This window comes from Kribbella sp. NPDC050281 (genome assembly GCF_040655855.1).
In the GTDB taxonomy this organism is placed as follows: domain Bacteria; phylum Actinomycetota; class Actinomycetes; order Propionibacteriales; family Kribbellaceae; genus Kribbella.
On record NZ_JBFAKS010000061.1, the window covers coordinates 1 to 41,640 of the forward strand.

A 41,640-nucleotide genomic window follows, 5' to 3' on the forward strand; every position below is an offset into this window, starting at 1 on the left:
CCGCCGAAGCCGAGGCCAACTACTATGCACAAACCCGCGACGACCAACCGGTCGCACTCACATAACCGAGGGCGCACCAACCCCGGGACGGTTCACCAAGCGCACCCAGCCGGCCAACCCACACACTCCTGGGTCAACCCACCAGAGCGGGCGAGGGCGGAGGCGGGGGCGGGGGATGGAGGGGGTTCGTGGTCAGCCTGGGGGGTTGGCGAGCGCGGCGTAGGCCTGGATCAGGTGGGCTGAATCTGTTTCCCAGTTGAGGTCTGCGGCTGCTGTGCGGACTCCGTCGGCGTACGTCGCGTAGTTCTCGATCAAAGCGCGCACGGCGGCGGTGAGGGAGGCTGGATTGCCCGGCTCGTAGAGGGTGCCGAGTTTGTGGGCCGTGACCACGGCGCGCATTTCGGGGAGGTCGGCGGCTACGACGGGAACACCCGCCCGGACCGCGTGGAAGAGCTTGTTCGGCAGAGCGAGGCGGTGGTTCTCGCAGGTGTTGGTGAGGGTGACCAGCGAGATGCCGTACGACCGGAGCGTGTCGTCGACCTCGTCGATCGAGCGTTCCGCCACGGTCTCCACCGGCCCGAGATCCAAGCGGTAGTTGGGATCCGCCGACCCCATCAGCACGGTCCGGAACGGCGCCAACTGACGCGCGGCCGCCACCACGGTCGGCAGATCACGACCCGCACCGATGCGGCCGGCGTACAGCAGACCCTCCGGCGCGTCCGGCGGCTGCGGTACGTCGTCCGCCCGCGGGAACGTGTTCCGTACGACGCGAACGTCGCTCAACCCACGTTCGCGCAACCTGGCGGCGATCCCGTCCGACACGGTGATGACCAAGGACGCCTTACCAGCTAGGGAAACCTCGAGCTTCCGCCCCCGCGCCCGCCACAACGGCGCCGGCCGGCCGGGCAACGCGCGATCGAACCACAGCTCGTGTGTGTCGTACACCAGCTTGGCCGACCACTTCCCGGCGTACTCGGCGGCGAGCTCGAGGGTGTTGAAGTCGTGCGCGTGCACGACCTCGAACGGACCCGCCGCGGCCACTCGCGGGGCCGCGGCGGTACGCCACTGCTTCTCGGTCCGATTGCGATGCTCCGGCAGCAGCAACCACCGGCCGAACCGCTGGACCAGGACCTTCGGCCCGTTCCGGCCGTGGCCGACCGCGAGGCCGCCGTTGCCGGCCCGCAGTCCGGCCGAGCGGGAGACCGACTCGACCGTGACGCCCGGCCCGACCGCGAAGCCCTCCGGGACGTCCCGCCCGATGATGTGGATCGTGTGCCCCGCGCTGGCCAGCGCGGTCGCCTCCCGCAGGATGCGCGAGTCGCCGGCGATCGGGGACTGCGCGATCATCAGAACCCGCATGTCACCTCTCGCCGGTGATGAAGGGCCGCAGCACCTCGACCGACCTGCGGCCGTCGTGCAGCTCGCGGACGTAATCCGGCGCGGCGTCGGCGATCTTGCGGGCCGGGTCGCGCTCGTAGATCAGCCGCTCGATCACCTCGGACAGGTCGTCCGGGTTGGCCTCCACGATCGGCAGGCCGGTCGGCAGCAGGTCGCGGACCGGGTCCGCCACATGCCCGACGGTGACCCGGCCGGCCGCCATCGACTCGCAGGCGAAGACGCCGTACGACCCGAGCAGCAGCTGGTCGACCACGATGTCCGCGCTGCGCACCATCTCGGCGAGCTCGGAGTGCGGCAGACCCTGGACCCGCTGGTACTTGATCAAGCCACGCGCATCCAGATCGGTGAGCACCGGGTCGACGTACGCCGATCCCTTCAGCGCACTGGCCGACGGCGCGTGCAGCACCACCGGCACCTCCCGGTCCAGCACCGGCTGGGTCGACGCGAACTCGTCGACGTCGACGGCCAACGGCAACCAGATGCTGTTGTCGACGAACTCCAGCAGGTCCGGAGTGGTGACGTACACGGGACCCTCGTAGACATCCAGCTGAGTCCGCAGCAGGTCGTTCGCCGACTGCAGCCGCTGACTCAGCTCGTCGTCCGGGTCGCGGAACGGCGAGTACTGGTACTTCGCCCGGTGCAGCGACGGGTCACGAATCTCCGACCCGTGGAAGATCAGGCCGTGCTTGATGCCGGCCTGCTCCAGGATCGGGATGTCGATGTTGAACATCTGCCCGCGCTGCTGCCCGAACATCGGCCGTCCGGCCTCGAGCAGCACGTGGGTGACCTCGCGCAGCACGTACGCCGTGAGCTCCAGCTGCCACCGCAGATCGGACCGGTACTGCCGGTACGACCCGGTGCGGTGCACCCGGAAGTCGAACGCGCCGCTGCCTGTGGTGAGGGACTCGGCGATGAGCCCCGGCACTTCACGCTCCAGCGCGGTCGCCCACAGCCAGGCCTGACCGGCACTGTTGACCGGACCGATCAGCAGACGCTTCTGCTTCTTCTCGACCCGACCACCGGGCTGAACCCGCTCGAGCGTGCGGCCGACGAGTTCGCCGTACAGGCCGCGGAGCTTGTCGGCCTGCCCGGCCCAGGAGACCTCCTGCTGGTAGCCCGGATCCGCCACCTTCTCGCGGTAGCTGTCCAGGTCACCGAGGACCATCCGCACCTTCGACGCCAGGTCGTGCGCGTCCGCCGCGACGAACACCTCGCCGATCCGGGTCCGGTCGACGAACTCCTTCATGCTCGGCATGTCGCTGACCACCACCGGCAGCCCGGCAAAGGCGTACTCGAACAGCTTGTTCGGCAGCGCCATCTCGTGGCTCGGGTACCGCAGGATCGGGATCAGGCCGACGTCGGCGGTGCGCAGGAACGCGACCACCTCTTCCGGCTCGACCGGATCGAGGCAGTGCAACCGGTCCTCGACGCCGAGGTCCGCGGCCTGGGTCTGCAACTCCTTGACCGCGTCGGTCGCGACACCGGGCACACACACGATGGCCAGGTGCACGTCCGGCAGGTCCACCAGGGCCTGGACGGCGGTGTGGAGGCCACGGGCCCGGGTGACGCCGCCGCTGTAGACCAGCAGCGGCACCTGGGACGCCAGACCGATCCGGCTGCGGATGTCGGACACCTCGACCGACACGTCCGCCGGGTTCGGCGTGTTCATGATCACCGTCGGCTCGCGGTCGAGGTGGTGATCCTTCGTCAGCGTGCGTGCGATCGCCGGGCTGACGGTGACCACCCGGTCCACGGCATTGATGTACTCCGCCTCGTGGTTCGCCCAGGCCGCGATCGAGCGGCGGGTCCGGGCGCCGTACTGCGACAGCCCGGCCACGTACTCGTGCGCGTCGTAGACGACCTTCAGGTCCTTGCCGCGGAGCGTCGCCCGGCCGGCGGCACGCGAGGCGACGCCGATCACGTGCATGTCGTGCGCGTGCACCACATCGGGCTCGAGCCGGTCGATCAGGTCACCGAACGCGAGCTCCAGGTCCAGCGCCTCGGGGTGCAGCTTGCGCCACGGTGCCGGCCAGGGCATCCGGTGGATCACGCCGTCGAACGCGCGCCAGCCGAACTTGAACGGCACGTCGGCCTTGTTCCCGACGCCCTTGCGGACCCAGGTCGCCTTCCGCGCCGCCTGCCACCGCGAACGGCGCAGCAGCCGGCCGCCGACGCCGAGCCTGTACTTGATCGGATTGCCCTTGCCCGCCTTGGCCGCGGCGATGGCATGCCCGGAGTCCGCCTTGAGCTCCTGCAGCCCGGCATCGATCCGCTGGTCGCGGGCGACGTACGTGCCCGGGTGCCGGTAGCCGACGAACGGCGGCCGCCAGTCCCTGCGGGCCTTGCGGCTGCGCTGGCGTTCCTCGCGCAGACTGAAGGGAACCGCCACCCGGACGATCAGCGCGCCGTCGAGCACCTCCCTCGACGGCATGCCGCTGGCCGAGACACCGAGCACAGTCACCTCTGCTCCGGTCTCGGCCAGCGCTGCGGCCTCCTTGCGGACCCGGCTGTCGTTGGTGACGTCGTTGGCGACGATCATCACGACCCGCAGGTCGGCATACGTCACTGGCTGACCGACCTTCCGATCACAAGCCGGCGCACGCCAACCCAGCGGGCCGGGTCGGTGCGGTCACGACCGTCGACGAGCACCTTGACGCCCGGCAGCTCGGCCGGGGTCAGCTGCGCGTACTCCGGGTGGTCGGCCTGCAGCACCGCCGCGTCCACCGGCGTGCCCAGCGCGTACGGCGTGAAGCCGAGCTGCTGCAGCTCCTCGTCGGTGTAGAGCGGGTCGTGCACGGATACCTCCGCACCACGGGACTTCAGCGCCTCCACGGCCGGGAACACCCCGGAGAACGCCGTCTCCTTCACACCGCCACGGTACGCCGCACCAAGCACGACCACCTTGGCTCCGGTCAGGTCGCCGTACGCGCCCTCGAGCAGGCCGACGGTGTACTCCGGCATGCCGAGGTTCGCCTCGCGGGCGGCCCGGACCACGGTGGCCTCCGGGTCGGTCCACAGGTACAGCCGCGGGTAGACCGGGATGCAGTGGCCGCCGACCGCGATACCGGGCCGGTGGATGTGGCTGTAGGGCTGCGAGTTCGACGCCTCGATCACCTGGTGGACGTCGATGCCGTTCTGGCCGGCGAACCGGGCGAACTGGTTCGCCAGGCCGATGTTGACGTCGCGGTAGGTGGTCTCGGCCAGCTTCGCCAGCTCGGCCGCCTCGGCCGACCCCAGGTCCCAGACGCCGTTGCCGCGCTCCAGGTCCGGACGGTCGTCGAAGTCCAGCACGGCCTCGTAGAACGCGGTGGCGCGCTTGGCGCCCTCCTCGGACAGGCCGCCGATCAGCTTCGGGTACTTGCGCAGGTCCGCGAAGACGCGACCGGTCAGTACCCGCTCCGGAGAGAACACCAGGTGGAAGTCCTGGCCCTCGGTCAGACCGGAGATCTCCTCGATCATCGGCTTCCACCGGTTGCGGGTGGTGCCGACCGGCAGGGTGGTCTCGTAGCTGACCAGGGTGCCAGGGCTGAGGTTCTCGGCCAGCGACCGGGTGGCGTTCTCCATCCAGCCGAACTCCGGCTCGCCGGTCTCCTCGTCGACGAACAGCGGCACGACCACGACGACGGCGTCGCTGTTCGGGATGGCTTCGGCGTAGTCCGTGGTCGCCCGCAGCCGGCCGTCGGCCACGGTCTCGGCCAGCAGCTCGGCCAGGTGGGCCTCACCCGGGAACGGCTCTTGGCCGGCGTTGACCAGCTCGACGAACTTCTCGTTGATGTCGACACCGACGACCTGATGACCCTTGGCCGCGAACTGGACCGCCAACGGCAGTCCGATCTTGCCTAAGGCAACAACACTGACACGCACAGGAACTCCACTAGGTAGTGATTCTTCATCGGGGGCCTCGTAGCTTCCGCTCCAGCGGATGCTCGACGAACTTGTACATCAGCCACGAGGCGAGGATCGAGAGGGCGCAGACACCGGCGTACCAGGTCAGGTTGAACCAGCCGACCTTGCCGACCGGACCGTGGATCTCCACGATCGCGTACAGCACGGTGGCGTGGATCAGGTAGAAGGAGTAGGACCACTGGCCGAGCGCGACCAGCGGCTTGCTGCGTAGCCAGGACCTGCCGCCGCGGGTGTCGCGGATCGCGACGGCGAAGATCAGGAAGCCGTACAGCAGGGTCAGGATCTCCTTCTGGGTCAGGCCGATGGTGATGCCGAAGGGGACCTTGGCCGGGTGCTCGCCGGAGTAGTACAGGGTGAACAGGCCGAACCCGACGACCAGGAACGCGAACCAGACCGGGATCCGCGGCTTCCAGCCGGACCGGAGCGTGATCGCCAGCGCGATGCCGAACAGGAACGACGTCGAGTGCAGCACCGGTTGCGGGAACACCGGTATGACACCGGGGAAGTGGAACAACGAGAGCCGGTAGGCCCCCGAGAGCACGAGGATGGCGACACAGAAGATCAGGCCACCGGTCGTCTTCAGCTTGGCCGTGGCCCGCTGCACGAACGGGTGGTACGCGTAGAAGAACGCCTCCACCGACAACGTCCAGGACGCCGGGTTGCCGCCGTACAGGATCGTCGGATCGTTCGTCCAGCCGTGCAGCAGTAGCACCGACAGCAGCAGCACGGTGAGCGAGATCGGCTTGATCCAGGGCATGTCGGCCGGCGGATCGACCCGGTAGAACACGAAGAAGGCCGCGATCAGCGCGACCATGTGGGCCGGCCAGATCCGGGCGAACCGGCGCCGGTAGAAGGTGCGGATCTTCGTCCCCGGCTGGGCCGACCAGGTCAGCACGAAACCGGACAGCACGAAGAAGAACGTCACCCCCGACGTACCCCACTTGAGGAAGTCGAAGATCGGCAGCGGCGCCAGGTTGGACATGTGGTGGCAGAACACGAAGAACGCCGCCCACCACCGCAGACCGGTCAGCGACTCCACCCTGGGCAGTCGCTGGCGTGGCGCCTCCGGACCGGAGGTGCCGGTTCCCGCCGCGACTTCGGCAACGGCCGACGCCGGGGACTCGGTCCCCGGCGCCGGCTGTTGGCTCTGGTCTTCCTCGGCGGCCTTCGTCATAGGTCTACTCCGCGAGAGCGGAGACGACCCGGCCTGCGGCGTGGCCGTCTCCGTAGGGCATGGGGCGGTTTGATGCCGGGACAGGCCGGGCGGCCAGTCCGGGCAACTTGCTCACGTCGGATGTCAGGACGTTCCAGCCGTCGTCCAGGGTCTCCACCCATTCGGTCTCGGTGCGCAACGTGGTGCACACCCGGCCGAGCAGGAACGCCTCCTTCTGGAGACCACCGGAGTCGGTCACCACGCCGGCCGAGCCGAGCACGGCCGCGACCATCTCCGGGTAGGCGAGCGGTTCCCGGACGTGCAGCGAACCGTCCGGACGGTCGAGCTTGATGCCGTACTCCGCGCAGCGCGCGACCAGCCGCGGATGCGCGAGCAGCAGCACCGGTGCACCAGCGGCCGCGAGACCGTCGATGATCGCCGCCAGCCGGGCCGGGTCGTCGGTGTTCTCGGCCCGGTGGATGGTCGAGACGACGTACTCGCCGCGCTCGAACGGCAGGTCCAGCGGCTTGTCCTGGACCGCGTCGCGGACCCGGAAGCACACGTCCGTCATCACGTCGCCGACCAGCCGCGCCTTGTCCGTCAGGCCCTCGTTGGCCAGGTGGTCCATCGCCACCTGGGTCGGGGCCAGCAGGAGGTCGGCCGCGTGGTCGGTCAGGACGCGGTTGTGCTCCTCCGGCATCCGCCGGTTGAACGACCGCAGCCCCGCCTCCAGGTGCGCCACCGGCAGATGCATCTTCACCGCCGACAGCGTCCCGGCGAGCGTCGAGTTCGTGTCGCCGTACACCAGCACCCAGTCGGGCTGGTGCTCATCCAGTACGGCGTCCATCGCGGCCAGCATCGCGCCGGTCTGGACACCGTGGCTGCCGGACCCGACGCCCAGGTGGACGTCCGGGTCCGGGATCCGCAGGTCGGCGAAGAACACGTCGGACATGTTCTTGTCGTAGTGCTGCCCGGTGTGCACGATCACATGCTGGTGCTCGGTGGCGGCGAATGCCTCCGCCACCGGCGCCAGCTTGACGAACTGTGGTCGTGCCCCGACGACACTCAGGACCTTCATGACTGCGCGAACTCCGGGGCGACCTTGATGGTGCGGTCCTCGGCGGCGGACTGGATCACGGCCTCGGCGACGACGACGGTCTGCAGGCCCTGCTTCAGCGTGACGATGTCGGCCCCCTTGCCCAGCACCGCGTCCCGGAACGCCTCGTGCTCGGTGCGCAGCGGCTCCGGCTTGCTGATCGCGTACCGGATCATGTCGCCCTCGCTGACACCGCGGAAGTGCGCGACGTCGTCCCACGCGGTGGCAACCGTGCCGTTGGCGTGGAAGGACAGGTCGGCCAGCAGCGTGTCGGCGATGAACGCGCCCTTCTCACCGGTGACGACGGTGAGCCGCTCCTTCATCGGGGACAGCCAGTTGACCAGGTGGCTGGTCACGGTGCCGTCGGCAAGCTTGCCGGTCACCGCGATCAGGTCCTCGTACTGCCGGCCGGACTTGTGCGCGCTCTGTGCGGACACCGCGATGAACGGCGACTGGGTCACCCAGGCGGTCAGGTCGATGTCGTGGGTGGCCAGGTCGAGCACCACGCCGACGTCGGCGATCCGGGCCGGGAACGGGCCCTGGCGGCGGGTGGTGATCTGGTAGATGTCGCCCAGCTCGCCGGCCTCCAGCCGCACCCGCAGCGCCTGCAGCGCCGGGTTGTACCGCTCGATGTGACCGACCGCGCCGATCACGCCGGCCGCCTCGAACGCCTTGGCGATCTCGGTCGCCTCGGCCGCGGATCCGGCCAGCGGCTTCTCGATCATCGCGTGCACGCCGGCCTCGGCCAGCGCCTTCGCGATCTCCGAGTGGTACTGCGTCGGGACCGCCACCACGCAGTAGTCGATGCCCTCGGCAATCAACTGCTCGATGTTCTCGTGCACCGGGCGACCGCCGGCCACGCCGAACTTGTCACCGTCCGGGTCGGCGACGGCGACCAGGTCGACGCCCTCGAGGGAGGCGAGCACGCGGGCGTGGTGGCGCCCCATCATGCCCAGGCCGATCAGTCCGGCTCGCAGGTTCGCCATCTCACGCACCAGCCTTCGCCACGGTGTTCACCGCGGACACGATCCGGTTCAGGTCCTCCTCGGACAGCGAGGGGTGGACCGGCAGCGAGAGCACCTGCGCCGCGGCCTTCTCGGTCTCCGGCAGGTCCAGCTCGCGCTGGAACGAGGGGAGCCGGTGGTTCGGGATCGGGTAGTAGACGCCGCAGCCGACGCCGTACTCGGTGCGCAGCGCGTTCGCGAAGCCGTCGCGATCCTCGGTCACCCGGATCGTGTACTGGTGGTAGACGTGCGTCGCCTCGGCGGCCACGGCCGGTACGGCGACACCCTGCAGGTTCGCGTCCAGGAAGGCCGCGTTCTCCTGCCGCTGCTTGGTCCAGCCGGTCAGCTTGGTCAGCTGCACCCGGCCGATCGCGGCGTGCAGGTCGGTCATCCGGTTGTTCAGGCCGACCAGCTCGTTCTCGTACTGCTTGAGCATGCCTTGGTTGCGCAGCAGGCGCATCCGGCGCTCGATGTCGGCGTTCGCGACCGAGTTCATGCCGCCCTCACCGGACGTCATGTTCTTGGTCGGGTACAGGCTGAACATCGCGAACTCGCCGAAGCTGCCGACCTGCGTGCCGTCCCAGGTCGCGCCGTGCGCCTGCGCGGCGTCTTCGTAGATCTGGATGCCGTGCTTGTCCGCAATGGCCTGCAGGGCGGTCATGTTCGCCGGGTGACCGAACAGGTGCACCGGCATGACGGCCTTGGTCTTCTCGGTGATCGCGGCCTCGACCGCGGCCGGGTCCAGGCAGAAGTACGTCGGCTCGATGTCGGCGAACACCGGAGTGGCGCCGGTCAGCGCGACGCTGTTCGCGGTCGCGGCGAACGTGAAGGACGGGACGATGACCTCGTCACCCGGTCCGACGCCGGCGGCCAGCAGGCCGAGGTGGAGACCCGATGTGCCCGAGTTCGTCGCGACGCAGGCTCGGCCGGAGACGAGCGCTGCGCCGAACTCCTGCTCGAAGGCCGCCACCTCGGGGCCCTGGGCAAGCATGCCGGACTGCATCACCCGGTCGACGGCCTCGCGCTCCTCCTTCCCGATGATCGGCTTCGCGGCCGGAATCGGCTGCACCATCAGTTCTCCTCCATGTCTTCACCGGCCGGCCGCAGCCGTCCGTCGGTTTCGATGTACGTCTCGCCCGTGTCCGGGCACTTCCACCCGCCGTTCCCGACGTCGAGCAGCGGAACTCCGGCCTTGCCGACCCACTTGATCCGGCGGGCCGGAACCCCGGCGACCAGCGCGAAGTCTGGCACGTCCTTGGTGACCACCGCACCCGCGGCGACGGTGGCCCAGCGGCCGATGGTGACCGGCGCCACGCAGACGCTGCGCGCACCGAGCGAGCAGCCTTCCTTCATGGTGACGCCGACCGGCTCCCAGTCGTGCCCGCTCTTCAGTGAGCCGTCCGGGTTCACCGCGCGCGGGAAGTAGTCGTTGGTCAGCACCACGGCCGGACCGATGAACACGCCGTCCTCGAGCGAGGCCGGTTCGTAGACCAGGGCGTTGTTCTGGACCTTGCAGTTCTTGCCCATCCGGACCCCGGTCCCGACGTAGGCGCCGCGGCCGACGATGCAGTTCTCGCCCAGCACCGCGTTCTCGCGGATCTGGGCCAGATGCCAGATCGACGAACCGTCGCCGATCACGGCGCTGTCGTCGACATCGGCGGTGGGCGCGATGCGGGACGTCACAGGGTCTCCTTCGCAGTGAGCCAGGTGGTGAGTGCTTCGGCCGAGCGGCTTCCGTCGTGGAGTTCCGCCACGTAGCCGGGGCCGGCGGCCGCCCGCTCGGCGGCGGCGTCGCGATCGGCGATCAGGCCCGTGACGACATCACCCAGAGTGTCTGGATCCGCCTCCACGATCGGCACCTCTCGTCCGGTCAGACTTCGTACCCGGTGGCGCACGGCGTCACCGACGTACGACACCACGATCCGCCCGGCGGCCAGTGCTTCCGCGGCGGCCACGCCGTACAGGCCGATCCGAAGTTGGTCGACAACGATGTCCGCGTCGCCGATGACGCTCGGCATCCGATCGTGCGGTACGCCAGTGATGCGTCGGTACTCGATCGCGCCGGACTCGTGCAGCCGGGTCAGAACGGCGTCGATCTCCTCGGTGCCCTTGAGTTTCGCGTTCGACGGGACGTGCGCGACGACCGGCCGTTCGCCGGTGAACAGCGGGCGGGCCGCCTGCTGCCAGCGCGTCGCATCGATCGCCACCGGCAACCATCGCGCGTCCGGTACGTCGTCCAGCAGGTCGACCGTGGACACAAACACCGGAAGGCCGAGGCTCTCGACCAGCTCGGCGTGCCGACGGGCCTGCGTCTCCAGGCGCTCGGTCAGCTCGTCACCGGGGACGAACGGCGACCAGCGCTCGCGCTTCGCGTGCCGGCTGGGGAGGCGGATGTCGGAACCGTGGAAGAGCAGGGAAACGTTGATGCCGGCATCGACCATGGTCGCGATGTCGGGCGACGCGTCGGGGAAGCCGCGGGCACCGAAGATCGGGCGCAGCGACTCCACCATCACGTGCGTGTACGAACCGACGATGTGCTGCTCCTGGGCCCGCTGCCAACGGGGCTGGCCGAACCAGGCGAGCGGTACGCCGTAGTCGTGGACGAACTGGAACTGCGCCTTGCGCTGCAACGTGAACGAGACGGCGCCGACCCCGGGGATCGTCTGGGCGGATTGGGCCCAGGCGTGCCCCTGACCGGCGGAGTTGGTCGGTCCGACCAGCATCCGCACGGGGGTCGTGGCCACCGGCGGGAACGCCGGCAGTTGCGCGAACGAGTACCGCACACCACGCAGGCGCCGCCGGACCGCTCCGGCGGTCCGGGCCAGTGGCGCCGGCAGGTGCTCGCGGATCGAACGCGTCACCGTCATCGTGTCATCCATTACCCGCAGCGGCCTTTGGCGTGGCCTTCAACTGATCCAGCTCGCGGCGGGCGGCCGGAAGACCGAGGACGACCGGGACGCTGCCGCGGCGCTGGCCGAGGTTCCAGCCGGCCCAGATCGCACCGGCGTCGAGGGCGATGACGACATCCGCCTTCTCGATCGTGGTCAGTACGTCGCGACGGCCCTCGATCCGGCCCCAGTACGTCTTGCCCAGGTTCTTGCCGGCCCGGTTCCCACGCAGGAACTTCACCGGCGCCGACGCCTTGATTGCCTTAGGCAACACCTTGCCCGCAACCTTCCGAGCCCTCCGATACCGCCACCCCAAAGCCTTCCGAACCCGCTTCACCCCAGTGGCCCGCGCCTTCGCACCCGCCGGGGTGGTGGAGGCGGTGGTCGAGGCGCCCGCCGGGGTGGTGGAGGGGACGCCCGCAGGGGTTTCGGTGGATTGGGGGGAATCGGCTTGCGCTTGCACTTCCTCGGCGGACGCGGCCGGTGTGGCAGCTTCGTCTTCCGCCGCATCGGCGGGGACCTCAGCCGCAGCGGGTGCGACCTGGGCCTCACCGACGACGGACTCTGGCTCGGCGACGGCCTCAGGAGCGATCACCGCATCCGGAGCTTCCTCGACCGGATCGGCCTCCGCCAGCGGATCCGGCTCGAGTTCCGGCTCCGGGTCCGGGGCTTTGGGCATCCGGCCGGGCCCGATGAGGGTGAAGGTGTGGACCTTGTCGGCAACGTAGCCCGACGGCGGCATCCAGCCGATGACGTCGAGGGACAGCTCCTGGTTGCCGAGGTCCTCGCGGACGGTGTCGAAGTACGTCGGCGGAAGGCGCCGGGTGCTCAGCAGGACGACGGTCTTCACGCCGCCACCCCCTGCACGGACGCGGCCAGCGACTCGATCCGCGGGTCCAGCTGCAGATCCCGCCGGTACGACGCACCGAACTCACGCGCTTTCGCCCGGATCCCCTCGTCCGCCGTCCGGGCCGCGTACGCCGCCTCGATCAGTGCGGCCGCGATCGCCTCCGGCGTCACGTCCGTCACCGGGAACCACAGCGGATGACCACGCAGTACGTCGGACGCCGCGTTCTCCGGGTCGTGCACGGACACGATCGGCAACCCGGTCGCCAGGTACTCGAAGACCTTGCCGCTGGTCACGTACCGCCCCTTGCCCAGCATCAGCAGCTGGACGTCGAACTCGTCGTACGCCCGGGCGATCTCCGCCTTGCCGACCGGACCCTCGTAGCTGACCCCGTCGTCGGTGGCCTTGTTGATCGTGGCAAGCATGTCGGCGCGCGGCTGGGCGTAGTACCCGAGATAGCCGTAGATCTTGGCCTTCGCACCGTCCAGCTCGTCGGACTGCGAGCGGGCCAGCTGCCAACCCTCGACGAACTCGGTCAGCGGAACCTTCGGCGACACGGTGCCGACGTACCCGAAGGTCAACGGCCGGTCGCCGGCCGGGCCGCGGTCCGTGGTGTCCGGCACCAGGTCGGCGTCGAAGCCGTTGGAGACCGTGTGCATCTTGTGCGCGTGCGCCGGGTAGAGCTTCTCGTGCCAGTCCCGGATCGGGTCGTTGACGAACCAGATCTCGCGCGCGGAGTCGACCAGCTTCTTCTCCCAGCGGGCCGCGCGGCTCTTCGGCTCGTGCAGCCGGTCACCGGTGAAGACGTCCAGCAGCCAGGCGTCGCGGTAGTCCATCACGTACGGCACGCCGTACTTCTTGTGCAGCAGGTACGCCGGGGTGAACGCGACGTTCGGGTTCGCGGTGGCGACCGTCAGGTCGACCTTGTGCGCCTTGTGGATCCGCTCCGCGGCCTTCTCGATGACCGAGCGCCACGGCCCGTACCCGGTCTCCGGGAACGGCACGTGGTCCTGCTTGGTCCGCCACTTGCTCCAGACCTTCGGGTTGAGGGCACGGCGCTTGGACCACCGGCGCAGGTCGGCCTCGAGGATCGGCCAGTCGAACGGCACCCGGACGACCTCGATGGACGGGTCGACCCGCTCCTCCAGGGTCAGGTCGGCGCCGGTGAACCGGTGGAAGGTCTCGCGGTCGGCCGTCAGCACGGTCACCTTCCAGCCGAGCGCGGCGAACCGGTTGGCCGTGGCCAGGGCCCGGTAGACACCACCTCCTCGGCAGGGCGGAAAGCCCCAGGCGACGTACAGCATGTGTGGGCGGTCCTTCATGCACTTCCTCTTAGCAAGTTGAGAATCGCGTCGGCCAGTTCGTCGTACGGCGTGGTCGCGGGCAGATGGTCGGCCGCCCACTGAAGCGCGTGGTCGCGCAGTTTCTCCAGCTCACCGGGATCCGCGGACCAGCGCTGCAGGATCTCGGACGCCTCTGCCACCGAGTCCACCAGGACTCCGCCACCGGACTCCTCGATCACCCTGGTCTGCCGGGGCAGCCGGGTGGACAGGACGGGAAGACCGCTGGCGAGGTACTCGTAGATCTTCGACGGCATCGCTTCCACGAACGCCGGTGTCGGCTGCAGCATCGCCAGGCCGGCCCAGGCGCCCTGGGTGAGCCGCCACGCGTCGGCCGGAGGCTGGCGCCCGTGCAACCGGACCCGGCCGGCCAGATCGGACTGCTCGATCCGGGCCTGAAGCTGGTCGCAGTCCGAAGGCGCCACCGGGCCGACCAGGTCGAGTGACCAGTCCGGCGCCGCGGCGACGGTCTCGACCATGTCGAACAGGCCACGACTGGCCCGCAGGTCCCCGATGTAGACGGCCCGCGGCTGGCCCCAAGGCGGCGTCGGGGCCAGGAACGGCACGTAGGGGAGGTTCTGGACGACCAGCCGCCGCTTCGCCTCGTGCGGGGCCAGATGCGAGTCGGCGACGACGGTCAGGTCGGCGCCGGCGGCCAGCTTGGAACCCGCCCGGACGATCAGCCGGGCCGGGAGGCCGGCCGGTCCCCTCGCCCAGGCCCGGTCGGCGAGCAGCAGGTCGTAGTCCTCGTGAACGTCGGCAACCATTTTGCGACGGCGCAGGCTGGTGACGAGACGGGTGACCGGGATCATGTCCGGATCGACCGTCATCACCACCTTCGCCTTGGTCCGCCACGGCAGCACCGCGGTCCGGGCCATCCGCTGAACCAGGTTGCCCCGAGGACCTGCGTGGACGACCGCGCCGACCGGCCCGCCTCCGGCCTCACCCAGGCCCCACAGCTCGACGCTCAGACCCCGGTGGTGCAGGGCCGCGGTGATCTTGTGCAGGCGCGCGTCGGCGACGTCGTGACCGGTCGTGATGATCCCCACGTCTGGCGCCGTACTGCGTGACCCGGCGTGGGGCCCGGCATTGGGCATGGTCAGAGGTCCTCGAGAGAGACGGATTCCTTCTCACCGACCTGGAGGAACTTGGTGTACGCCGTGATCACCTCGTTGGGCTCACCACGCATCATCACCTTGCCCTTGTGCAGCCAGATGCAGTCGTTGCACAGGTCCCGGACGCTGCTCATCGCGTGGCTGACCAGGAACATGGTCCGGCTGTTCGTGACCAGTTCGTTCATCTTGGCCGCGGCCTTCGTCTTGAAGGACGCGTCGCCGGCCGACAGGGCCTCGTCGATCAGCAGGATGTCCGGGTCCATGTGGACCGCGACGGAGAACGCCAGCCGGCTGAACATGCCGGACGAGTACGTCCGCATCGGCATCTCCATGAAGTCACCGAGCTCGGCGAACTCCGCGATCTCCTCGTACCGCTCCTGGATCGCCTTGCGGCTGAGGCCCGCGGCCAGTCCACCGAGGACGACGTTCTCGCGGCCGGACAGGGCCGCGTTGAAGCCGACGCCCAGCGACAGCAGGGTGCTGACCCGGCCGTGCACCTCGATCCGGCCCGAGGTCGGCGGCAGGATGCCGGCGATCGACCGCATCAGCGTCGACTTGCCGGCGCCGTTCGCACCGATGATGCCGATGGTGGTGCCGTGGTTCACGTCGAAGGAGACGTTCTGTACGGCCTTGACCTCGCGGATCGCCCGCTCGCCGCGGCCGAACCGGACGATCGCGCTCTTGAAGGTCGGCACCCGCTCGAACGTGGTCCGGTAGGTGATGGACACGTCCTGCACCTTGACGGCGGGCACGTCCGGCTCGGTCTTCTGCATCGACTTCTTCTCAGCCTCAGAGACGGACAACGAACTCACGCTCCCTCGACATGAAGAACAACGAGCCGACCACAGCGGCGAGGACCGCCCAGAACCCGGCCCCGACCCACATCTTCAGCGGCGGGATGTCACCGCGGACGAGCAGGTCGGTCCAGCCGCCGATCAGCGAGTAGAGCGGGTTGTACTGGATGAAGCCCTTGAACCTGGCCGGTGCCTGCTCGGCGAACCACAGCACCGGCGAGAGATACAGCCAGATCCGGACGAAGTACGGCAGGAAGGACGTCGTGTCCCGGAAGTACACCTGCAGCGCGGCGAAGACCATGCCCATACCGGCTGCGAAGAACGTCAGCATGATCAGGAACGCCGGCGCAAGCAGCATCGGCCACCGCAGCGGCTGTCCCATGATGAGGTGGATCGCCAGATACACGACCATCGTCGGCAGGAAGCGGAAGAACGCCGTCCGCAACGCGGCCAGCGGCAGCAGCATCCGCGGGAACGACATGTTCATCAGCAGCTTGCCGCCGCCGACGACGCTGGTCGCTCCGGCCGTCATCGCACCGGAGAAGTAATAGAAGACGAAGAGGCCGCCACACATGTGCACGAACCGCTCCGCGCCGCCGGTCTTGTTGGCACCGCCCGCGATGATCTCCGTCAGCAGGTAGTAGACAGCCGCCAGGAGCAACGGGTTCAGCACCAGCCACACCTGCCCGAAGAAGGTGTTGGTGTTGGCGGCCCGGATGTTCGTCCGTGACATCTCGGCCGCGAACTCCCGCCGCTGCCACAGCGCCTTGAAATAGGGACGCAACGGCGGCAGGCCGACCTTGTGCGGTTCGTACACATGCACCGACGGGTTGAACTCCTCGTCGACGCTAGTCGCGTTCATTCAGGCGACGCCTCTCTCTGCCGGAAGTCGAGTCCGCGCCGGCCGAACTCCTGCCGTTCGCAGCCACGCAGACCGGGAGCAGAGTAGCGGACCGGGCACTTCGCCGACGACACGGTGGTCCTCCATAGTGAGCAACGACCTACAGACTGCTACCAACGTCGCGCCCGACTGGGTGAATCACTGGAAGAAACTCGTCCGTCGCCGATCGTTATCGGGAATATACATTTGACAACCTGCGACGGCCAAAACGCCTTCCAGAGCATGCAATCGGCGCGCGACCCATGCTCGCCATGCACTCTCGCGAACACCAGGGAGCAAAATCAAATCGCGGTCAATTCCCCTGTACGACGTCCGTCGGGGCACCGAAGTTCACCGCGGCGGCGTGATATGACGCACCGCGACACCAGTGGTCTGGACCGGTGTCAGCCGGCGGTGGGCCCCAGGCGGTGCTTCCTGGCCGGGGCGAGCCGGACGGGGGACACGAGGTCCCCGCGCGCCATGGACAGCCTCACCATCCACGGAGCTCCGCTCGGCACCTCCCGGGGCCCGGGCCGTGTCAGGGGCGACACGGCCGCAACCGGCGATCCGGTGACCCGTCCGCGCTGGGCGGAGACGGGACGGGCGGAGACCGGATCGGCAGGCACGATGACCAGGGCGGCGGTCATCGCGCCGTGGGCACGTCCCCGGATCGGCTGCGATCGCCAGCAGGTGCGCGCAGCAGACGTCGAGACGGACCCGAGGCCGGTGACGGAAGACACTGCCCGGCAGCGTGACCCAAGGACGGGGAGCCACGACCGGACACTGGGGACGGCAGCACCACAGCGAGCGGCGGAACGGGGCGGAACCGGTCGCATCGGCGCTTCTCCTCCTCATCGGCCTCACGATGGAGATGCACAGTTTGTACACCCTCCAGCACAGCCGGTGATGGCACGGGAGTGCGAGGGCACCGATGCGCCGGGATCGAGACCCAACCGAAACGGGCTCCGCTGACGGAACAGCGAACTCGGGCCAGAATTGGAACAGCAGCCCGGCGGCGCTCAGGTGGTCCGTCGCCGGGCTGCTGGACCTCAATTCTCGCTCACAACTGCGCAGAAATGGTGGCCAGATGGTGACACGGCACAAGAATGCTGACAGGACAACAAATATCGCTGGGTGCATTCAGGGCGACACGGACAGTGCGATCGGCACTGGATCGACCGTCCTACTCTGGAGGGGCGGTAGCGGACAGTGACAGCACTCGGAAGGGAGGAGAGAGTTGTGAGCACAACGGACACGGAGCGTGCCGACCATCTGAAGGTGCTCGGACTCAGCAACGACGAGATCAAGGTCTACCAGCACCTGCTGCGGACCGGTCCGTCGTCGATCACCGAACTGGACGAGGCGGTCCCCGACCGCGACGCCACCATCGACGCCACCCTCGGCGGGCTGGTGCAGGCCGGCCTGGCGCGGCGGTCCGGTTCGGACCACTCCCGCTTCCTGCCGGTGCCACCCGACGCCGGCCTCGAGGCGATGACGCTGCGTCGCGAGTCCGAGTTGAAGCAGGCCCGGATCGAGGTGCTGAACGCGTACGACGAGTTCCGCCGGACCGTGCACAACGAGTCGACCACCCATCTGATCGAGGTCGTCACCGGCAGCGCGATCGTCGAACGCATCCACCAGATCAAGGGTGGTGCGCAGCGGGAGATCCTGGCGATCGACTCTCCGCCGTACTACATCGGCGGGCCGAACCAGGAGGAGATCGACCACCTCAAGCGGGGCGTCTCCTACCGGGTCGTGTACTCACCGGAGTCGGTCGAGGTGCCGGGGTACCTGACCGAGAACATCCTGCCCTGCGTGGAGGCCGGCGAGCAGGCGCGGGTTCTGCCCTACGTACCGGCCAAGCTGACCATCATCGACGGTTCGATCGCGTTCGTGTCGATGTCGGTGCGCGACACCGATGTGAACCGGTCGCTGCTGATCATCCGGCCGAGCAGTCTGCTGACCGCCCTGATCGGGATGTTCGAGCTGTGCTGGCGCAACGCGCTGCCGCTGCACGCGTCGGTCGGCACCGAGGACGACCGGCTCGAACCGATCGAGCGCCGTTTGCTCGCGTTGCTCGCCACGGGTGCCGCGGACGACACGATTGCCCGTACGCTGGGTATCAGCCGACGTACCTTCTTCCGCTACCTGGAGCGCCTGATGAACCGCACCGGCGCCAGCACCCGCTTCCAGCTCGCCCTGCACGCAGCACGGGAGAACTGGCTGTAAAGACACCCGTCGCTTGCTCGCCGGGGCGGGCGGGCAGGCGACGGGCCTTTGCTACAAGGGATTTCTAGGACGCGGTCGCGGTGAATTCCTTGGCGACGACCTCGGCGATCTGCGCGGTGTTCAGCGCCGCGCCCTTGCGCAGGTTGTCGCCGCAGACGAACAGCTCCAGCGAGTTCGGGTCGTCCAGCGACTTGCGGATCCGGCCGACCCAGGTCGGGTCGGTGCCGACCACGTCGGCCGGGGTCGGGAACTCACCCTCGGCCGGGTTGTCGAACAGCAGCACGCCCGGGGCGTCCCGCAGTACCTCGCGGGCCTCGTCGGCGTCGACCTCCTGGGCGAACCGCGCGTGCACCGACAACGAGTGGGTGGTGACGACCGGCACCCGAACGCAGGTCGCGGACACCTTCAGGCCGGGCAGGCCGAGGATCTTGCGCGACTCGTTGCGGACCTTGAGCTCCTCCGACGACCAGCCGTCGTCCTTGAGTGAACCGGCCCACGGAACGACGTTCAGCGCGAGCGGCGCCGGGAACGGGCCGAGCGCGTTGCCGATCACGCGGCGAACGTCGCCCGGCGTGGTGCCGAGGTCGCGATTGCCCGCCACCTTCATCAGCTGGTCGTACAGCGCGTCGATGCCTTCCTGCCCGGCACCTGAGGCCGCCTGGTACGACGCGACGACCAGCTGCTCGAGCTCGAAGCGGTGATGCAGCGCACCCATCGCGACGATCATCGACAGCGTCGTGCAGTTCGGGTTGGAGATGATGCCGCGCGGCCGGTTCCGGGCCGCTTCGGCGTTCACCTCCGGCACCACCAGCGGGACGTCCGCGTCCATCCGGAACGCGCCGGAGTTGTCGACGACGACGGCACCCTTGGCGGCCGCGATCGGTGCCCACTGCGCAGACACGGCATCCGGTACGTCGAACATCGCCACGTCGATGCCGTCGAACGCGTCCTCGCTGATCGCGACGACCTCGACCTCCTCGCCGCGGACCTTCAAACGTTTGCCCGCAGAGCGCTCGGACGCGATCAGCCGGATCTCTCCCCAGACGTTCTCCCGGGTCGAGAGCAGAGTCAGCATCACCGACCCGACCGCGCCGGTCGCACCGACCACCGCCAGGGAAGGCAGACCCGCCCGGTCCTCGATCGTGTTCTCCACAGCGCTCACAGGGGTCACCGTCCAGTTCCTCCGTACACGACGGCCTGGGTGTGCTCGTCGTCCAGATCGAATGCGGTGTGCGCCGCGGTCACGGCGGCATCCACCAGGTTCTCGTCCACGACCACCGAGATCCGGATCTCCGAGGTGGAGATCATCTCGATGTTCACGCCGGCGTCGGCGAGCGCGGAGAAGAATTTCGCGGACACGCCCGGGTGTGAGCGCATTCCGACACCGACCACCGACACCTTGCCGATCTGGTCGTCATAGAGCAACTGCTCGTAGCCCACTTCGTCCTTCATCCGGGCCAGCGCGGACATCGCCCGGGCGCCGTCGACGCGGGGCAGCGTGAAGGAGATGTCGGTGCGGTTGGTGGCGACCGCGGACACGTTCTGCACGATCATGTCGATGTTGGTCTCGGCGCCGGCGACCGTCTCGAAGATCCGGGCCGCCTCACCGGGCTTGTCCGGTACGCCGACCACGGTGATCTTGGCCTCATTGCGGTCCTGGACCACGCCGGAGATGATCGCCTGTTCCATTTGATCCAGTTCCTTCGCATCGACGACCCAGGTGCCTTCCTTCTGCGAGAAGGAGGAGCGCACATGGACGGGGACGTTGTAGCGCCGCGCGTACTCGACGCAGCGCAGGTGCAGCACCTTGGCGCCGCAGGCGGCCATCTCGAGCATCTCCTCGTAGGAGATCTTCGGGATCTGCTGGGCGGCCGGCACGATCCGCGGGTCCGCGGTGAAGATGCCGTCCACGTCGGTGTAGATCTCGCAGTAGTCCGCCTCGAGCGCGGCGGCCAGTGCGACCGCGGTGGTGTCGGAGGCGCCGCGGCCCATCGTGGTGATGTCCTTGGTGTCCTGGGCGACGCCCTGGAACCCGGCCACGATCGCGATGTGGCCCTCGGACAGCGCTCCCTCGATCCGGCCCGGCGTGATGTCGATGATCCGGGCGTTGCCGTGTGCGGACGTCGTGATCACACCGGCCTGCGAACCGGTGAAACTGCGCGCTTCGTAGCCCAGGTTGGCGATCGCCATCGCCAGCAGGGCGGCGGAGATCCGCTCCCCGGAGGTGAGCAGCATGTCCAGCTCGCGCGGCGGCGGCAACGGGGACACCTGCTGGGCCAGGTCCATCAGCTCATCGGTGGTGTCGCCCATGGCGGAGATGACCACCACCACGTCGTTCCCGGCCTTCTTCGTCGCGACGATCCGTTGGGCCACACGCTTGATGCAATCGGCGTCGGCGACCGAAGAACCGCCGTACTTGTGCACGACGCGTCCCACAGCTGTGTCTCCTCAAAACCACTGGATGCGGTACGCCGTGCCGCGTTGCACCAGGCGTAGTCATTCGCGGTCATTCTAGCCGTGACTCGCTCGTTGCCTACCGGCTGACCAGCACCCGGTCCGCTTGTCCGGCCGGTAACGCCCCTTGTTCATATAAGTCATCACTGAAATACTTCGATCCGTGCACGCGTTCGACATCCTCGGCGACCCGGTCCGGCGCCGGATCCTGGAACTGCTGGCCGACGGCGAACTGCCGGCCGGCAGCATCGCCGCGGCGATCGGCGCCGAGTTCGGCATCAGCCAGCCGGCCGTCTCCCAGCATCTGCGGGTACTGCGCGACAACGGCTTCGCGACCGTCACCATCGACGGCACCCGGCGGCTGTACGCCGTGGACCCCGGGCCACTGCGCGAGATCGACACCTGGTTGGACCGGTACCGCAAGTTCTGGATCAACCGCTTCGACGCTCTGGAGACCGAGATCCGTCGCGGCCGCCGACAGAGCTGACAACATTTCGCTGCTCCCCTGCATCTGACTGGTGAACCGACCTGGGAGGGGCAGTGGCAATGCGGACGATCGTCGCCAGATTGTGTATGTCGGAGGACGGGATCGTGGACCAGCCGGAGCGCTGGCTGCCCCGGCCCGCCCACGGCGCCGTGATCGACCAACTGGTGACCGGCTCCGAGACCGTCCTGCTCGGCCGCAAGACCTTCGAGCAGTACGCCGCGACCGGACTCGAGCACTCGCGGATTCTCGTCGTCTCCTCACAGCCCGTGAGTGCTCGGCCGGACACCGAAGTACTGCAAGGTGATCCGCGCCGGGTGCTGGCGGCCTTGAAGCGGCTGCCCGGATCCGATCTGCACGTCGTCGGCAGCCTCACGCTGATCCGTTCGCTGCTGCGGTGGCGGCTGATCGACGAGGTGGCTCTGCGGATCCATCCCGTCGCGGCGGGCCGCGGCGCGTTCCTGGACCGGCGTGCGTTGCGGCTGATCTCGATGTGGGCCGGGGACTCCGGCGTACTGGAGGCTCGGTACCGGATGCTCTACGCCGGGACCGCGAGCTCCTCGAGGCTTGCGGACTCGGCCGGCCGGTGGGGTGGGACGCGGATCAGGGACAGGGTCGCCAGCAACCCCAGGATTGCCATCAGGACCCACGCGTAGCGGACGCCGAAGGACTCGACCACCGTGCCGGCAACGGCCGAGCCGACCGCGGACCCGATCATGCCGCCACTGAGCATCCAGCCGAAGATCTCGGTCCGCGCCGAGCCCGGCGTCAGAGCGCCGATCCGCTCGTAGATCGCACCGATCGTCGGCGCGATCAGGCAGCCGGCCGCGAACAGCATCACGGCCAGGGCGACCACCGAGAATGTGGCGAACACGCACGCGGCGGTAAGGACGGTCATGGCCAGCATCCGGCGCCAGACGTAGGAGTCCCGGCGGCCGGGGAGTGCCCCGCCGACCAGGCCGCCACTCAGACTGCCGGCCGCGGCCGCCATCTCCAGCACTCCGGCGATCAGGCGGTTGCCGTGCTCGTCGGCGAACGCGACGATGCCCAGCGACATTGATGCGAAGCCGGTGACCATGCAAGCGAAGGCGAACAGCAGTGGCAACCGGTGCCGGTGGAGCAGAAGTTGCAGCGCGGTCGGGCGGGGTCCGTCGGACTCGTCGTGCGGCGTGCGCGGCTGTTGCTTCAGAGCGAACCACCAGATCGCCGCGGCCGCCGTCACGGCACACGCCAGCACTCCGGCGCGTGGACTGGCGAAGCTGACAGCGATGGCACCGAGCATCGGACCGATCAGGAACAACAGCTCCTGCGCGGTCGCGTCCAGCGCGTAGACCGCGCGCAGCCGCGCACCCTGCACGAGCTTCGGCCAACTCGCCCGCAGCGCCGAGGTGACCGGGGCGACGAACATGCCGGCGAGTGCGGCGGCGACCGGTAGCACCCGGTACCAGCTGTCCGGCAGCAGCGCGACCACTGCCATCAACGCACCCCACGCCATCCCAGTGGTGAGCAGGACGCGCCGCGCTCCTCGGCGGTCCGCGAGACGCGACCACACCACGCTGGCGACCGCCATACCGACGGAGTAGGCACCCGCGACCACTCCGGCCCAGCCGAAGTTGCCAGCGGCATCCTTCGCCAGGAACGACAGCGGCACCATCGTCGCCATCACCGGCAGCCTCGCGATCAGGGCCGACGCCAGCAGCGCCATCACTCCGTGGGTCTTCCAGAGATCGCGATATGCGGTCAGGTCCATAAGCAGCATTCTGTCCTGACACCGACGGTGACCGCCTCGGGATTTCTCCCTATCTTCGGCACTGCGAGTATGCGAACATATGTTCGTGGCGGGATCAGGCGGGGCGACCATCCTGCATGCCGACCTGGACGCCTTCTACGCGTCGGTCGAGCAGCGGGACGACCCGCGCCTGCGCGGCCGCCCGGTGATCGTCGGCGCCGGCGTCGTCCTCGCCTGCAGTTACGAGGCCAAGGCGTACGGCGTCCGGACGGCGATGAACGGCGGACAGGCGTTGCGCCGCTGCCCCGGCGCGATCGTGGTGGACCCGCGGATGTCGGCGTACTCGGAGGCCAGCAAGGCGGTGTTCCAGGTGTTCGAGGACACCACTCCGCTGGTCGAGGGCATCTCGATCGACGAGGCGTTCCTCGACGTCGGCGGGCTGCGGAAGATCGCCGGGACGCCGCTGGAGATCGCCCGGCGGCTGCGGGCCGAGGTGCTGTCGAACGTCGGGCTGCCGATCACGGTCGGGGTGGCGCGGACGAAGTTCCTGGCGAAGGTCGCCAGCGGGGTGGCGAAGCCGGACGGGTTGCTCGAGGTCCAGCCGGACCGCGAACTGGAGTTCCTGCATCCGTTGGACGTCGAGCGGTTGTGGGGTGTGGGCGAGGTGACCGCGGAGAAGCTGCGAACCCGAGGGCTCACCAAGGTCGGCGACGTCGCGATGCTGCCCGAGGCCGCACTCGTCGCGATGCTCGGCCGGGCGTCCGGACGGCATCTGCATGCGTTGGCGCACAACCGCGATCCGCGGCCGATCGAGGTCGGGCGGCGCCGGCGGTCGATCGGTTCGCAGCGAGCGCTGGGCCGCTCCCCCAAGTCGCCGGCGACATTGGACGCCGTACTGGCCGGACTGGTCGATCGGGTGACGCGGCGGATGCGGACGGCGGGGCGGTCCGGGCGGACGGTGACGCTGCGACTGCGGTTCGACGACTTCAGCCGGGCGACCCGGTCACACACGTTGCCCCAGGCAACCGATCAGACGCGGGCGATCCTGATCACCGCGCGGGCGTTGCTGTCCGCGGCCCGGCCACTGATCGCCAGCCAGGGGATCACGATGATCGGCATCTCGGTCGGCAACCTGGAGAACGAGGCCGCCCTGCAACTCGCCCTCCCCTTCGACAAGGCCGCGAACGACGAACTCGACAGCGCGCTCGACCTGGTCAAGGACAAGTTCGGCACCAACGCCATCACCCGCGGGATCCTGCTGGGTCGCGACCAGGGCCTCACGGTGCCGATGCTCCCGGACTAGCCCTCGCGAGCAGGTCAGAGATCGAGGCGGAGTTCGAGGACGAGTTCGTCGCGGAGCGGGATGCCGTAGTCGCCGGTCGGCGGGATCCAGGGCTTGACCGCACGGGCCGCGTCCATCGCATCGGGGGTCACGCCAACGATCCGCAACCCTCGCCGCTGGTAGAACCGCAGGCTGTCCAGATTGTCGTTGGTCGTGATCAACCACAGCCGCCGAGCCTCCGCCTCCCGCGCAACCTCGATCGCGGCGGTCAGCAAGGCACTCCCCACACCCAGGTGCCGAACAGGCGCGTCGATCGTGACGACCTCCAAGTCGCCATCCGCCACCGTGTACGTGAGCAGACCCACGATCCGGCCGTCCTGCTCCGCGACGAGCGCGGGCAGCGTCGTACACCGTCCCGTGGGCGACCACGACCGACCCACCCCAGGCCGCGGTCAGGAGGCCGACGATCGCCTCACGATCAGCCTCCGCGCCGGCCCGGACAACAAGACCCTCCATGCCGCGGCAGCCTAACTTGTGGTGACAGGCGGCTCAGCGTGCCAACGCGGCCGGGGTGACGCCAACGAGTTTGATCAGGTAGCGGTCGACCTGCTCCTCGAGCGGCGGCCACGGCAGGTCGGGCTCGTTGACGCGCAGAGACACCGCCCCGTGCACCGCCGACCTCAGATCCAGCGAGACCTCGTCCGCATCGTCCTCCCGCGCCAGACCTTGGTCGATGCATCGGCGTACGACGTCCGTGGTCTGCTCACCCAGCACGCGCTTGAAGGACATGTCGGCCCGCTGGTTGAGCGTGCTCTCGTGCAGCACCTTGTACAGGCCGGGGTGCTGCCAGGCCCACCCGCCGAGGACGAGTGTCCGGGCACGCAGCTCCGCGACCGGATCGGCCGCGTGGTCAGCGGCCTCGCGGACCGACTCCATCAGCTCCGCGTGAGCCTGCTGGAGCGCGGCGAACACGAGATCGTCCCGATCGGCGAAGTGAAGGTAGACCGACGTCGCCGCGATGCCGATCTCGCGGGCCACCGCACGCAGCGACAGCGCCTGGTCGTCGGCGAGCTCGTCGAGCATCCGGATCGCGGTGGCGACGATCTCTTCCCGCAACCGCGCACCGTGCCCGCGCCGATTGCGGTCGCGCGCCGAGGCCGAAGGGTCGTTCACGTGGCCGATTGTAGCCGAACAAGTGTCGCGCTACAGTCGTAGCACTACAGCTGTTCACTTAAGGAGCTCGCTCATGTATTCCGCCAACCAGCAGACCGTCCTGGACTTCTACGAGGCAGCGCTGAACCAGAAGGACTTCGACCGCGCCCGGCCGCTGCTCGGGCCGTCGTACACCCAGCACAACCCACTGATCGCGGACGGGATCAGCGGGTTCGCGGCGTTCCTGCGCGACATCCGCACGCGGTTCCCCGACCTGCGCGCCGAGGTGAAGCGACTGTTCGAGGACGGCGACTACGTGATCGCCCACACCCACGGTGTCCGAGTCCCCGGACAGCCCGGAACCGCGATCGTTGACATCTTCCGGTTGGAGGACGGCAAGATCGTCGAGCACTGGGACGTCATGCAGCCGATGCCCGCGGAAGCCGCCAACGCGAACGGCGTGTTCTGACTGGCTCGACGGGTCAGTAGTAGCTGTTGTCGTGGCGGGGGCCGGCGTACCAGTTGAGGGCGGCCCGGAGTTCTTCGAGTTGGTGGATGCGGTGCTTGTGGGAGGCGCCGTGACCGACCGGGTAGAGGCGGGTGCCGCCGTGATGGTTGCGGCGTGGGCCGGGAAGAGCAGATTGGAACGGCGGCTCGAGCCAGGCAATCAGCCAGGGCCGGCGGGGGTCCCCGGCGACGCGGAGACGGGTCACTGCCTGCCAAGGGACGCTGGCTTGTTGGGAGCCTCTGATCATGGTGAGGCCCTGAGGAGTGAGGCGTAGTTCGACCCGGCGTCGCAGGGCCAGGCGCCAGGCGCGAATCGTGAGGTAGAGGAGGAACACGTCGAACGCGAGGAAGAACAGGGCGACCGCGGGGTGCATTGTCTGCCTGCTTTCTTCGCTCGGGAAGAAGCCGATGGTCAGGACCGTCAGGAGCGCTGCGAAGACGACCGGCCGGGTCCTGCTGGTCGTGAAGGTGGCACCGGCCGGTTGAACTGACTGCGGCCGTGGATGTGGCTGTGGCTTTGGCTGCGGCGGCGGTGGTTCGGGGAGGAGCTTGGTCGGTGGCGGCGGGAGGCGGATCGTGTCGGCGGGTGGGGCGAGAAGCCCTGTGTTTGCAGGGGATCCGAGGAGGTGGAGCACGTCCGAGGGAGTTGGGCGTTGGGCGGGGTCTTGGACGAGACAGCGGCGTACGGCGTCGTGGAGGGGGCTGGGGAGCGGCGGGATGTGGGGCTGCTCGTGGATGATGCGGTGGAGGAGCGACGCGGGGTTGCCGGTTGCGAACGGACCACGGCCGGACGCCGCGAACACCAGCACCGCACCCAGCGCGAACACATCGCTGGGTGGGCCGATCGCCGTACCCGTGATCTGCTCCGGCGACAGGTAGCCCGGCGTACCGATCACGAGGCCGGTCGCGGTCAGACTGACCTCCTCGAGCGCGCGGGCGATGCCGAAGTCGATCACCCGCGGGCCGTTGCCGGTCAGCACGATGTTCGACGGCTTGAGATCGCGGTGGACCAGACCGCAGCGATGGATGGCTACCAGCGCTTCGGCGAGTCCTCCCGCGAGCGCCTGGACGCCGGCCGGCGTCATCGGTCCGGAGGTCTCGATCGCCCTCTGCAGCGTGGGACCGGGCAGGTACTCCGTAGCCAGCCAGGGATGCTCCGCGTCCGGGTCAGCGTCGACGACGGCGGCCGTGAACGCACCACTGACCTTCCGCGCGGCCTCGATCTCGCGGGCGAACCTGGCCCGGAACCTCGCGTCGTCGGCCAGTTCGTCGCGGACCACCTTGACCGCGACCAGGCGTCCGCCCGGCGAGCGGGCGAGGTACACCGAACCCATCGCGCCGCGACCGAGCCGGCCCTGGATCGCGAACGACCCGATCGTCGTGGGATCGCCTGCCTGCGTAGTCATCGGACAGTCACGCTAACGCGCTTCAGGAGCGCGGGTAGCCGATCTCGGCGATGCCCTCGGCGAGATCGGTCAGACGACGTTGCGGGTTGAGCGAGGTGACGACGTACTCGGTCAGTGGCATCAGCGCGTAGACATGGCGGATCGGCTCGAGGTCGAGGTCCGTCTGGTAGTAGTCCTCGGCAAACGTCAGGTACGCCTCCGGCCGCCCGTCCGCGATCACCTCGAAGAGCCAGTCCGCGCCGTCCTTGTCCACACCTTCGACCGGACCACAACGCCAGGCGTCGTCGTCCGTCGTACGCCAGAAGCACACCGTGGCACGCGGCACCAGGTCGCGGAACGCCGGTTCGTCCCGCGCACCGTGGAAGACCTCCGGCACGCCGTCGAGCAGTCCCGGCCAGGTCTGCATGTCGTTCCCGTACGGCGACACCGGCGACTCATGGTCGAACCCGTAGGCGAACGCACCGTCCGGCGAGAACACGATCGAGTACTCGTCACCGGACCCGTTGCGCATCAGCGCGGCTTCCTCGGTCTCCGACCACCGGCCGTCGAACGAGAAGTGGCGCAACTGGTCCGGAATGTCGCTGAGCACCAGGTCCAGTACCGCGAGCGCACGACTGACCCGCCGCACCGTCGCCAGATCGGGCAGCCGCTGGATCACCTCGTAGACAGACACCGGGCCATTCAACCGGCCCGCGAGTCCATCCGCACTAGCGTCGCTGGACGGCTTCTTCGGCGACCTCGACCAGCTCGCGGTCGGTGGCTTCGGTTTCGGCGTCGTGGGCCGGCTCCAGCCGGTCGTGCGCGATCAGTGACTGGATCGCCCGCAGTACGGCGCTCGCCGCGGCACCCCAGGTGGACACGTAGGAGAACTGCCACCACCACAGCGCCTCGACGATCCGGCCCTCCTCGTAGTGGGCCAGGCCGTGCACGAGGTCGTTGGCGATCGCCGTCAGGTCGTCGGACAACCGGTTGACGGTGATCTCAGGCGGAGCGGCGTACGGGTCGAAGACCTCGGCGTACTCGTCCAGGCCCTCGAACAGCACCGCGAGCCGGTCGCGCATCGCGTCCAGGTCCGGGTCCGGTCCGGCGTCGGACTCGAACCGCTCGTCCGGGACGAAGTCCTCGAACGCGCCGAGCCGGCCGCCGGCGAGCAGCAACTGGCTGACCTCGAGCAGCAGGTACGGCAGCGAGGCGAGGCCCTCGTCGACACCGTCCTCGTCCGGCTGTGCGGCGATGTCGCGCACCGAGATCAGGAAGCTCTGCACCTGGTCGGCGATCTGCTCGGCGAACTCGGAGAGGTCCTCGGAGTCGGTGCCCAGCGCGCGCTCTGCAATATCGGTTGAATCAGTCATCGATCGATCGTCGCCCTTCAAACGCCCGTCCGAGTGTGACCTCATCGGCATACTCGAGGTCACCGCCTACAGGAAGTCCACTAGCCAATCGGGTGACGCGCAAGCCCATGGGCCGCAGCAAGCGGCTCAGGTACGTCGCCGTCGCCTCACCCTCCAGGTTCGGATCGGTGGCCAGAATGATCTCGGTCACCTCTCCACTGGCCAGCCGCTGCATCAGTTCCTTGATCCGCAACTCGTCCGGACCGATCCCCTCGATCGGCGAGATCGCGCCGCCGAGGACGTGGTACCGGCCGCGGAACTCGCGGGTCCGCTCGATCGCGACCACGTCCTTGGCCTCTTCGACCACACAGATCAGACTCAGGTCGCGGCGCGGGTCACGGCAGATCCGGCACTGCGCCTCCTCCGCGACGTTGCCGCAGATCTCGCAGAACTTGACCTTCTCCTTGACCTGCACGAGCACATGCGCGAGCCGCCGTACGTCGGTCTCGTCGGCGGCGAGCAGGTGGAACGCGATCCGCTGCGCGGACTTCGGACCGACACCGGGCAACCGGCCGAGCTCGTCGATGAGGTCCTGGACGGCCCCCTCGTACACGTCAGCCCGGGTTCTGACCGGGCTGGCCGGTCCCGTTGCCCGGGTTCACGAACCCGGCACCGCCCGAACTGGGCCCGCCCGTGGATCCGCCCTTGCCCGGGTCGTCGGTCTCTTCACCGGACTCGACCGCGGGGGTCGTCGAACCTGGCAGGCTGAAACCGGCCGGCGCTCCGGATCCACCGAGTCCGGGGATCCCCGCGCCGCCGAAGTCCGGCGCGCCCGGCCCGCCGCCGAAGCCCGGGAGGCCGCCGGCCAGCGGGCCCATCGCCCGGGCCGCGACTTCCTTCGCGTTCTCCGAGGCGTCGCGCACCGCGGCGACGACCAGATCGGCCAGTGTCTCGGTGTCGTCCGGGTCGACCGCCTGCGGCTTGATCGTCAGGCTCAGCAACTCCCCGGTCCCTGACACCAGCGCGGTCACCAGCCCGCCACCCGCCGAGCCCTCGATCTCCTGGCTCTCCAGGTCGGCCTGGGCCTCCATCAACTGGTTCTGCATCGCCTGCGCCTGCGCGAGCAGATTGGACATGTCGAAGCCCCCAGCACCGCCACCGTCGAACACTGCGATCTCCTCGTCCCAACCGCTCTCTGACTACCCCGAGCCTCAACACTAGCCGGTCCCCGGGACAACCCCACCCCGCACCAGAAACCGACCAGTCTCCCCAAGTTATCCACAACCCTGTGAACATCCCCGTCCACAGGCTGTGAATCCTGTGGAATCCGCCCGGCTGGATCCACATCCCCTGTGGACGACTACGGCTTCTCCCAGCCGGTGGTGACGACGTAGTCGGTGTACCAGCTGGTGAGCTCGATGAGCGGTCGGAGGGCGTCGCCGATCAGGCCGACGTCATGGGTGTCGATCGGCTTCTCGGCGTACACAGATCGCCGCCGGAGGAGGTCGGCACGCGGATGGTCGGACGAGTACTCGCGCGGCATCCGCACCGCGGTCGGCCCGGTGAGCTCGAATCCGGTGCGGCCGAGCGTCTCGACGATCCCGGCGAGCTCGCCGCCGCTGTCCTCGGCGTCGACCATCGCGCGGTACCGCCGGACCTGATCGCTCTCGGGATGCGCCGAGCCACCGCCGAGCGCGAACCCATCGAGGTCGAACGTGAACGAGATCCGGATCCGCCGCGCGATCCAACTCGTCGCGTGCTGCCGCTGCCACGCCGCGGGACGATCGGACATCCCGCCCAACCAGAACTTGCCGAACTCGCCCGTCTCGCTCAGTTCGTCGCACAGCTCCTGCAAGGGGCCGCGCACGTACCGCTCCAAGTCGTCCCGATGCGACTCCAGCTGAACAGGACTCGGATCACCGTCGAGATCGACCATCACATCGAACGCCGCGTCGCTCCACCCTTGGAACCCCATACCCAGCAACCTCCCACGCCGCACCGACAACTTCCCGCGGCCGGGGCTGCTGCTAGTTGGGTTCTTCGGTGATGATCTGGGCGCCGAGAGTTTCGCGGAGGAGGTCGGTGTGGGAGCGGGAGTCGTCCTCCAGGACCACGTCGTCCTCACCGATCGCGTCGGCTTCTTCCTCGGGAGTGAGAGGGACTTCTGGCGCGACAGGTGCGGCTGCGGCTCGGCGGGCCTGCTCAGCAGCCACGGCTGCTTCCGCCGCCCGGCGTTTGCTGGCCGCCTGCTCGCGGCGATCGGGCGCCGGCCGTCTTGAGGCCTGCCCGTCCTCCCAGGGATCGGGCTCTGGCGGTACGTCGTACTCCGGGTCCGGTGGCTCCTGTACGGCGATCGCAGTACCTGGACCGTCGGACCACTGCCCAGAGGTGCCGTTCGAGGCACCCCGCGAGCCCCGACCCGACGTGCCCGAGCCGCCCGCCGGCGCATCCCGGGAGCCCTGAGGGCCACCACCGGGAGCCGTGCCTGCCCCCGTGGCGGCGCTTGGGCCGGCCGGAGTCGCGTCCACCGCACCGGGCGCGCTAGCTGAGCCGGAACCGCCCGCCGATCCATCTGATGAAGGACCACCTGCCGAGGCGGTTCCGCCGGGCGCGGGGCCGCCGCTCGGACCAGTTGTCGCCGCAGGTCCACTACCCGGGCCGCTCGCACCACCTGCGCTGGGCGCGCCGGCCGCGCCACCTGCCGGCGTGGTTGAGCCGCCGCCGGCTTGGGGGCCGCTGGGGCGGGGAGCCGCCGGCTGGTGACCGCCGCCGGCACCTGGGTCGGTGGAGGGGTCGACTACTGCCTCCACACGACGGTTCAGGCCGATGGTGTCGATCATGGCCTGGCGGAGAATCTCGTCACTGCCGGACCGCGCGAAGCTCTCGCGGGCACCGGCGTTGACCAGGCCGAGCGTCAGAGTCTGGTCGTCGATGGCGATGACCTGGGCGTTCTGGCTCAGCATGATCCAGGCGAACCGGCGCTTGGCCTTCACAGCCTCCAGCACCTCGGGCCACAGCCGCCGGATGTCTGCCAACCCAACAGCCCCACCCGCCGGCGCCCCCGCCGCACTCGCACCCGTCGGCACGGAAGCTGCCGGGGCCGAGTCTGCTGGCGCGGATGGCGTCGACGCCGAGCTGCCTGAGGATGATGCCGGCACAGCTGCTTGGCCTGCAGTCGTTGGCTCTTGTCCCCAAGCACCCTTCCGGCTCGCTGGACCGTCGCCACCAGCCACCGCATCCGCAGTAGCCGCGCCGGCCGGCGTACCGCCGCTGGAAGGCTCCCCACCCGAGGCCGCGGCTCGGGCGGCCGCACGACTGGTCGATGCACTCGCAGGCGCTTCCGCGGGCGGCGGCGAAGACGGCGCAGGAGTAGACGGCGCAGGCGCGGCACCGGATGGCGCGGGCGGAGCGGACTCCGGCGTACCGGCGGGCACACCGATCGTGAGGCGGCGTTCCATCCGGTCCAGGCGAGCCTGGATGCCGTTGGTGGAGTCGTCGGCGCCGGGCAGCAGCACCTTCGCGCAGATCAGCTCGAGCTGAAGCCGAGGAGCAGTAGCGCCGCGCATCTCGAGCAGTCCGGCCGCGACGATGTCGGCCGCCCGGGTGAGCTCAGCCGCGCCGATCCCGGCGGCCTGGGTCTGCAGCCTCTCGCCTTGGTCCTCGGCGGCCTCGATCAGGCCGGAGGCCACCGCGTTCGGCACGGCGGACAGTACGACGAGGTCACGCAGCCGCCGGAGCAGATCCTCGGCGAACCGCTTCGGGTCCTGGCCGGTTTCGATGACCTTCTCGACCGTCTCGAACACGGCCCTGCTGTCGTGCGCCGCGAACCCATCCACACAGGCGTCGAGCAAGGAGTCCGGCGTGAACCCGAGCAGCGCGACGGCCAGCTCGTACGTGACACCGTCCGGCCCCGCACCACCGATCAACTGGTCAAGCACACTCAGCGAGTCACGCACCGAACCGGCGCCCGCGCGCACGACCAGCGGCAACGCGGCCGACTCGATCGCAACGCCCTCGGACGCGCACAGAGAGGCCATGTAGTCGCCGAGCGCCTTCGGCGGAACCAGGCGGAACGGGTAGTGGTGGGTCCGGGACCGGATCGTCCCGATCACCTTGTCCGGCTCGGTGGTGGCGAAGATGAACTTGAGGTGCGGCGGCGGCTCCTCGACCAGCTTCAGCAGGGCGTTGAAGCCCTGCGTGGTCACCATGTGCGCCTCGTCGATGATGTAGATCTTGTAGCGGCTCTCGACCGGCGCGAAGAAGGCCCGCTCCCGCAGGTCACGGGCGTCGTCGACACCACCGTGCGACGCGGCGTCGATCTCGATCACGTCGATGCTGCCGGGACCGCCGCGGGCCAGGTCGGTGCAGGACTTGCAGACCCCGCACGGCTCGGCGATCGGGCCCTTCTCGCAGTTGATCGCGCGGGCCAGGATCCGGGCACTGGTGGTCTTGCCGCAGCCGCGCGGCCCGGAGAACAGGTAGGCGTGGTTGACCCGGTTGTTGCTCAGCGCGTTCCGCAGCGGCGCGGTGACATGGTCCTGACCGATCACCTCGGAGAACGTCTCCGGGCGATACCGGCGGTACAACGCAAGGGGTGCTTCCACGCCCGCAACCCTAGCGCCGCCGCCCGACAATTCCTCCCCCACGCCGTGCCGCCGCTCCAGCACCCCCGGTGATCGGCAAGGTCCCGGGCACACTGGGCGGTCGCGTTCCGCTGGGCGCAACAGGCCGAGCAGCCGCTGCGCGGTGGGTGAGCCTACGCTGCTCAGGTGACTACTGGGGACGAGAAGCAACAAGAGGTCATCGAACGCGCAGGAACCGCACTGCCCGCGGACGAACGGATTCTGGCGGTGTACCTGGTCGGGAGCTACGGCTCCGGCCAGGCGGATCGTTTCAGCGATGTCGACGTGCACTGCGTCGTCGCCGACAAGAGCGTCGACTGGTTCGAGGAGAACTGGCTCGAGCTGATGACCGCACTCGCCGGGCCGACCGTCTGGGCGGATCGCATCCCCGGCCTCGTCGGCGGGCTGGGCATCACCTCCGACTGGCTGCACGTCGACCTCGTCATCCACCCGCTCGCCACGTTCGACCGGTTCCAGTACGACGGAGTGCGGGTCCTGTTCGACCGGGACGGCACGTTGTTCCCGGACGGCGATATCCCAGCAAAGCAAGGCCGCCCCGGTACGCCGTACTGGCCGGCAGGCCCGGTCCACCTCTTCTTCTACTTCCTGGGGAACCTGGTCACCGTCCTCGGCCGGGACGAACGCATCGTCGCCAACCAAGGCGTCGGCGCCGTCCGCGACCAGCTGATCAACCTGATGCTGGCCGAGCGCGGAGTACGCCGTACCGGCGGAGCCAAACGCCTCAACGCCTTGCTGTCCGACGAGCAACGCGCCGCACTGGAGGCGATCCCGGCAGCGGGCTCCGATCCTGCCGAGATCGTCGCGGCCAACCAGTACATCTGCCGGCAGTTCATCGAGCGCGGCACCGCGCTGGCCAAGGTCACCGGCGAGGACTGGCCGGCCGAGTTCGTCGACGCGACCCTCACCCACCTCCGCGACCACTTCGGACTCGACTTCTCCTGACGCCTACTCCAGGTGGTAGTCCGCGAAGCGGGTGCGCAGGTCCTTCTTGGAGAACTTGCCGACGGACGTCTTCGGGACCTCGTCGATGAACTCGACGGCGTCCGGGAGCCACCACTTCGCGACCTGCGGGCGGAGGTACTCGAGGATCTCGTCGCCGGTGACGGTGGCGCCTTCCTGCAGGACCACGCACGCCAGCGGACGTTCGTCCCACTTGGGATGACGTACGCCGATGACGGCGGCTTCCTTGACGTCGGGGTGAGCCATCAGCAGGTTCTCCAGCTCGACCGAGCTGATCCACTCGCCGCCAGACTTGACCAGGTCCTTGGTGCGGTCGACCAAGCGGACCGAGCCGAACCGGTCGATCGCGGCGACGTCGCCGGTCTTCATCCAGCCGTCCTCCGTGGTCAGCTGGACCGGCTCGTCGGGCTGGTAGTACTCGGCCGCGATCCACGGCCCGCGGACCTGCAGCTCGCCGGTGGCCTCGTCGTCCCACGGCAGCGGCGTAATCGACCCCGGCTCGACGATCCGCACCTGGACACCGGGCAGCGGCAGCCCTTGCCGCGAACGCAGATGGGCCTGCTCGTCCTCGGCCAGATCCTTGTTCCGGGCCGGTACGTGCGAAGCCGTCGCCACCGGGCTCGTCTCAGTCATCCCCCACGCCTGCAGGATCGGCCGGCCGAGCTTCTCCCGAAAGGCCTCGGACAACGCCAGCGGTACAGCGGATCCACCGCACGGGATCCGGCGGAGCTTGGGAAGCTCGACGCCGTCCAGCAAAGGCAACAAGCCTTGCCAGATCGTCGGCACCCCGGCCGACAGCGTGACCTCTTGTTCCTGCAGCAGTTTGAGGATCCCCTGCGGAGTCATGTCCGGACCCGGGAAGACCAGGCTCGCCCCGGCCATCGGCGCCGCGTGCGCCAGACCCCACGCGTTCGCGTGGAACATCGGCACGACCGGCATCACCGTGTCCGTCTCGTCCAGCCCGATCCCGGCGTTCGTCAGTACGCCGATCGAGTGCAGCCAGGTGGACCGGTGCGAATACACCACGCCCTTGGGGTGGCCCGTCGTACCGCTCGTGTAGCACATCGCGGCGGCCTGGTTCTCGTCCTCGACGTGGAATTCGACCGGCTCGGCCGCGGCCAGCAGCTCCTCGTAGTCGTGGAACCGCGGGTCGTCCGGCACATCCACACCGGACGCGCCGGCGGGCAGGTCGTCCATCACCACGACGTGCCGGACCAGCGGGAGGCGGTCGAGGAGCGGTAGGAACAGCCCGAGCAGGGAACGGTCGACGAAGACGACCTCGTCCTCGGCATGGTTCGCGATGTAGACGACCTGGTCGGGGAAGAGCCTGATGTTCAGCGTGTGCAGGACACGGCCGGTGCAGGGCGCGGCGAAGTACAACTCGAGGTGACGGCCGGAGTTCCAGGCGAAGGTGCCCACCCGTCCGTCCGCGCTGATGCCGAGCGTGTCGAGGACGCCGCCCAGTCGTCTGGTCCGGTCGGCCCACTCGCCGTACGTGAGCCTCGCCGGCGCCGGACCGCCGGTGTAGACGGTCTTGTCCGGGTAGAACTGCTCGGCCCGGAGAAAGATGCTGTCCAAGGACAGCTGGAAGTTCTGCATCAGACCCTTCATGCAGACACTGTGCCAGCGATGCTGTCAGGTTGGCCACGATCCCGCGGGTGTCGCAAGACAGTTGACACGACATACATGTCGTGTAATCTATTGATCATGACGACGATCAACCGGGTGTCCGTGGTGAGCACGGGCACCGTCAAGATCCGGCCCGAACATGTCGGGCCGACGACCAAGAACCTCTATGTCTGGCTCGCGACCTCACGAGAGTGGACGCAGCCCCGGCCCATCAACGCGTACGTCGTTCAGCACGCCGACGGACTCGTGCTGTTCGACACCGGGCAGGACATCGCCTCCGTGACCGACCCCGGGTACTTCCCGGGCGGCGTGAACGGCGTGATCTACGACCGGCTGGCGCAGTTCGAGATCGGTCCGGAGCAGACGCTGACCCGGCAACTCGCGGCCATCGGGTACGACATCCGTGACGTCCACACGGCGGTCCTGTCCCACCTCCACCAGGACCACATCGGCGGACTGCCCGAGCTCGCGCACGCCCGGATCGTGATCAGCGAACCCGAGTGGGCCTCGATGCGCCGGCCGCTCGCCGCCGCCCGCGGTTTCCTCCGCTCCCACATCGAGCTGCCCGGTCTGCGCTGGGACCTGATCCAGCCCGAGCCACTCGACGACTCCACGATCGCGCCGTTCAACACCGGGCACGACCTGTTCGGTGACGGCAGCCTGGTCCTGCTACCGACTCCTGGTCACACGCCCGGATCCCTTTCCCTGCTGGTCCGCCGCTCCGATGGGCCGCCGCTGTTGATGGTCGGCGATCTCACCTACGACGCCGATCTGCTCGCCGCCGGTGAGATCCCCGGGGTCGGGTCCAAGTCCGCTCTCCGGCGTACCGTTGCCCAGGTCAACGAACTGCGGGCGCTGCACCCGGACCTCGTCGTACTGGCCGCTCATGACCCGGCGGCAGCTGGGCTGCTCGCCCAGGCCGTGGGGGCAGGGGCGCAGTGAAGGCGGCGGAGGAACTGCGGTACCTGATCCTGGCGATCCAGCGCGAAGGCAACCGACTGCTGGCCGCGGAACTACGGCCACTCGGGGTGACGCCGTCGCAGGCCGAGGTACTGCGGGTATTGCGCGACCACGGGCCGCTGACCCTCAGCGCCCTCGGCGGGCTGCTCGTCTGCGAGACGGGCAACAGTCCGAGCCGCTTGGTGGATCGGCTGGTCGCGCAGGGGCTGGTTCAACGCGACACGGATCCGTCGGACCGGCGCTACCTCGCACTCAGCCTGACCGCGGAAGGCCGCAAGCTCAGCCAGCGGATCGTCGCGGCCGAAGACGTTCTGCACAAGGCGATTGACGATCTCGTTGCCGACCAACCCGTTGATCAAACCATCGAAACGCTGCGCGTCCTGGCCGGTGCCTTCCCCGCCGGCGAGGCACTCGCCCGCCGACGCGCGGCAGAACAGGACACCTGACATGGAACAGGCAACCCTCACCATCCCGGCCGACCGCGACGCGATCCGCGCCGTACTCCTCGACGTACTCGCTCTGCCCGAGTGGAACGAGGCGTTCGTCTCCCTCTCCGGCCCAGCGGTGCCTGCGGTCGGAACGACGTACGAGCTTCAGGTGCGCCCGGGGCTCAGCGGCCGGCTGGAGTACGCCGTGATCGAGCCGGACCGGATCGAGATCCACTGGCAGGTGCCCGGCTTCCGCGAAACCGGCGTCTGGACGATCGGCGACTCCGGCCTGGTAACCCACACCTTCACCCAATCCGGCCCACTCGCCGCCGTCCTGATACCCGCCTACCGCGGAATAGCCCCAGTCCGCCTGGACCGCCTCGCGGCCCGGATGCTCGTGACACGGAAGGTTGGCCGGGCCTAGCCTGCTACGCATGCCGATCGAGGTCCGTGATACCGACCCTCGGTCATGCATCCCGAGGCCGTCGAGTCGTGGATTCGGGTAGGAAAGCTGCGACTTCGTGAACCAACATCCACGACTCGGGAACCGCCGCCTGCTTAGACAGCGATTGGGAGGGCTCGTTTGTGGGCGGTGCGACGGTGGGTGGCGATGATCGTCACCGCTGCCTTCTCGTCGATCTCGTGGCCCTCGAGGAAGTCGTCGATCTCGTCGTACGTGACCCCGAGCACCGCCTCATCCGGCAACCCTGGGTTGTTCGTCTCCAGGTCAGCAGTCGGCACCTTGCCGGTGATCTCCGGCGCCGCGCCCAGCCGCGCCCCGACCTCCCGCACCCGCCGCTTGGTCAACCCCGACAGCGGCGTCAGGTCGCACGCGCCGTCGCCGTACTTCGTGAAGAACCCCATCACCGCCTCGGCAGCATGATCCGTCCCCACCACGAGACCGCCACGAGCCCCAGCCACGACGTACTGCGCGATCATCCGCTGCCGGGCCTTCACGTTCCCGATGTGGAAGTCCTCGCGGTCGCCCAACCCGGAGTGCCGGACCGCGTCGACCATCGCGTCGGTGGCCGGCTTGATGTTGACCACGAGGGTCTCGTCGGGCTTGATGAACTCGAGCGACCGCTGGGCATCGTCCTCATCGGCCTGGACGCCGTACGGGAGCCGCATCGCCACGAACGTCGCCTCGCCGCCCTCGGCGCGGATGCGCTCGACCGCGAGCTGGGAGAGGCGACCGCCCACCGCGGAGTCGACGCCGCCGCTGATCGCGAGCACGTACGACCTGGCGCCGGTGAGCCGGAGGCGGTCCGCGAGGAACTCGACCCGGCGCTCGATCTCGGCGTCCGGGTCGAACGACGGGGACACGCCGAGCTCGGCGATGATCAGTTCCTGCAGGTAGCGGCGTTCGTCGCTCATCGGGCTCCCTCACGGTCAGGTTCGGCCTGACCAGCCTAAAGGGCCCGGACATGAGGATTCCCCGCGCACCCGGAAGAGCTCACTTACCCTTGCTGCCTTCCGGCCCTGGGGGAGTTGGGCGAGATACCGCCACGCGGGGAACCGACCAAGAGTGTACGGGATGCCGACGGCCAACCGGGAATCGGTCCGCACGGACAACGCTCTCAGCGAACACGGTAGCTACCGGGGCCCGATGAGGATCAAGCTGACTGGGTGACGAATCATCAATTCGGCCCGTTCGGGATCACGACCGGGCTGACCAGCAGCCCGGAGTCGTTGGCGGCGGCGCAGGCTGCCGAGGAGCTCGGGTACCCCGCGATCTGGCTGTCCGGCGGCCCGTTGCCGGGGCTGCAGACCATCGCCGACCTGATCGGCGCAACCAACTCGATCAGGTTCGTCAGCGGGATTCTGTCCGTCGACAAATACAGTGCCGCCGACGTCAGTACGGCGTACGCCTCGCTCGAGAAGTCCGCCCCGGGACGCTTCATCGTCGGGCTCGGAGGTGCGCACGGTCCCAAGCCGCTGGCGAAGATCACCGCGTTCCTCGACGAGGTCGACGTACCGGAAGAGCGTCGAGTGCTTGCAGCACTCGGACCGCGCATGCTCGAACTGGCGCGCGACCGCTCCGCCGGCGCGTACCCGTTCCTGGTCTCCGCCGCGTACTCCGCCGAGGCTCGCAAGGTGCTCGGACCGGACAAGCTGCTCGCGGTGAGCCATCTCGTCGTTCTGGAGACCGACGCCGACAAGGCCCGCGCGATCGCTCGGAACACGATCAGCTTCTTCCCACAGATCCCGGGGTACGCCGCCTCCCTCAAGCGGCAGGGATTCAGCGAGACGGACCTGACCGAGCTGCCCGATCACCTGGTCGATGCACTCGCCGCGTGGGGTACGCCGGCGGACATCAAGGCCAAGTTGACCGAGCACCTGGATGCCGGCGCCGACCACGTGACCGTCAACGTCATCACCGGCGTCACCGGCCCGCAGCCGGTGGAGCAATGGAGGACGCTAGCCCCCACGCTGCTCGCGTAGTTCTCGTAGGTCCGCTGTGGTCACCCGCCGGCCGGACGGCTGACCGACAACGGTGCCCTGGGCAACTGCTTCTCGTACAGCCGCGCCGTCGTCTCCAGCTTGTCGTACCGGTACGGCCGCTCCTCACCGGTCGGCTCGAAACCCTGCCGCACCCAGAACGCGGTCGCGACGTGCGCGTTCGTCGCCACGATCGCCAGTCGCAGCGTCCTCACCTCCGGCCACGACGTCTCGACGTACCGCTGGATCAGGTCGTACGTCGCCCTGCCGAGGCCCAGTCCCTGATGGTTCCAATGGACCTCGAGGAGGCCGATGTAGGCGGTGTGGTCGTTCGGGAACCCCCTGAGCAGGTCGGTGACGGCGACGAGCCGGCCGTCCTGGAACGACCCGAGCACGACCTTCGCGTCCTCGGCCAGCCCGTCGGGCCGCATCATCAGCAGACTCTGCGCATCCGCCGGCCCGGGCGGATATCCCGTGACCCGCTCGGTGTAGCCGGGATCCGATTCGATCAGCTCCTGCAGCGCGTCGACGTCCTCGACCGCGATCGGCCGCAGTACCAGACTCATCGCTCCAACTCCTCGATGCTGCCGGCCATGATCGCCCGGAGGTTCGCCGTGATCCGCTCGGTGGGCCAGTCCCACCAGGCGATCCGCAGCAGCCGGTCGACGTCCTCGTCGGAGAACCGGCGCCGGATCAGCTTCGCCGGGTTCCCGCCGACGATCCCGTACGGCGGTACGTCGTCGACCACGACCGCTCCGGACGCGATGATCGCGCCATCGCCGATCGTCACCCCGGGCATCACCAGACTGCGGTAGCCGAACCACACATCGTTGCCGACCACGGTGTCACCGCGACCGGGCAGCCCGGTGATCAGGTCGAAGTGCTCCGCCCACGCGCCGCCCATGATCGGGAACGGGAACGTCGACGGCCCGTCCATCCGGTGATTGGCGCCGTTCATGATGAACGTCGTGCCCTCGCCGAGCGCGCAGTACTTGCCGATCCGCAGCCGCTCGGGGCCGTAGTGGTAGAGCACGTTGTTCGTCTCGAACCCGGTCGGATCCCGCGGATCGTCGTAGTACGAGTAGTCGCCCACGTCGATCAGCGGCGACTTCACCACCGCCTTGAGCAGCACGACCCGCTCGGCCTCGGGCATCGGATGGACGACGTTCGGATCCGGTGCATCCATGCGCCCGACCCTAAATGAGGAGCCCCACCACCAGCAGCACAATTAGGACGCCGGCGACTCCTTCAACCTCGGCAGCCCGCGCACGACAGCTCGCCAGACCTGCTCCACCCCCCCTCGCCTGTCACCTCACAGTCGTCTGGCACCGTCCCCAGGTTCACGCCCCGATTTTCCGAAACCCTCGCCGCTCGCGTATCCTCTCCGTTTGGAGGATTCGCCTAGAGGCCTAGGGCGCACGCTTGGAAAGCGTGTTGGGGGCAACCCCTCACGAGTTCGAATCTCGTATCCTCCGCCACTCCCCGCAGGGCACAAAACCGCACCCATGTGGGCCGGGTGTGTCAAGGGCGCGTGGGGTCTTGCCCCCGGTGATGTTGAGTTGTCGCCGGGGGTTCGGGGTGGTTGT

At 68.8% G+C, this 41,640-nt stretch carries 40 protein-coding genes, 1 tRNA gene and 1 other RNA gene; 11 read left to right on the plus strand and 31 right to left on the minus strand.

Annotated elements, in window-relative coordinates:
• Nucleotides 1–192 precede the first annotated feature (192 nt).
• Genes AB0I34_RS40925 through AB0I34_RS40990 form a run of 14 tightly spaced genes read right to left on the minus strand, consistent with a single transcriptional unit; the run spans nucleotide 193 to nucleotide 16,403 of the window.
• On the minus strand, nucleotides 193–1,359 hold the full coding sequence (locus AB0I34_RS40925; RefSeq protein ID WP_360456974.1) for a glycosyltransferase: 1,167 nt from the start codon (nucleotides 1,357–1,359) through the stop codon (nucleotides 193–195).
• A 1-nt stretch (nucleotide 1,360) separates the two neighbouring features.
• Nucleotides 1,361–3,964 carry a glycosyltransferase gene (locus AB0I34_RS40930; protein WP_360456976.1) on the minus strand — a complete coding sequence of 868 codons (2,604 nt, stop codon included), beginning with the start codon at nucleotides 3,962–3,964 and terminating at the stop codon, nucleotides 1,361–1,363.
• A complete protein-coding gene (locus AB0I34_RS40935; RefSeq protein ID WP_360456979.1) occupies nucleotides 3,961–5,262 on the minus strand; it encodes a nucleotide sugar dehydrogenase in 1,302 nt (433 codons plus the stop codon). The genes AB0I34_RS40930 and AB0I34_RS40935 overlap by 4 nt, the downstream gene beginning before the upstream one ends.
• 25 nt (nucleotides 5,263–5,287) lie before the next feature.
• Nucleotides 5,288–6,478 (minus strand): acyltransferase, encoded by a 1,191-nt coding sequence (locus tag AB0I34_RS40940; protein ID WP_360456982.1) that lies wholly within the window; start codon nucleotides 6,476–6,478, stop codon nucleotides 5,288–5,290.
• A 4-nt stretch (nucleotides 6,479–6,482) separates the two neighbouring features.
• On the minus strand, nucleotides 6,483–7,535 hold the full coding sequence (wecB, locus tag AB0I34_RS40945; RefSeq protein WP_360456985.1) for a UDP-N-acetylglucosamine 2-epimerase (non-hydrolyzing): 1,053 nt from the start codon (nucleotides 7,533–7,535) through the stop codon (nucleotides 6,483–6,485).
• Nucleotides 7,532–8,539 (minus strand): Gfo/Idh/MocA family oxidoreductase, encoded by a 1,008-nt coding sequence (locus AB0I34_RS40950; protein ID WP_360456988.1) that lies wholly within the window; start codon nucleotides 8,537–8,539, stop codon nucleotides 7,532–7,534. Before AB0I34_RS40950 ends, wecB begins: the two co-directional genes overlap by 4 nt.
• Before the next feature lies 1 nt (nucleotide 8,540).
• Nucleotides 8,541–9,632 (minus strand): DegT/DnrJ/EryC1/StrS family aminotransferase, encoded by a 1,092-nt coding sequence (locus tag AB0I34_RS40955; RefSeq protein WP_360457076.1) that lies wholly within the window; start codon nucleotides 9,630–9,632, stop codon nucleotides 8,541–8,543.
• The gene (locus tag AB0I34_RS40960) at nucleotides 9,629–10,264 is read right to left on the minus strand and encodes an acyltransferase (protein ID WP_360457079.1); all 636 of its coding nucleotides are present in this window, start codon (nucleotides 10,262–10,264) and stop codon (nucleotides 9,629–9,631) included. Before AB0I34_RS40960 ends, AB0I34_RS40955 begins: the two co-directional genes overlap by 4 nt.
• Nucleotides 10,237–11,424 (minus strand): hypothetical protein, encoded by a 1,188-nt coding sequence (locus AB0I34_RS40965; protein ID WP_360456991.1) that lies wholly within the window; start codon nucleotides 11,422–11,424, stop codon nucleotides 10,237–10,239. Before AB0I34_RS40965 ends, AB0I34_RS40960 begins: the two co-directional genes overlap by 28 nt.
• Nucleotides 11,425–11,428: 4 nt before the next feature.
• Nucleotides 11,429–12,295, minus strand: a complete 867-nt coding sequence (locus AB0I34_RS40970; protein WP_360456993.1) for a hypothetical protein — start codon at nucleotides 12,293–12,295, stop codon at nucleotides 11,429–11,431.
• Entirely contained in the window at nucleotides 12,292–13,614 is a 1,323-nt protein-coding gene (locus AB0I34_RS40975) for a glycosyltransferase (RefSeq protein ID WP_360456996.1), read from the minus strand. Before AB0I34_RS40975 ends, AB0I34_RS40970 begins: the two co-directional genes overlap by 4 nt.
• The gene (locus AB0I34_RS40980; protein WP_360456999.1) at nucleotides 13,611–14,681 is read right to left on the minus strand and encodes a glycosyltransferase; all 1,071 of its coding nucleotides are present in this window, start codon (nucleotides 14,679–14,681) and stop codon (nucleotides 13,611–13,613) included. The genes AB0I34_RS40975 and AB0I34_RS40980 overlap by 4 nt, the downstream gene beginning before the upstream one ends.
• Nucleotides 14,682–14,731: 50 nt before the next feature.
• Nucleotides 14,732–15,520 carry an ABC transporter ATP-binding protein gene (locus AB0I34_RS40985; protein ID WP_360457001.1) on the minus strand — a complete coding sequence of 263 codons (789 nt, stop codon included), beginning with the start codon at nucleotides 15,518–15,520 and terminating at the stop codon, nucleotides 14,732–14,734.
• 16 nt (nucleotides 15,521–15,536) lie between these two features.
• Entirely contained in the window at nucleotides 15,537–16,403 is an 867-nt protein-coding gene (locus AB0I34_RS40990; RefSeq protein WP_360457004.1) for an ABC transporter permease, read from the minus strand.
• A 1,257-nt stretch (nucleotides 16,404–17,660) separates the two neighbouring features.
• Between AB0I34_RS40990 and AB0I34_RS40995 the strand changes: the two genes are divergently transcribed.
• Nucleotides 17,661–18,650, plus strand: a complete 990-nt coding sequence (locus AB0I34_RS40995; protein ID WP_360457006.1) for a helix-turn-helix domain-containing protein — start codon at nucleotides 17,661–17,663, stop codon at nucleotides 18,648–18,650.
• A gap of 64 nt (nucleotides 18,651–18,714) precedes the next feature.
• Here the strand turns inward: AB0I34_RS40995 and AB0I34_RS41000 are convergent, their stop codons facing one another.
• Both AB0I34_RS41000 and AB0I34_RS41005 read right to left on the minus strand, forming a co-directional pair.
• Nucleotides 18,715–19,812, minus strand: a complete 1,098-nt coding sequence (locus AB0I34_RS41000) for an aspartate-semialdehyde dehydrogenase (RefSeq protein WP_360457009.1) — start codon at nucleotides 19,810–19,812, stop codon at nucleotides 18,715–18,717.
• Nucleotides 19,813–19,817: 5 nt separating this feature from the next.
• The gene (locus tag AB0I34_RS41005; protein WP_360457012.1) at nucleotides 19,818–21,086 is read right to left on the minus strand and encodes an aspartate kinase; all 1,269 of its coding nucleotides are present in this window, start codon (nucleotides 21,084–21,086) and stop codon (nucleotides 19,818–19,820) included.
• A 181-nt stretch (nucleotides 21,087–21,267) separates the two neighbouring features.
• Here AB0I34_RS41005 and AB0I34_RS41010 point away from each other — a divergent pair, with 181 nt between their 5' ends.
• Together AB0I34_RS41010 and AB0I34_RS41015 are read left to right on the plus strand one after the other, a co-directional pair.
• Nucleotides 21,268–21,591, plus strand: a complete 324-nt coding sequence (locus tag AB0I34_RS41010; protein WP_360457015.1) for a metalloregulator ArsR/SmtB family transcription factor — start codon at nucleotides 21,268–21,270, stop codon at nucleotides 21,589–21,591.
• Nucleotides 21,592–21,650: 59 nt separating this feature from the next.
• Nucleotides 21,651–22,244 (plus strand): dihydrofolate reductase family protein, encoded by a 594-nt coding sequence (locus AB0I34_RS41015; protein WP_360457017.1) that lies wholly within the window; start codon nucleotides 21,651–21,653, stop codon nucleotides 22,242–22,244.
• On the opposite strand, the gene AB0I34_RS41020 is transcribed toward AB0I34_RS41015, so the two are convergent.
• Nucleotides 22,127–23,338, minus strand: a complete 1,212-nt coding sequence (locus AB0I34_RS41020; RefSeq protein WP_360457020.1) for an MFS transporter — start codon at nucleotides 23,336–23,338, stop codon at nucleotides 22,127–22,129. The genes AB0I34_RS41015 and AB0I34_RS41020 overlap by 118 nt on opposite strands.
• Nucleotides 23,339–23,417: 79 nt before the next feature.
• Between AB0I34_RS41020 and dinB the strand changes: the two genes are divergently transcribed.
• Complete coding sequence (dinB, locus tag AB0I34_RS41025; RefSeq protein WP_360457023.1) at nucleotides 23,418–24,620, plus strand: DNA polymerase IV; 1,203 nt, start codon at nucleotides 23,418–23,420, stop codon at nucleotides 24,618–24,620.
• Between the two features lie 14 nt (nucleotides 24,621–24,634).
• On the opposite strand, the gene AB0I34_RS41030 is transcribed toward dinB, so the two are convergent.
• Complete coding sequence (locus tag AB0I34_RS41030; RefSeq protein WP_360457026.1) at nucleotides 24,635–25,039, minus strand: GNAT family N-acetyltransferase; 405 nt, start codon at nucleotides 25,037–25,039, stop codon at nucleotides 24,635–24,637.
• A gap of 109 nt (nucleotides 25,040–25,148) precedes the next feature.
• The gene (locus AB0I34_RS41035; RefSeq protein ID WP_360457029.1) at nucleotides 25,149–25,772 is read right to left on the minus strand and encodes a TetR/AcrR family transcriptional regulator; all 624 of its coding nucleotides are present in this window, start codon (nucleotides 25,770–25,772) and stop codon (nucleotides 25,149–25,151) included.
• A 73-nt stretch (nucleotides 25,773–25,845) separates the two neighbouring features.
• Here AB0I34_RS41035 and AB0I34_RS41040 point away from each other — a divergent pair, with 73 nt between their 5' ends.
• Nucleotides 25,846–26,220: an ester cyclase gene (locus AB0I34_RS41040; RefSeq protein ID WP_360457032.1), complete on the plus strand. Its 375-nt coding sequence runs from the start codon at nucleotides 25,846–25,848 to the stop codon at nucleotides 26,218–26,220.
• A 13-nt stretch (nucleotides 26,221–26,233) separates the two neighbouring features.
• Here AB0I34_RS41040 and AB0I34_RS41045 read toward each other — a convergent pair whose 3' ends face one another.
• The 7 genes from AB0I34_RS41045 to AB0I34_RS41075 all read right to left on the minus strand — a co-directional run bounded on the left by AB0I34_RS41045 (nucleotide 26,234) and on the right by AB0I34_RS41075 (nucleotide 33,599).
• On the minus strand, nucleotides 26,234–27,664 hold the full coding sequence (locus tag AB0I34_RS41045; protein ID WP_360457034.1) for a serine/threonine-protein kinase: 1,431 nt from the start codon (nucleotides 27,662–27,664) through the stop codon (nucleotides 26,234–26,236).
• A 22-nt stretch (nucleotides 27,665–27,686) separates the two neighbouring features.
• Complete coding sequence (locus AB0I34_RS41050; RefSeq protein WP_360457037.1) at nucleotides 27,687–28,337, minus strand: hypothetical protein; 651 nt, start codon at nucleotides 28,335–28,337, stop codon at nucleotides 27,687–27,689.
• A 34-nt stretch (nucleotides 28,338–28,371) separates the two neighbouring features.
• Complete coding sequence (locus AB0I34_RS41055; protein ID WP_131361381.1) at nucleotides 28,372–29,016, minus strand: DUF5063 domain-containing protein; 645 nt, start codon at nucleotides 29,014–29,016, stop codon at nucleotides 28,372–28,374.
• Nucleotides 29,009–29,608: a recombination mediator RecR gene (recR, locus tag AB0I34_RS41060; protein WP_350853180.1), complete on the minus strand. Its 600-nt coding sequence runs from the start codon at nucleotides 29,606–29,608 to the stop codon at nucleotides 29,009–29,011. Before recR ends, AB0I34_RS41055 begins: the two co-directional genes overlap by 8 nt.
• A 1-nt stretch (nucleotide 29,609) precedes the next feature.
• Nucleotides 29,610–30,164, minus strand: coding sequence for a YbaB/EbfC family nucleoid-associated protein (locus tag AB0I34_RS41065; RefSeq protein WP_360457041.1), 555 nt, complete (start codon nucleotides 30,162–30,164; stop codon nucleotides 29,610–29,612).
• Between the two features lie 191 nt (nucleotides 30,165–30,355).
• The gene (locus tag AB0I34_RS41070) at nucleotides 30,356–30,970 is read right to left on the minus strand and encodes a DUF2461 family protein (protein WP_360457044.1); all 615 of its coding nucleotides are present in this window, start codon (nucleotides 30,968–30,970) and stop codon (nucleotides 30,356–30,358) included.
• Between the two features lie 52 nt (nucleotides 30,971–31,022).
• On the minus strand, nucleotides 31,023–33,599 hold the full coding sequence (locus AB0I34_RS41075; RefSeq protein WP_360457047.1) for a DNA polymerase III subunit gamma and tau: 2,577 nt from the start codon (nucleotides 33,597–33,599) through the stop codon (nucleotides 31,023–31,025).
• 165 nt (nucleotides 33,600–33,764) lie between these two features.
• Here AB0I34_RS41075 and AB0I34_RS41080 point away from each other — a divergent pair, with 165 nt between their 5' ends.
• The gene (locus AB0I34_RS41080) at nucleotides 33,765–34,580 is read left to right on the plus strand and encodes a nucleotidyltransferase domain-containing protein (protein WP_360457050.1); all 816 of its coding nucleotides are present in this window, start codon (nucleotides 33,765–33,767) and stop codon (nucleotides 34,578–34,580) included.
• Between the two features lie 3 nt (nucleotides 34,581–34,583).
• On the opposite strand, the gene AB0I34_RS41085 is transcribed toward AB0I34_RS41080, so the two are convergent.
• Nucleotides 34,584–36,209, minus strand: a complete 1,626-nt coding sequence (locus AB0I34_RS41085) for a long-chain fatty acid--CoA ligase (RefSeq protein WP_360457053.1) — start codon at nucleotides 36,207–36,209, stop codon at nucleotides 34,584–34,586.
• A 96-nt stretch (nucleotides 36,210–36,305) separates the two neighbouring features.
• On the opposite strand from AB0I34_RS41085, the gene AB0I34_RS41090 reads away from it, so the two are divergent.
• The 3 genes from AB0I34_RS41090 to AB0I34_RS41100 are packed head-to-tail and all read left to right on the plus strand — an operon-like array spanning nucleotide 36,306 to nucleotide 38,039.
• The gene (locus tag AB0I34_RS41090) at nucleotides 36,306–37,169 is read left to right on the plus strand and encodes an N-acyl homoserine lactonase family protein (RefSeq protein ID WP_360457056.1); all 864 of its coding nucleotides are present in this window, start codon (nucleotides 36,306–36,308) and stop codon (nucleotides 37,167–37,169) included.
• Nucleotides 37,166–37,633 carry a MarR family transcriptional regulator gene (locus AB0I34_RS41095; protein ID WP_360457059.1) on the plus strand — a complete coding sequence of 156 codons (468 nt, stop codon included), beginning with the start codon at nucleotides 37,166–37,168 and terminating at the stop codon, nucleotides 37,631–37,633. Before AB0I34_RS41090 ends, AB0I34_RS41095 begins: the two co-directional genes overlap by 4 nt.
• A 1-nt stretch (nucleotide 37,634) precedes the next feature.
• Nucleotides 37,635–38,039, plus strand: a complete 405-nt coding sequence (locus tag AB0I34_RS41100; RefSeq protein WP_360457062.1) for a hypothetical protein — start codon at nucleotides 37,635–37,637, stop codon at nucleotides 38,037–38,039.
• A gap of 134 nt (nucleotides 38,040–38,173) precedes the next feature.
• Here the strand turns inward: AB0I34_RS41100 and nadE are convergent, their stop codons facing one another.
• Nucleotides 38,174–38,989, minus strand: a complete 816-nt coding sequence (gene nadE / locus AB0I34_RS41105) for an ammonia-dependent NAD(+) synthetase (RefSeq protein WP_360457065.1) — start codon at nucleotides 38,987–38,989, stop codon at nucleotides 38,174–38,176.
• A 49-nt stretch (nucleotides 38,990–39,038) separates the two neighbouring features.
• An RNA gene (ffs, locus tag AB0I34_RS41110) (signal recognition particle sRNA small type) lies at nucleotides 39,039–39,135 on the minus strand.
• A 106-nt stretch (nucleotides 39,136–39,241) separates the two neighbouring features.
• Between ffs and AB0I34_RS41115 the strand changes: the two genes are divergently transcribed.
• Entirely contained in the window at nucleotides 39,242–40,057 is an 816-nt protein-coding gene (locus AB0I34_RS41115) for a TIGR03620 family F420-dependent LLM class oxidoreductase (protein WP_360457068.1), read from the plus strand.
• A gap of 20 nt (nucleotides 40,058–40,077) precedes the next feature.
• Here the strand turns inward: AB0I34_RS41115 and AB0I34_RS41120 are convergent, their stop codons facing one another.
• Nucleotides 40,078–40,620, minus strand: coding sequence for a GNAT family N-acetyltransferase (locus tag AB0I34_RS41120; protein WP_360457070.1), 543 nt, complete (start codon nucleotides 40,618–40,620; stop codon nucleotides 40,078–40,080).
• Complete coding sequence (locus AB0I34_RS41125; RefSeq protein WP_360457073.1) at nucleotides 40,617–41,240, minus strand: CatB-related O-acetyltransferase; 624 nt, start codon at nucleotides 41,238–41,240, stop codon at nucleotides 40,617–40,619. Before AB0I34_RS41125 ends, AB0I34_RS41120 begins: the two co-directional genes overlap by 4 nt.
• Before the next feature lie 204 nt (nucleotides 41,241–41,444).
• Between AB0I34_RS41125 and AB0I34_RS41130 the strand changes: the two genes are divergently transcribed.
• Nucleotides 41,445–41,532, plus strand: a tRNA-Ser gene (locus AB0I34_RS41130).
• Nucleotides 41,533–41,640 lie beyond the last annotated feature (108 nt).

Coding starts and splice junctions, on each gene's coding strand:
- AB0I34_RS40925 (WP_360456974.1), bottom strand. CDS start 1,359: ATGCGGGTTCTGATGATCGCGCAGTCCCCGATCGCCGGCGACTCGCGC.
- AB0I34_RS40940 (WP_360456982.1), bottom strand. CDS start 6,478: ATGACGAAGGCCGCCGAGGAAGACCAGAGCCAACAGCCGGCGCCGGGG.
- wecB (WP_360456985.1), bottom strand. CDS start 7,535: ATGAAGGTCCTGAGTGTCGTCGGGGCACGACCACAGTTCGTCAAGCTG.
- AB0I34_RS40950 (WP_360456988.1), bottom strand. CDS start 8,539: ATGGCGAACCTGCGAGCCGGACTGATCGGCCTGGGCATGATGGGGCGC.
- AB0I34_RS40965 (WP_360456991.1), bottom strand. CDS start 11,424: ATGACGGTGACGCGTTCGATCCGCGAGCACCTGCCGGCGCCACTGGCC.
- AB0I34_RS40975 (WP_360456996.1), bottom strand. CDS start 13,614: ATGAAGGACCGCCCACACATGCTGTACGTCGCCTGGGGCTTTCCGCCC.
- AB0I34_RS40985 (WP_360457001.1), bottom strand. CDS start 15,520: ATGCAGAAGACCGAGCCGGACGTGCCCGCCGTCAAGGTGCAGGACGTG.
- AB0I34_RS40990 (WP_360457004.1), bottom strand. CDS start 16,403: ATGAACGCGACTAGCGTCGACGAGGAGTTCAACCCGTCGGTGCATGTG.
- AB0I34_RS41015 (WP_360457017.1), top strand. CDS start 21,651: ATGCGGACGATCGTCGCCAGATTGTGTATGTCGGAGGACGGGATCGTG.
- AB0I34_RS41020 (WP_360457020.1), bottom strand. CDS start 23,338: ATGGACCTGACCGCATATCGCGATCTCTGGAAGACCCACGGAGTGATG.
- dinB (WP_360457023.1), top strand. CDS start 23,418: ATGTTCGTGGCGGGATCAGGCGGGGCGACCATCCTGCATGCCGACCTG.
- AB0I34_RS41040 (WP_360457032.1), top strand. CDS start 25,846: ATGTATTCCGCCAACCAGCAGACCGTCCTGGACTTCTACGAGGCAGCG.
- AB0I34_RS41045 (WP_360457034.1), bottom strand. CDS start 27,664: ATGACTACGCAGGCAGGCGATCCCACGACGATCGGGTCGTTCGCGATC.
- AB0I34_RS41055 (WP_131361381.1), bottom strand. CDS start 29,016: ATGACTGATTCAACCGATATTGCAGAGCGCGCGCTGGGCACCGACTCC.
- AB0I34_RS41070 (WP_360457044.1), bottom strand. CDS start 30,970: ATGGGGTTCCAAGGGTGGAGCGACGCGGCGTTCGATGTGATGGTCGAT.
- AB0I34_RS41085 (WP_360457053.1), bottom strand. CDS start 36,209: ATGAAGGGTCTGATGCAGAACTTCCAGCTGTCCTTGGACAGCATCTTT.
- AB0I34_RS41090 (WP_360457056.1), top strand. CDS start 36,306: ATGACGACGATCAACCGGGTGTCCGTGGTGAGCACGGGCACCGTCAAG.
- AB0I34_RS41100 (WP_360457062.1), top strand. CDS start 37,635: ATGGAACAGGCAACCCTCACCATCCCGGCCGACCGCGACGCGATCCGC.
- nadE (WP_360457065.1), bottom strand. CDS start 38,989: ATGAGCGACGAACGCCGCTACCTGCAGGAACTGATCATCGCCGAGCTC.
- AB0I34_RS41120 (WP_360457070.1), bottom strand. CDS start 40,620: ATGAGTCTGGTACTGCGGCCGATCGCGGTCGAGGACGTCGACGCGCTG.
- AB0I34_RS41125 (WP_360457073.1), bottom strand. CDS start 41,240: ATGGATGCACCGGATCCGAACGTCGTCCATCCGATGCCCGAGGCCGAG.